This window comes from Pseudomonadota bacterium (assembly GCA_008501635.1).
GTDB lineage: Bacteria > Pseudomonadota > Gammaproteobacteria > QQUJ01 > QQUJ01 > QQUJ01.
The window spans coordinates 284149-341113 of record QQUJ01000017.1; the positions used below are offsets into that span (position 1 = coordinate 284149).

Sequence of the window (56965 nt, forward strand, 5' to 3'; positions counted from 1 at the left end):
ATGGCAGCGCTCGATATGGTCGGGGTGATGAACGATCCGCGTCCCGGCTACTGGCGGTGCATCGCGGCCTTTCCCAAACCGCTCATCGCCGCCGTGAATGGTTACGCCCTGGGCGGTGGCTGCGAGCTGATGATGCACGTCGATATCGTCGTCGCCGGCGAGGATGCGCTGTTCGGACAGCCCGAGATCAATCTCGGCATCATCCCCGGCGCGGGCGGTACGCAGCGCCTGATGCGCACCGTTGGCAAAGCGCTGGCGATGAAAATGGTGCTTGCGGGAGAGTTCATCGATACCCCCACCGCACTGCGCGCCGGGCTGGTCGCCGAAGTCGTTCCACCCGATCAGGCACTGGCGCGGGCGAACGAACTGGCGGTCAAGATCGCGGCCAAGGGGCCGATCGCGGTGCGTTTGGCCAAGGAGGCGCTGCTGAAGGCCTATGAAACCACGCTGGAGTCGGGCCTGGCCTTCGAGCGCAAGGCGTTCACGCTGCTCGCGGGCACCGAGGATCGCAGGGAGGGTATCGCTGCCTTCATGGAGAAGCGCACCCCCGAATTCAAAGGGAGGTGAGCCGTACCGCGCCCCGTGCAGGAGCGGCGGAAGCCGCGAAAAACCCGTACATCACGCCTTGCGGCGCCCGCTCACCGTAGAGGTCAAGGCCGTAGGAGCGGCGGCAGCCGCGAAAAAACCGTACATCACGCCTCGCGACGCTCGCCCACCGTAGAGGTCAAGGCCGTAGGAGCGGCGGCAGCCGCGAAGGGAATTGGCGAGACGAACCGCGTTCCACTGGCCTATAACCAAATGGCGTCCCAATGCGGGTAGTCACCGATGCGCCTTACCAAACCGGCACGAAGGGGGTTGGCAATGATGTAACGGGCGGTGGCGGCCAGATCTTCCTCCATACGCAGCGAGTGATCGTGAAACCCTGGTTGCCAGACATGTTCACGCTGAGTGCCGCGCTGCCGGTCGATCGCCTTGGCCGAGTTGGCCTTGAACAGGCCGACCACCCGCGGAAGATCATCACCGGCCAGTTGTAGCAGCCAGTGCAGATGGTCGGGCATGAGCATGAAAGCGAGCGTCGCGCAGCGGCCGAGGTGATCGCAGCGGCGCAGTTCCCCGATAGCCGCGCGCGACAGGGCAAAGTCGGCGAAGAGGGGGATTCGCCCCCTGGTGACCGTGGTCACCAGATAGATGCGGCCCGCCTCGGAGACGCGGCCGCGGCGCAGGGCGCAGCCGTGGGGCGTTTGGTGCATATGGTGTCGTCCTGACATGGGTTGAAGGAATTCCGTTGTCCTCTGACCGCCATTGTAGGTGTTGGGGCCATAGCGGTGAAATCCAGATCGCGGCTGCCGCTGCTTCTGCCTTTTCCATAGGAGCGCCGGAAGGTGCGATTGGGAGATATGAATCGCGCCTTCCGGCGCTCCTACAGGAGGCGTTGGTGGGGTAGCGCGCCGTGCGGCTTTGCCCTTTATCCATCGGGGGTACCCTCCCTGGCATTATCACCGTCCCTTTGGCGCACTATAGTGCTTCTTTCCTGGTCAGACATGGTTTCTGATTACACCGGTTATTTGTGAAATCACAATGACTTAACAGATATTGCCGGAATTATTCGCGACCCAACGCACTTATAGTGCATTTTTGGGTTGCAAGCCTGTGTATGCTGCACTATATTACCTACCACGGCACGGCACACGTGCGACCTCACTACCAATCAGAGGAATCAAGCGGATGATCGATTTTCAAACCCACCCGGATCGCTACCGGCACTGGAAACTCTCTGTCGACGGCCCGGTTGCGCACCTGACCATGGACGTGGACGAGACCCAGGGCCTGTTTCCCGGCTACGAGCTGAAGATGAACTCCTACGATCTCGGCGTCGACATCGAGCTCTACGATGCCGTACAGCGGCTGCGCTTCGAGCATCCCGAAGTTCGCACCGTGGTGGTCAACTCCGAGAAGGCGCGCATCTTCTGCGCCGGCGCCAACATCCGCATGCTCGGCGGCTCCACCCACGGCCACAAAGTGAACTTCTGCAAATTCACCAACGAGACCCGCAACTCCATCGAGGACGCCAGCGTGTTTTCCGGCCAACGCTACCTTTGCGCCATCAACGGCACGGCGGCGGGCGGTGGCTACGAGCTGGCTCTCGCCACCGACTACATCATGCTGGTCGACGACGGCAACGCGGCGGTCTCGCTGCCCGAGGTGCCGCTGCTGGCCGTACTGCCCGGTACCGGCGGACTCACCCGGCTGGTCGACAAGCGCAAGGTGCGCCGCGATCTGGCCGATATCTTCTGCACCACCGAAGAGGGCGTGAAGGGGCAGCGCGCTGTCGACTGGCGCCTGGTGGACGAGATCGCGCCGACCTCCAAGTTCGCCGAACGCGTCCAGGCACGGGCCCTGGCAATGGCGTCCACTTCCGATCGTCCCGAAGGCGCCAAAGGCGTCACGCTCTCGCCGTTGCAGCGAGAGATCGGCGAGAACACCGTCACCTATCCCCATCTGTCGGCCGTCGTGGAACGCGACAAGCGCCTGGTGACCATCACGCTGAAAGGTCCCGGCAGCGCGGCCCCGGCCGATGTGGTGGGTATCGAAGCGCAGGGTGCTGATTTCTGGCCGCTGGCGCTGGTGCGCGAGCTGGACGATCTGCTGCTGCATCTGCGCACCAACGAAACCGAGATGGGTACCCTGATCCTCAAGACCGAGGGTGATCATGACCTGGTCGCCGGCTATGACGCACTGCTGGCCGCCCATCAGGACAACTGGCTGGTGCGCGAGATCACGCTCTACTGGAAGCGCACCCTGAAGCGCATCGATGTCACCTCCCGCACCAGCTTTGCGCTGATCGAGCCGGGCAGCTGCTTTGGTGGGATTCTGGCCGAGCTGGTCTTCGCGGTGGATCGCAGTTACATGCTGGACGGGCAGTTCGAGGATGACGACCGTCCGGCGGCGGTGCTGCGTCTCAATGGGTTCAATTTCGGTCCACTGCCCATGCCCAACGATCTCACGCGGTTGCAAACCCGCTTCCTGGGTGAACCGGAAAGTGTCGACGCCGCCCAGGCGATGATCGGCAAAGATATCGATGCGGCGGCCGCGCTGAAGGCCGGGCTGATCACCTACGCACCGGACGACATCGACTGGGAGGATGAGATCCGCCTGGTGCTGGAAGAGCGCGCCAGCTTCTCCCCCGACGCGTTGACCGGCCTCGAAGCCAATCTGCGCTTTGCCGGACAGGAAACCGCCGAGACCAAGATCTTCGGCCGTTTGAGTGCCTGGCAGAACTGGATCTTCCAACGTCCCAACGCGGTGGGCGAACACGGTGCGCTAAAACTTTACGGAACCGGTACGCGTCCTGAATACAATCACGAGAGGGTGTAAGGAAAATGAGCGAAGCAAGCGTTGAAGCAACCGTCGAAGTCAACTACGACGATCTGATTCCCAACAATGTCGATCTGTCGCAGGACCGCAGCCTGAAAAAGGCGCTCGAAGCATGGCACCCGGGTTACATCGACTGGTGGAAAGAGATGGGCCCGGAAGGCTTTCAGGATGCACAGGTCTACCTGCGTACCGCCGTCGGCGTCGATCCCAAGGGCTGGGCCAAGTTCGATTACGTGAAGATGCCCGAGTACCGCTGGGGCATCCTGCTGGCGGCAAAGGAAGAGGGCCGCACCATCCCCTTCGGTAAGCACAAGGGCGAACCGGCGTGGCAGGAAGTGCCGGGCGAGTACCGTGCGCAGTTGCGCCGTCTGCTGGTGATCCAGGGCGACACCGAGCCGGCGTCGGTGGAGCAGCAGCGGTACCTCGGCAAGACCTGCCCGTCGCTCTACGATCTGCGCAACCTGTTTCAGGTCAACGTCGAAGAGGGCCGCCACTTGTGGGCGATCGTCTATCTGCTGGTGAAGTACTTCGGCCGTGACGGTCGCGAGGAGGCGGAAGGCCTGCTGCAGCGTCGCTCCGGTAACGAGGACCGGCCGCGCATGCTGGGCGCCTTCAATGAAGCGACGCCCGACTGGTTGTCGTTCTTCATGTTCACCTACTTCACCGACCGTGACGGCAAGATGCAGCTCGAGGCGCTGGCGCAGTCAGGCTTCGATCCATTGTCGCGCACCACGCGCTTCATGCTCACCGAAGAGGCGCATCACATGTTCGTCGGTGAGTCCGGTGTCGGCCGTACCATCCAGCGTACCTGCGAGGCGATGAAAGAGGCAGGCATCACCGATCCCAACGATGTCGCGGCGGCGCGCAAGCTCGGCGTCATCGATCTGCCGTTGATTCAGCGCAAGGTGAATTTCCACTACGCCGTGACTAAGGATCTGTTCGGCGCCGAGGTCTCCACCAACGCCGCCAACGCCTTCAACGCCGGTCTCAAGGGTCGTTATCAGGAGACCAAGATCGACGACGATCATCAGCTGGAGAACGACACCTATCCGGTGACCAAGGTGATCGACGGCGAGCTGAAGGTTGTCGAGGAGCCGGCGCTCAACGCCATCAACGCGCGCCTGAACGACGACTACACCAAGGATGCGCAGGGTGGTGTCAATCGCTGGAACAAGATCATCAGCAAGATCGGCATCGATTTTGAAATCGTCCTGCCCAATGCCGGATTCAACCGCCGCGTCGGCGAGTTCGCCGATCACTTCATCAGCCCGGATGGCAAGGTGATGAGCGAGGCGGACTGGAATGCCAAACGTGACGAGTGGCTGCCCACCCAGGAAGATCTCAAGTTCCTGGCTGATCTGATGAAGCCGGTCACCGAGCCCGGCAAGTACGCCGGGTGGATTGCCGAACCCAAGGTCGGCATCGATAACAAGCCGGGTGATTTCGAGTACGTGCAGGTAGCTTCCTGATCGCTGCGGGGGATAGGCGGGGGCGGATCGGCTGCGGTCCGCCCTTCGTCCACTACACCGCAACCGCGCGTGACTGCGCCGACATAAACCCGCTATCTTCTCATTCGCTGAATTGATGCTATCAGGAGAAGCCATGCAGCCCACCCGCCAGCACCTCATCGATCCCGAGATCTGCATTCGCTGCAACACCTGCGAAGAGACCTGCCCGATCGATGCGATCACCCACAACGAGGACAACTACGTCGTCGATGCGGCCAAGTGCAAGTTCTGTCTGGACTGCATCGGTCCCTGCCCCACGGGTGCGATCGACAATTGGCGCATGGTGACTCAGTTCCACTCGCTTGAAGATCAGTTTTCGTGGGACGAACTGCCCGAACAGCAGGAACTGGAGGAGGCTGCCGAAGAAACCGGCGATTCCGAGGCCGTCGAGAAAGAGGCGACCGAGCTGCTCCAGGTGGCCCATGCGTCCGAAGGCGGCAAAGTACCGCCGCCGTGGTCTGCCGCGCATCCCTACATCAATCTCTACAGCCGTGATGCGCCGATCAAGGCACGCGTCGCAGGCAACTATCGGATCACCGATGATGCCGCCGAATCGGATATTCACCACATCGTGCTGGATTTTGGCTCCACCGCGTTCCCGGTCCTGGAGGGTCAGAGCATCGGCGTCATCCCGCCGGGCAAGGATGCCAAGGGCCAGCCCCACATGATGCGCCTCTACTCCGTAGCCAGTCCGCGCGACGGCGAGCGGCCCAACCACAACAACCTGGCGCTGACCATCAAACGGGTTCGCACGGAAAAGGATGGCAAGCCGGTTGACGGTGTCGGCTCGAATTTCATGTGCGATGTGAAAAAGGGCGACGAGGTGCAGGTGACCGGCCCGTTCGGCAGCAGCTTTCTCATGCCCAACCACCCGACCGCCAACATCATCATGATCTGCACCGGTACCGGCTCGGCGCCGTTCCGCGCCATGACCGAACGACGCCGCCGCCATATGCCCGATGCGCCCGGTAAATGGCTGCTGTTTTTTGGCGCGCGCACGCCCGACGAACTGCCTTACTTCGGTCCGCTGAAGAAACTGCCCGATAGCCTGCTCGATAAGGAGCTGGTCTTTTCCCGCATGCCTGATGGGCCCAAGGAGTACGTCCAGGACCGGATGCTGAAACGTGGCATCGATATCGGCGAGTTGCTGAAGAGCGAGGATACCTACGTTTTCATTTGCGGCCTCAAGGGTATGGAGACCGGCGTTGAGGGCGCATTCGCCGAGATCTGCGGGAAGCATGGATTGGACTGGGAGATCCTGCGTGCACAGATGCGTAAAGGGGGCCGCTATCACGTGGAGACCTATTGATCGTTGTCCGCCGCTTGCGATATCGCTGAGAAATGAAAACCCTGTGCATCTTTCGCAGAGGCGCCAGGAACGCGAAGAGAAGCGCAAGACGAGTGTTGTGAAACGGCCGGGCCGCCGCGGTAGTGGGTGTTGCAGTCGGGTCTTTAACGAAAGAGTTTTTATTCTGCCTGGCGTTCCTCGCGTCTTTGCGAGAGTCAATTGCTTCAAAAGGAATCGCTCCGAGCGGTTGTACAAACGGGCATACGGAACAAAACTGTGTACCATGAGCTGCATTGATCAGGCGGATTAGCGATGGCCCGGGAAAAGCACGAAGCCGAGATGTTGCTCGACGACGATTCCGAGGCGCTGGAGTCGGTCACCGAGTACATCAACCTCATCGGTCAGCGGGTGCGCGGTGTGCGCGCCCAGCGCGGCATTACGCGCAAGGATCTTGCCAAACACTCCGGTGTCTCCGAGCGCTACCTGGCCCAGGTCGAGACCGGGCAGGCCAATATGTCGATCTCAATGCTGTGGCGCATCGCCGAGGCGATGGACGTCGGGATGGGCGACCTGCTGCCCAACAATAATGGCGCTGAGATCGAACTCGCGCCGCTGCGTGATTTTGTCGGGCGCCTGTCGCGCGAGGAACAGAAAGAGGCCTACAAACTCCTGCTCAAGCACCACGCCGGCCCTAGAGGCCCCGTGGGTGGAGTGGCGCTGCTTGGACTGCGCGGTGCCGGCAAGACCACCATCGGCAGCCGCCTTGCGGCCGACTTCGAGATCCCCTTCATCAAGCTCAGCGACGTGATCGAACGCAACGCCGGTATGGAGATCAGCGAGATATTCTCGCTGCGCGGTCAGCGCACCTACCGCCGTCTGGAGCGCCAGGCGCTGCAGGAGGTGTTGGACAATCACGACAAGGTGGTGCTGGAGGTGGGCGGCAGCCTGGTCTCGGAAAAACAGACCTTCGACATGCTGTTGAGCAGCTTCTTCACCGTCTGGCTGCGCGCCACGCCGGGTGAGCACATGAGTCGTGTCGCCGGGCAGGGCGACTTCCGCCCCATGGAGGGCAAGATGGACGAGGCGATGGACGACCTCAAGCACATCCTCGCCGAACGCGAACCCTACTATCAGGCCGCCAACCACATCCTCGATACTTCCGGGCGCAGCGTCGAAGATTGCCTGCAGGAGTTGAAGGGCAAGTCCAAGTGCTACACTTGTGAGTGGCAGTGGAGCTGATTGCTTTTCGTTCTGTTCGCCCATCGTTCTGCGGGGGTGAGAGACTCGCACCTGATGTAGCCGATGTGCGATGAACATTCACGCCAGCTATTTTGCACTCAGTCCCGCCTTCAATCCGTTCTACTTGCTTGACAAGTGGCGCAATCCCTATCGCTATCAGCACACCATCAATCTGCGTGGGCATGCGCTGGCCATCAGTTGGACTCAGCGTGCCCAGCGTGCCATGCAAGAGCGGTCCTTACCGTTGATCGTCGAGATGCAACTCTACTTTTCCTGCGTGGTCAAAAAGCGCGTGATCTTTCACGATCATGTGGAGTTTGATTTGGTCGACGTCTCCGAATGGCTCCGGGTCGGCTTTCGTCCGGTGCAGTCCGCCTCGTGCGATCCGGATGAGTTTGCGCGCAACTATCCGGTGCAGCGCCCGTTCGATTCTTACGCCGCCGCCAAGATGAATCCCCGGTGGTTGTTGATCGACTATAAGAACGACAGCTTTGTTGGTGAATTTGGATTGTAAAAGACTCTGGCAAGGTTTGTTGTCGAAGCAAGAACCGATGCAACACTGCAAGACCAGGCACTGTCGAATCTGGTTCTGTCCGCGCATGTGGAGGACTGGCAATGCGCCGACGCGGATAAAGGGCCTTGACCATTCTTGCATTGGTAGGTCGGGTTAGCGCAGGGTAACCCGACATCCTGTCTATAGGTGCAAAGCTTTTGACGAAATCCATTGTCGGGTTACGCTGCGCTAACCCGACCTACGCCTTGAAATGAAATCTATTCTCTTTCCCCTGCGGTAACTCATACATAGGGTAATAAAGGGTGCCTCAGACCCCATTGTCTCCACAATGAATAAGTCAGGGTATACCTCGCTCCGTACGCAAGTCAGCGACGGCTATGCTGGCTTTTTGACGTTTACTGGTAAAGAATCGAATTAGGGAACCTCTGATCAAGCCGTGTTCAGTGATTCTGCTGCCCGGAAGCGACGATTTCGGTGTTGGAAAGCTTGGCAATAGCGGGCTATTAACCGCACTTTCCGCCTTGAATCCGCCACTGCTGAACAACACTCGCATCTGAACAGACATAATCAAAGGTTCCTTAGCTCGAAATTCACTCTAATCCAAGCAAGAGTATCACTATGAGTAACTCGCCCATCATCGCCGCAAAATCGCCTGTCACCATCAATCTCGAGAAAGGAGAGACCTATTATTGGTGTCGTTGTGGACGCTCGGCCAGTCAACCGTTTTGCGATGGCTCTCACGCTGGCACGGACATCACGCCATTGGCATTTACCGCTGAGACCAGCGGCCCTGCGAATCTGTGCCGCTGCAAAGGCAGCGGCAATCAGCCGTATTGCGATGGCACTCATGTCAATTTCGCGGCTCTCAATCCTGGGGATCCGGTGCCGGTCTTGAACCGCGATGCCGCGCCCGCAGCCAAGCCCACACCGGAAGAACCGACGGTGGCCCGGATCCATGCGCTCGCACGAGACGGCCTTGCCGGATTTGGACACCACGGTGAGATAGGTGCCATGGGTGTGCCACGAAAAGATCTCCCGCACTGGGACGATATTCAGATTCTCACTGCGCAATTCGCGACCAAGCCGCTGATGGACAACGACCCGGTCGGCACGGAACTTGTAATTGGACCGCGGGCCGCCAAACCACTCACGCTGAAGATTCCCCTGTTCGTATCGGACATGAGTTTCGGTTCATTATCGGAGGAGGCAAAGATCGCGCTGGCCCGTGGCGCGGAAATGGCAGGTACCGGAATATGTTCCGGTGAAGGCGGCTCGCTCCGTGAGGAACGTGAGGCGAACAGTCGGTATTTTTATGAGCTCGCTTCCGCAAAATTCGGTTGGTCCTGGGATCTGCTCGATGAGGTTCAGGCCTTTCATTTCAAAGGTGGCCAAGGCGCAAAAACCGGCACTGGTGGGCACCTGCCGGCCGCGAAGGTCACCGAGAAAATCGCGGAAACTCGCGGGATTGAGCCAGGCAAGGACGCGATTTCGCCATCAACCTTTGACACGCCGCGAACCACAAAGGAGTTTCGCCGTTTTGGCGATGAGGTTCGCGAACGAACCGGCGGAATCCCGATCGGGTTCAAGCTGTCAGCGAATCACATCGAGGCTGATATCGATTTTGCGCTGGAGGCCGGCGCAGATTACATCATTCTTGACGGCCGCGGTGGTGGTACGGGTGCGGCTCCACTCCTGTTTCGTGATCACATCAGTGTGCCGACCATCCCAGCACTCGCTCGTGCCAGAGCGCATTTGGACCGCAAGGCCGGCCGGGAAGTCACCTTGATCATCACCGGCGGTTTGCGGATGCCGGAGGATTTCATCAAAGCGATGGCTTTAGGCGCTGACGGGATTGCGCTGGCAAACTCTGCTATCCAGGCTGTTGGTTGTGTTGCGGCGCGTATTTGCCATACCAACAACTGTCCAACCGGAATTGCAACGCAAAAGCCGGAGTTGCGACGCCGGCTCGATGTTGCGGTTGGTGCGAAACAGTTGGCCAGTTTTTTTGACGCCTCGACCCGTCTCATGCAGGTAATGGCTCGGGCCTGCGGACACACTCATCTGTCAGATTTTTGCAAGACGGATTTGACGACCTGGAAACTCGAGATGGCAGCGCTGTCCGGCATCGCGTTCGGTGGCTTATGAGTCTGTATTCGTCGTGATAAGGGGACCGGCCCCCTTTAATGGACCTTGAAAGTAAATCCGCCCCGTTTTCCCCATCCCCTTTTTCCCCAGTCCTCATCGGATCCAATCACAACAGAAGATAAACCTGTAACCTTTCTATGCACAGCAGGTAGGTTGGGTTAGCGCAGCGTAACCCAACGTCCTTCTTCTTGCTCTCGGAAAATCTGCGTCAGAGAGGAATTGTTTCTGATATTAGACTTTATTGCTCTCTGAGCCGGGTTTTCGCTCATTTGTACGGTTGATTTCTTCGAACACCGAGCTCTCGCGCGATCTCGCTGGATGTCTTGTGTTTAGCTCTTGCACGGCTTTCTTTTCGTCGTCATTTGAACACACCGGGCAGCGATCATTGTTGCTGATTACAGCCGAAAGGGGTCAAAGCCCTTTTGCCGTTCATTCTGATTCGGTCAGGGGATCCGCCGTCTCAACGCGCCACCGTGCCAGGACGAATTAGAAGTTTGAAAGACCTGCACTCGCCTTGAGTTGCGCCTCAGCATGCCAGCAGCGCAACCGCTCCACATCCACCCGATCCGCTTCCAGATCATCGACCACCGCTACGGCACCCGCGACACCATCGTCCTGGGTGTAGCGACTCCGCGTAACGACGGTGGGAATGCCCGCACCCAGCGCGGCACGCAGGCCGTTGGCGGAATCCTCGATAGCCAGACACGCCCTGGGCGGGAGGTCGAGCTGTTCGAGCACCCAGCGATAGACATCGGGCGCGGGTTTCTTGGCGGCGGCCTGTTCGCCGGCGCCGATCACTTCGAAGCGCTCGCGACCGCCCGTGCCGAGCGTGACGTCGAGTAACGCGAGCACATTGCTCATGCCGGTGGTGGTGGCGATGGCCAGACGCAGCCCCGCCGCCTGCGCCTCGTCGAGCAGGCGACGCACGCCGGGGCGCAATGCCACTTCACCGGCCGCGACCCGTTCCGCGTAGCGGCGGGTCTTGTCGGCGTGAAGGGTGGCGATGAGTGCATCGAGATCGGGGTCGGCAAGGAACTCGGGCTGCAGCATGGCGAGGTAGTGGCGGATGCGTTCGCGGCCACCGGCCACGGCGAGCAGTCGCAGGTAGAGGGACGGGTCCCAGTACCAGGCGAAACCGGCGGCCTGGAAGGCGTCGTTGAAGGCGTGGCGGTGTGCCTCTTCGGTTTCGGCGAGGGTGCCGTCGACGTCGAAGATCAGGGCTTGCAAAGTCATGGTAGGGTTCCCCTCATCCTAACGTTGGTCGCAGTCATGGATGGCTTCCTCCCCTCGGGCGCACTGCGTGCGACCAGCGTTGCTCCAGGCAAAGCTGTCTCCCTCAAGGAGCAGGGACCGTAAGGTGATTACAGGCGCGGTTGGTTGGCCGCTCTCCCGTCTATTTGCCTTCGCCCCCTGGATGCAAACGCGTTTGTAGATTCTCGTGCATCAATTCCAGCACCTTGGCACGCAGCTGGCTCGCCATGAAGTGGTAGTAGTTGAGGGTGCAGCGGACCGGTTCGTGGAGGGCGGCGCGTCCTTCGGGGGCGAATTGCACCCAGGCGAGTATCGGCAGGTCGTACTGGCGTTGATCGACCACCACCCAGGCGTCGTCTTCCAGAAGCAGCGCCATCTCTTTCAATCCCGGCAGCTCGATACGCAACCGGGTGCCGAAGCGCTGGCGCGCGCGCCGCCACAGATTGTAGAGCGCGGCCTCGATCTGATCGGGGCGGGTGGCGATGACGGGCAGATCGTCGATACGGGTGGACATCAGCGTGTCAGGCTGGCAAACAGGGTTGGGAGCTTCTCCGGCAGGCGCTGCACGTTATCGATGATGGTGTAGTGATTGGCGCCGAAGATGCGCTCGACGTAACGGTCGGCGAGCGGATCGAGGGTCAGGCAGTAACTGAGCACGCCGGTGCTGCGCAGCTCCTCGGCCGCCTTTTTGGCGTCCATGCGCAGGTACTGCGGATCGCGCTCGTCGATGTCGGCCGGTTCGCCGTCGGTGACGATAAGCAGCAGCTTGTGGCGCTCGCTGCGCTGCATGAGGTGGCGCCCGGCGTGGCGCATCGCCGCCCCCATGCGCGTTGAGAGCCCGCCCTGCATGCCCGCCAGGCGACTCTTCACCTCGGCGTCGAAGCGTTGGTCGAAATCCTTGAAGCGGTAGTACTGCACATCGTGACGTCCGTCGGAGGCGAAGCCATGAATGGCGAAGGGATCGCCGATGCCGGTGATGGCGGTGGCCACCAGCGACGAGGCCTCGCGGGTCAGCTCCAGGATGGTTTTGTCGGAACCGCGCACCTTTTCGTTGGTGGACTCGGAGAGGTCGAGCAGGATCACCACCGCCAGATCGCGGCGGTTGAGCACGTTGCGCATCGTGATACGCGTGTCGGGGTGCAGACCCATGCGTACCGCGACCATGGCGTCCACCGCGGCGTTGATATCGAGTTCGTCGCCGTCTTCGAGTTTGCGCTGACGGCTCACTCCCTGCGGGCGCAGGCGGTCGATGATCTGCTTGATGCGGTGGCTGACGCCCTTGTGCGCGGTGAGCACGTCATCGATCAGCTTGGGATCGGCGCGTCCCTGGCGGCGTTCGTAAACAGTCGCCCAGTTGGGACGGTGCAGCTGCACCTGGTAGTCCCACTCCTGATAGTGGAAGGGATCGGAGACCGGCTCCTTGCCTTCCATCTGGTTGTAGGAGACACCCATGTCCTCGTAGGGGAAGAGTTCGCTACCCAGCACCCAGATCTCCTGCGCGTCGTCGCCAGCGTTCTCCACCTCGACCTCGTTGATGAACTCCATCAGCCCGACGCGCTTGCGCACCTGACGCTGGCTGGCGGGCAGGTAGGCGGAGGACTCGGACCAGTCGTGCTGATTGAGCGACCAGATGAAGCGGTTGTCGTCGCGGTAGGGGATGCGCAGTTTTTCCAGGATGCGCAGGCTCGGCATCGCCTGACGCCGCGCGAGCAGATTGAACAGGTCGAGACCGATGTGCCAGGCGAACTGGCCGTCCTCGGCGTGCGTGGCGATCTCGTCGTGAAAGCGCGCGACGATGGCGTCGATCTCGTCATCGCCGGTGCGCTCGGCGGGATCGAGCAGCGCCAGGGCGATCTGCTCGATCAGCGGCAGGCTCTCGTGCTCGATGCTGCCGGACTTGGGCACCGTCATGAGGTCGCGCCACAGGCGGCGCATGCCGGGAAAGGCCTGGATGGCGCGGTACTCGACGCGCGCATCTTCCACCAGTCCGACGAAGAACTGCTGCGCCGGGGCCAGCGCCTCGGCCGACTGCGGTTCGGTGGTGTAGACCAGGTGCGCGGCCATGTGGGCGCACATGGCGCGATAGAGATCGAGGCCGCTGAGCCCCGCGATATCGTCCACTGCGTCGGGCAGATGGAGGGTGCGTGCCTCGATGAAGCAGCGAAAGCCGAGATAGTCCGCCGCCGTGGGGCGCAGGAAGAAGGGGCGGCCCCAGAAGGCGCGCAGGTAGAAGTTGAGTTTGCGTTGGCTGTCGATGAACAGCGTGCCGCGCCGCTCCTGCTGCAGCACTGCTTTGCTGTCTTCGGTCTCCAGTCCGAAGTAGCCGGCCTGCTTGGGCAGGTCGCGGCGGTAGGCCTCGGCGCCGAAGTCGGCCCAGCGGCGCAGGCCCGAGAGGGTGAGCTTGCCGAGCAGCTCGTCGAGGTGGTTGAGCATCGGCCGCAAGCCGCGCGGGGCGTTGGCGGTGAGGCGGTGCAGCAGTTGCAGGTAGCCGCGCAGCAGTTCCGGGTCGCCGAGGCGGCTGGCGGCGGTGGGCAGTGTAGCGAAGACCAGGGTCAGTACGCCCCCCGAGGTCATGGAGGCGAGCTTCATCACCGCGTGCACGCAGTCGCGGATCACGTCCTCGCCGCATTCGCGCGCCACCAGCGGCATCTCTTCAAGATACGTGGTGAGAAGTTGCTGCTCTTTGCCCAGATTGACCAGGCCGCGGGCGCCTTCGAGGTAGTCCTTGAGCCCGGCGGGGGACATCACCCGCGCCGCTTCGTGGAAGGTGGACTCCAGGGTGTCGGCGAGTTCGGGGACCGCAGCGACCAGTTCGTCCCGGTAGTCGTCCAATGTCACGGTCATGGTGTGTTTACCTGGCCGTAGGAGCGGCGGAAGCTGCGAATGGGTAGATTGAATTCTTTCAACGCCAAGACGCGAAGACGCAAAGGGTTTGTTTTTCCTGGCGCGCTTGGCGTCTTCGCGTCTTGGTGCAAAATCGACCTCAATAAACACTCGCGGCTGCCGCCGCTCCTACGGTTGGTTCTGCTCATCCGAAGAAGGTCTTGACCGCCGCATCCAGCGTGTCGCGCATATCGGGATCGTCGGTCAGCGGCTCGACCAGCGCCATCTCGCAGGCGGCCACCGGTGCGATGCCTTTGTTGATCAGCTGCCCGGCGTAGATCAGCAGGCGGGTGGACATGCCCTCGTCGAGGCCGTGGCCCTTGAGGTTGCGGCTGCGCTGGGCGATCTGCACCAGACGCTCGGCGGTGGGGGCATCCACGCCGGCCTCGTGACTGACGATCTCGCACTCGACCTCGGTGGGTGGGTAGTCGAAGGACATGGCGCCAAAGCGCTGCTTGGTCGACTGCTTGAGGTCCTTCATCAGGCTCTGGTAGCCGGGGTTGTAGGAGATGACGATCTGGAAATCGGGATGCGCCTGCACCAGCTCGCCCTTCTTCTCCAACGGCAGCATGCGGCGGTGATCGGTGAGCGGATGGATCACCACGGTGGTGTCCTGGCGTGCCTCCACCACTTCGTCGAGGTAACAGATCGCACCGAGGCGCGCCGCGGTGGTGAGCGGGCCGTCCTGCCAGCGGGTGCCGTTGATATCGAGCAGGAAGCGCCCGATCAGGTCGGAGGCGGTCATGTCCTCGTTGCAGGCCACGGTGATCAGCGGCTTGCCGAGCTTCCAGGCCATGTACTCGACGAAGCGCGATTTGCCGCAACCGGTCGGGCCCTTGAGCATCACCGGCATGCGCGCTGCGTAAGCGGCCTCGTACTTGGCGATCTCGTCGCCGACCGGGCGGTAGAAGGGTTCGTTGGCTATTTGGTACTGGTCAAGGTCGCTCACGGTGGGATTCCAGGGCTGAGATGGGGGGACGGCTGAGAATCCCCTCTCCTGCCGGGAGAGGGTCAGGGTGAGGGGATTCACGACTCAAACCACCCTCATCCCAACCTTCTCCCCGAGGGAGAAGGGGTGAACTGCGAATCGACGAAATCCGTTCGATACGGGTCATTTCTCAGGGCCGGCGGCGGGCGGTGCGGGACCGCCCGCCGCCGGCCAACGTGACTTCAGGCCTCGATGGGCGCGCGATAGACGATCATGTTCGCGCCCTGGGACTGCGCGACGTTGTCGTAGCCGATCAGGCGCACGTGGTGTCCCGGGTTGGCCTTCTTGCACGCCTCGATCTCGGTGAGGATGCGGTCGACGTCGGATTCACCGAACATCGGCAGCTTCCACATGTACCAGTAGTTGCTGCTGGCGTGCATCGGCTCGCTGTGCTCGATGGCCGGATTCCAGCCCTGCTGCACGATGTACTGGATCTGCTTGCGGATCTGGTCGGCATCCATCGGCGGCAGATACGAAAAGGTGCCCAGCTTGCGGCTGCTCGGGTCCGACAGGCGGGATGCGTAGTCTTGGGGTTCGCTCATTTCAATTCCTTCATGGCTTGGCGTGTTCAAGGAGCGCCTTGCGGCGCGACTTCGCGGCTGCCGCCGCTCCTACTTGTGCGAGATGTCGAGCTTGTCGACGGTGTCGAACTCGAACTTGATCTCTTTCCAGGTCTCCATGGCCATCTTCAACTCGGCGCTCGATTTGGCGGCGGTGGTGAGGATCTCCTTGCCCTCCTTCTCCAGTTCGCGGCCCTCGTTGCGAGCCTGCACGCAGGCCTCCAGCGCGACGCGGTTGGCCGCGGCGCCGGCTGCGTTGCCCCACGGATGACCCAGGGTGCCGCCACCGAACTGCAGGATCGAGTTGTCGCCGAAGATGGAGACCAGTGCCGGCATGTGCCAGACATGGATGCCGCCGGAGGCGACCGGGAACAGGCCGGGCATCTGGCCCCAGTCCTGATCGAAGAAGATACCCTTGGCGCGATCTTCCTTGTTGAAACGGTCGCGCATCATGCCGATCCAGCCGATGGTGGCCTCGCGGTCGCCCTCGAGCTTGCCCACCACCGTGCCGGAGTGCAGGTGATCACCACCCAGCAGGCGCAGCAGCTTGGTCAGCACGCGGAAGTTGATACCGTGACGCGGGTTGCGGTCGAGCACGGCGTGCATGGCGCGATGGACGTGCAGCAGCATGCCGTTGTCGCGGCACCAGCGCGACAGGCTCGAATGCGCGGCCCAGCCCAGTGTCAGGTAGTCGGACATGATGATCGGCGAGCCGATCTCCTTGGCGAACTCGGCGCGCTTGTACATCTCCTCGACGTTGGGCGCGGTGACGTTCAGGTAGTGACCCTTGCGCTCGCCGGTCTCCTTCTCGGCCTTCTCGATGGCCTCCTGGCAGAAGGAGAAGCGGTCGCGCCAGCGCATGAAGGGCTGCGAGTTGACGTTCTCGTCGTCCTTGGTGAAATCCAGGCCGCCGCGCAGGCACTCGTAGACGGCGCGGCCGTAGTTCTTGGCCGACAGACCGAGCTTGGGCTTGATGGTGCAGCCGAGCAGCGGACGGCCGTACTTGTCGAGCTTGTCGCGCTCGACCTGGATGCCGTGGGGCGGGCCGTCGCAGGTGGTGACGAACCAGAGTGGGAAGCGAATGTCTTCCAGGCGCAGCGAGCGCACCGCCTTGAAGCCGAACACGTTGCCGACCAGCGAGGTGAAGACATTGACGATCGAGCCCTCTTCGAAGAGGCCCATGGGGTAGGCGATGAAGGCAAAGAAGGCCTCATCGTCGCCCGGCACGTCCTCGATGGCGTAGGCGCGGCCCTTGTAGTAGTCGAGGTCGGTCAGCAGGTCGGTCCACACGGTGGTCCAGGTACCGGTCGAGGACTCGGCGGCTACGGCGGCGGCGGCCTCCTCGCGGGGTACGCCGGCTTGAGGCACCACCTTGAAGCAGGCCAGGACATCACTCTCTTTGGGCGTGTAGTTCGGATCCCAATACGTTTCGCGGTACTCTTTTACGCCCGCTTGATAGGTCTTAGCCATTCGTGGCCTCCTCGGATTGAATATCGACGGTCATTCTCTGGGTGGCGCACCCGCAGTGTCGCAGATGTGCTGTATTCAGGGGTACGATTATTAAGGTCTTTAGGCATAAATGAAAATAGATATTAATAATATTTAACATTTGTTTTTACTTATGTATCGGTTACACTGCTTTTTCACCTCGCCGATGCGGATTTGAAGAGTGGGTCGTCGCGCCGTGGTGAGGTGGATGGCATCGTCCAGGATAGGTGAGCTTTTATGCGCGAGCTTTGTCATTTGCAGGACCTGGTGGATGCCAAAACGAAGGGATTCGAGCTCGAGGTCGGTGAGGAATCCGTCGCTATCCTCCTCGCGTTCCGGGATGGCGCCGTCTACGCCTATCGCAATGCCTGCCCTCATGTGGGCACACCGCTCAACTGGCTGCCCGATCAGTTCCTCGATAGCGAGGAACAGTACCTCCAATGCGCCACCCATGGCGCCCTGTTTCGCATTCACGACGGCTACTGTGAGTATGGCCCCTGCGCCGGTGACTCACTGCAGGCGGAAGCGGTTACCGTAACCGACCACAGGGTCTACTGGGTGGATGGAGACGCGTAAGCGACGGACGCTACATCTCCTCTTTCATCACGTTGCAGACCTCTGCCCCCGTAATACGCAACAGCTGGTCGTAGCGCATCGGCACGCCCGAGGCATCGGTTCCGGCGGCGGGGTAGATGGTGTCATAGTCACCAAGCCCTACATCCACAAAGAGCGGCAGCGCCTCGTGGCCGAAGGGGCAGACCGCGCCGGGACGAAAGCCGGTGACCTGCTCCGTCTCCGCCGCGGTCGCCATGCGGGCGTTGACCCCCAGGGTATTCTTGAGTTTCTTGTTGTCCACGCGCCGGTCGCCCGGGCAGACGATGAGTCGGAAGGCGCCATCCTTGCCCTTGAAGAGCATCGATTTGGCGATCTGGCCCACCTGGCAGCCGATCCTGGCGGCCGCGAGTTCGGAGGTGGGAGTGCTGCCGGGTTCGAACTCCAGCGGGGTGAGCCGGTGCCGGGTGAGGATCCGGCGGACTTTTTCTGGGATCATGGCCTGTCTTCACGCTACGATGTTCTGCACCCTAACCAATCGCCGGCGGTTCGCCAAGTCTCGCACAGCGATCAATGGCTATAGTTCAATGCGAGACCGGCCATTTCTGAAAGGCAAGGTATGTATATCGATCTGCGCACCATGAGCCCCAATCAGGTTTACTTCAACATGATCCAGACGCTGATCCCGCGGCCCATCGCCTGGGTGCTGTCGGAGAACGCAGCGGGGGGATTCAATCTTGCGCCCTTTTCCTACTTCAATGCCGTGTGCAGCGATCCGCCCATCATCATGATCTCGTTGGGCAAGCAACCGGACGGGACGCACAAGGACACGCGCGTCAATATCGAGGCACGCAACGATTTCGTCGTACACATCGCGCATCGCGAGATGCTCGAAGCCATGAATGCCAGCTCGGCGACCCTGCCACCCGAGGTCTCGGAAGTGGAGCAGCTGGGATTGGCCACGGCGCCGATGGAGGGATCGCGCCTGCCGCGCCTCGCCGATTGCCGCATCGCCTACGCCTGCGAACGCCATGAGATCCTGGAGATCGGCAACAGCCCGCAGTCGCTGATCCTGGGACGCGTCAAAGGTATCTATATCGATGATGCGGTCGTCCACACCAACGCCAAGGGGCGCATCAAGGTGGATGCCGCCGCGCTCGATCCCCTGGGTCGTCTGGGTGCCAGCGAATATGCCACCTTTGGCGAGGTGGTGAGCCTCGCGCGCCCCGGGTGATCGGGGTGGTCGAGAACCTTGAGGTTGATGATGAAAGGTTGCGCGCCCTGTTGATCGGGCGGCGCGACGAATTGCTGGCGACGGCCGCGGCCGGAGACGATGCGGCCATGGCGGTGGAACTCGATCAACAGCGTGTCGGGCGCCTGTCGCGCATGGATGCCCTGCAGTCGCAGGCGATGTCGGTGGAGGCCAAGCGTCGGCGCGAGCAGGAACTGCGGCGCATCAGTGGCGCGCTGCAACGCCTCGAGGATGGCGGGTATGGCGATTGTGATAACTGCGGCGAACCCATCGCGCGGCGACGGCTGGAGGTCAATCCTGCGGCGACCCTTTGCATTGGCTGCGCGGGCCGTGCCGAGTCGTGAGCCCGCACTGTTGCCATGTCGAGACTTGAACTGAAGATCCCGCCCCTGGCACTTGCCCTGCTCACGGCGGCGGCGATGTGGGGGCTTGGCGCATGGACAAAATCCCTGTCGGTCGTTATCCCCTATGGCGCCAGGATTGCGCTTTTGCTGGCGGCGCTGGGTGCCGTCGTGATTGCTGCGGGGATCGTTTCGTTTCGCGCCGCCAGAACCACCGCCGACCCGCGCTATCCCGGGAAGGCGTCATCGCTGGTTGTTGTCGGGATCTACCGCTACTCGCGGAATCCGATGTACCTCGGTATGGCGATTCTGCTGCTGGCTTGGGCGTTTTATCTTGCCAATGGGTTTGCAGCCTTGTTGGTGGTCGCTTTTGTGATCTACATGAATCGCTTTCAAATCGGGGTGGAGGAGCGATTCCTGAGTGAGCTGTTTGGCGCCGATTACGTGGGCTACACGAACCGGGTGCGCCGCTGGCTGTAGCGGGTCCCGGCTCCTGAGTTACCATTAGGCCCATGCCCCTGTTAGATGACGTAGTCGAGGCCGATCTCCCGGCGATATTGGCCTTGAACCAGATCTCCCAACCCCACGTGAGCAGCCTGACGCTTGATGCGCTGCGCCAGCTCCGGGAATGGTCTGCCTATTTTCGAGTAATGCGCGACGGTGAGGTGCTGGCGGGCTTTCTGCTGGCCCTGCGCGAAGGGCAACCCTACGCGAGCCTCAATTACCGCTGGTTTGCGCAACGTTACGTTCAGTTCGTCTATATTGATCGGGTAGCGGTGGCGAAATCGCACCATCGGCGCGGCCTGGGTGCCTTGCTCTACGAGGATCTGCACCGGTTCGCGGCGCGACAAGCGCCCCTGGTGGCGTGTGAAGTGAACACCCGCCCGCTGAATGAGGTATCTTTGGCCTTTCATGAGCGCATGGGCTATCAGCCGGTAGGCAGCCAGGAGACCGAAGGCGGAACCAAGACGGTTGCCATGATGGTCCGCCCGTTCAGCTGAATACGCATAACTAGAAGAACGCAGAGTCCAAGGCATCGATTGTGAACAGCGCAGCACACAAAGAGCACGCCTCCTCCGTCGACGGGCGTCTGCCGGCCCTAGTGTTGGAAAACATCCACAAACGCTTCGACAAGCTCGAAGTGCTCAAGGGAGTTTCCCTTACCGCGCACGACGGCGATGTCATCTCGATCCTCGGTAGCAGCGGCTCGGGCAAGAGCACGCTGTTACGGTGCATCAATCTGCTGGAGCAACCCGACGCCGGCCGCATCTGGGTCAACGGCGAAGAGATCGCGATGAGCGAGTGCAAAGGCGGTGGAATGGAGCCTTCCGACAAGCGTCAGGTGGAGTCGATCCGCGCGCGTCTGGCGATGGTGTTCCAGAGCTTCAACCTGTGGGCGCACAAGACCATCCTGGAAAATGTCACCGAAGCGCCGGTGCACGTGCTCAAGCTCCCCAAGGCCGAAGCGGTCGCGCGTGCCGAGGCGCTGCTCGATAAGGTGGGTATCGCCGACAAGCGCAATTTCTACCCGGGCTCCCTCTCCGGCGGCCAGCAGCAGCGCGCGGCCATCGCCCGTGCGCTGGCCATGGAGCCCAGGGTGATGCTGTTCGACGAGCCGACCTCCGCCCTCGACCCCGAGCTGGTGGGCGAGGTGTTGAAGGTGATGCGCGGGCTCGCCGACGAGGGGCGCACCATGATCGTGGTGACGCACGAAATGGGTTTCGCCCGCGAGGTTTCGTCAGAGGTTATTTTTCTGCACCAGGGTCAGGTCGAAGAGCAGGGCGATCCCGCCCGGGTCTTCGGTTCGCCGAGGTCAGAGCGCTGCCGCCAGTTCCTGGCCAGCCAGTTATAGCGAAGTTTGTAGAGAGGTGCCGGCTCACCCCGTGGGAGACCGGTTGGTTTGCAATCACAACAAGTAACAGCTGCGTAAGTATTCAACGAGGAGGATAAGATGAAACAACTGAAACTGATTTTGATTTCGCTGGCACTGATCGCGGGCGGTAGTGGTGCCGCGCTCGCCGACAGCGTACGCATCGCCACGGAGGGCGCTTACCCTCCGTTCAACATGAAGAGTGCCAGCGGTGAGCTGGAAGGCTTCGACGTCGATATCGCCAAGGCGTTGTGCGCCAAAATGAACGCCAAATGCGACATCGTCGCCCAGGATTGGGACGGCATCATCCCCGGCCTGCTGGCGAAGAAGTACGATGCGATCATCGCCAGCATGTCGATCACCGACGAGCGCAAACAGAAGGTGGCGTTCACCAGTCCCTACTATTCCAACTATCTGCGTTTCGTCGCCGCCAAGGGCAGCGGCCTGCAGGCGACCGCCGAGGGTTTGAAGGGCAAGAACCTGGGTGCGCAGCGTGCCACCATTGCCGCGCAGCATCTGGAAGACAACTTCCGCAAAAGTGCCAGCGTGAAGGTCTACGACACCCAGGAAGCGGCTTATCTCGACCTGAAAGCGGGCCGCATCGACGCGCTGCTCTCCGATATCTACCCCGCCTACGACTGGATGCAGCAGGCAGACAATTCCGGCTTTGAGTTCATCGGCGACTCCATCGATATCAACGACAAGATCGGTATCGCCGTGCGCAAGGGCGACAAGAGCCTGGCCGAAAAATTTGACAAGGCGCTCAAGGAGATTCGCGCCGACGGCACCTACCAGAAAATCAACGCCAAGTATTTTCCGTTCGATATCTTCTAGATCGTTTATGGTTGCGGCGCCGGTGGTTGAGTCCACCGACGCCGCAACTTTCGACAGTTTGCTCAACGCATGTGGGAAATGCTCAGTTTCGGCGATCAGGGCTTTGGCGATGAGATTCTCGCCGGAGCCTGGCTGACGCTGCAACTCGCTGTTGTGTCGCTGGGATTCGGACTTGTCCTCGGGCTTGCGGCGGCCTCGGCACGACTGTCACGCTCTCGCCTCGCGCGGGGCGTGGCGCGCGGGTATACCGAGTTGGTGCGTGGCGTGCCCGAGATGCTGGTGGTGCTGGTGGTCTTCTTTGGCGCGTCGGCATTGCTGCAGACCGTCGTCGGCTGGTTCGGCTACGATGACTATATCGAGGTCAACGCCTTTCTCGCCGGCACTTTCGCCCTGGCCCTGGTCTTTGGTGCTTTCGCCAGTGAGGTGCTGCGTGGCGCTTTTCTTGCAGTACCCCAGGGTCAGATCGAGGCGGGTATCGCCTGCGGCATGACGCCGTGGCAGGTCTTTCATCGGATACGCCTGCCACAGATGTGGCGTTTCGCCCTGCCCGGCCTTGGCAACCTGTGGATGGTGTTGCTCAAGGACACCTCGCTGATTTCGGTCATCGCGCTCGATGAGCTGTTGCGCTGGTCCAAGGTGGCGGCCGAAACCACCAAGCAACCCTTCACCTTCTATGCGGTGGCGGCGCTGATCTACCTGCTGCTGGCCATCGTTTCCGATGGCGCTCGCCTGCGCATGGAGCGCTGGGCGTCACGCGGCGTGCCGAGGGCGAATTGATGGACTTCGAGATCATCACCCGTTACGGCGACCGTTTGTTCGACGGCACGCTGATCACCCTCAAGCTGGTAGCGCTTGCGTCGGTGGTGGGGTTGTTGCTGGCGGTGCCGTTGGCATTGGCGCGGGTATCGCGTCGGCGCTGGTTGTGGGTGCCCGCCTACGCCTACATCTATTTCTTCCGCGGCACGCCACTGCTGATCCAGCTGTTTCTGATCTACTACGGACTCGGCCAGTTCGAAGCGGTCCGCGGGAGCGCCGCCTGGGCAGTGCTCGGCAACGCCGAGTGGTGCGGTTTTCTCGGTATGACGCTCAACACCGCCGCCTACACTGCTGAGATCCTGCGCGGCGGCATTCTCGGTGTACCCAAGGGCGAGATCGAAGCGGCACGCGCCTGCGGTATGTCCTATGCGCTGATGATGCGCCGTGTGGTACTGTCGCGCGCCGCGCGTATTGCCTGGCCCGCCTATGGCAACGAGGTAATCTTGCTGATGAAGGGCAGCGCACTGGTGAGTACCATTGCGGTGTGGGATCTGATGGGCGAGACGCGTTCGATCTTCTCGCGCACCTATTCGCTGGATATCTTCGTCTACGCCGGCATCATCTACTTCCTCATCACCTTCGTGCTGACGCGCGTCTTCACGCGCGTCGAGGATCGCATCAACCGCTATCTCTCGCTGGGTTCCGTCGGGGCCTGACGTTCAGCGCTGTTCCTTGCGGCGAAACAGCGTGACGAACTCGTAGACCATACCGATAAAGGCATTGAAGCGCGTGGCGCGAAACACGAAGTCGTGGGGCGAGATGGCACGCCGCGGTTTGCGCACCTCGCGTACCCGGCGCAGGAACAGCAGCGCTACCGTGAGGCGCGCCGCCGTGGAGATGAGAAAGATCCACAACAATGAAGTGGCCAACGTCGGGTCGCCGAACAGGGTGGCGCGGGCCGGCAGCCAATTGAGCAACGCCACACCCAGCAAGCCGCCGAGGAACACGCCGCCTGCGGTCACGATACTGTGCATGACCACGTAGCCCGAGCGTTGGCTGCGCGGCACCAGATCGAACAGCAGATTGCCCGCGCTCAGACTGAAGCCTGCCCAGCTCAGACCGGAGAGGCACTGGATCGCTATGAGATACCAGAAATTGTCCGACACGACCCACAGCGCCGGCAGCAGCGGCACCGAGAGGCTGGTCACCACCAGGATCAGACGATTGCCGAAGGCATCGCTGATGCGGCCCCAGTAGGTGAGCGTCAGAAACTGCACCAGTACCGCGGTGCCGGTGGTCATCATGAACTCAAGGTAGGTGAAGTTGAGATCGCGCAGCATGTAGACCGAGAAGAAGGGCGCCGAGATACCCACCGAGGCCTGCATCAGCGCAAAGTAGGCGGTAAACCAAAACGCGCCGGTCTGGCGTACGTTGCGGATCCATTCGCGTCCCAGGGGCACGCGCGGCAACGTGCTGCCATGCGCCGGTTCCTGCATGCGACCCAATTGATAGACCGAGATCAGGCGGGCGCTGCAGCCGATGCCGAGCAGGAGCGCAAAGCCAATTGCGGTCTGCTCCCATGCTTCGCTCACATGAAGGATCACACCGCCGGCCACCAGCGCGCTGAACGAGGTGATGGTGGTCCAGCGGGTGCGTCGCCCGAAAAAGCGCCCGCGCCGGCGTTCGGGCACCAGGTCGCCCAACCAGCTGGTCCACAGCGGGGCGGCGAGATTGGCGCCCGCGAAGTAGAGTGTGAACAACAGCAGCAGCGTGGCGAAGACATGATCACCGGCCAACCAGATGCTGGCCAGCAAGGGCAGCAGGATCAATCCCTGCAGCAGCGCCGCACCGATGACGACGGGTTTGCGTCGGCCGACCCACTGCGCCAGCAGCGGAGCCAACAGCGCAACCAGGGTGCCGAGCAGCGCGGGGAGCGTGGCCAGTATCGCCACCTGCTGAGCCGATGCGCGCATGAACAGTGCAAACGCCGAGAAGTAGGTCTCGCTGCCACCGGCCATCACCGCGTAGGCCATCCCGTCGCGCACCGAATGGTGCAGCGTGCGGTCGAGTTCGGGGTCCTTGGAATAACGCATGGCGGTGCGAGTACAGCGGTACTTGGCGGGTAGGGAATGCAGGGGGTGCAGGATACGCCCCCTGTGCAGCAATCGCCAGTAGGCTACACTTGCACGCCAGCGGTTTTTCAGTAGCGAATGGAGCGGGCGTGGCGACACGGCGAGCGGGTGACAGGCACGGTGGACAGGTGGTGGTGGAGCAGTTGCGGCGCCACGGATGCCGACGTGTTTACACCGTGCCGGGCGAGAGTTTTCTCGCGGTACTGGATGGGTTGCACGACGCCAACGACATCGAAACCATCGTCTGTCGTCAGGAGGGCGGCGCGGCGATGATGGCCGAGGCGCACGGCAAGCTCACCGGCGAACCGGGCGTCTGCCTGGTCAGCCGCGGACCGGGTTGCACCAACGCCAGCGCCGGCCTGCACATCGCCCAGCAGGATTCGACACCGCTGTTGCTCATCGTCGGTCAGGTGCCGCGCTCCATGCTGGGGCGCGAGGCGTTCCAGGAGATGGACCTGGTGCAGTTCTTCACGCCCCTCGCCAAGTGGGTCGTGCAGGTGGAGGATGCCGATCGTATCCCCGAGTACATGCGCCAGGCCTATTGTCGTGCCACCGCTGGACGTCCGGGCCCGGTGGCGCTGATCTTTCCCGAGGACATCCTGTCGCAGCTCGTTGCGGCGGCCGAAGTGGCGCCCTACCGCCGCACCGTCAGTCGCTGCGGTATCGACGATATGGAAGCGGTATTGCAGGTTCTGGAGAAGGCCGAGCGCCCGCTGGCATTGATCGGCGGGCCGGGCTGGAGTCAGGCGAGTGCCGATCATCTGGCCACCTTTGCCCAGCGCAACTCGTTGCCGGTGGCTGCCACCTTTCGCTGCCAGGATTACTTCGATAACACCCATCCCTGCTACGTGGGCGATGTGGGTTTGGGTATCAATCCCGAACTGGCACAGCGCGTGCGCGATGCCGATCTCATCCTCGCCATCGGCGCGCGCCTGGGCGAAGCCACCACCTCCGGATATACGCTGCTCGAACCACCAGTGCCCAGGCAGCGTTTGATCCATGTCCATCCCGCGGGTGAAGAGCTGGGACGGGTCTATCAGCCCACCGTCGCGGTACAGGCCGACAGCGCGGAGTTCGTCGCCGAGTTGGGCCGCTGCGATCTCGCCGACAGCCGGCGCTGGCGCAGTTGGCTGGAATCGGCACGCCGCGATTACGAGCAGTGGATCGTACCGCAGAAGACGCCGGGTGCATGCCGGTTGGAAGATATCGTCACCTGTCTGCGCGAAGAACTGTCCACCGATGCCATCATCACCAATGGTGCTGGCAACTACGCAGCCTGGGTGCATCGCTACTTCCAGTATCGCCGCTACGGAACGCAGCTCGCGCCGCGCAGCGGTTCCATGGGTTACGGTCTGCCGGCCGCGGTCGCCGCCAAACTGCAGCACCCGGATCGGCCGGTGATCTGCTTCGCGGGCGACGGCTGTTACATGATGCATGGCCAGGAACTGGCCACGGCGGTGCAGTACGGCGCAAACATCGTCGTCATCGTCGCCAATAACGGCCTGTATGGCACCATCCGCATGCACCAGGAGAAGCGCTTTCCGGGGCGAATCGTTGCGACTAAGCTCACCAATCCCGATTTTGCCGCGCTGGCGCGGAGCTACGGCGCCTTTGGCGCGACGGTGGAACGCAGCGAAGATTTCGCCGCAGTGTTCGCGCAGGCGGTGGCGGCGGAGAAACCCGCCCTCATCGAATTGCGCACCGACCCCGAGGCGAGCACTCCCCGAATCACGCTGACAGGTCTACAATCAAATCAACCGAATCCGCGGGTGTAGGGAGACATCTTCGGCAGCAGGGTAACAATAACAAGCACCGGAGATGGTCATGACTGAAAACGCAGCTCGCTTTTGTGCCCAATGCAGCAACCCGTTCCGTTGCGGGCGCGACGACGATGGAGGTTGCTGGTGTGCGCGTGATTTCCCCGCGTTGCCGCAGATACCCGCACCGCACCTGCAGGGTTGTCTCTGCCCGGGTTGTCTGACGCTGGTTGCGACCGATTATCTCAATCAAACCGAGGGGGCGGGCTGACGCCTGCCGAGGAGTGAGCATGGTAAAACGCAGTGAATCCATAGCGCTGGCGTTGGGGCTGGGTCTCTTTGGCTTGGCTTCGTACGTGCAGGCAGCGGGTGACGCCAATGCCGCCAAGGGTCTGGTGGCCGACAATTGCGGCAAGTGTCACGAAACACCCTACTCCAAACCTGGCGAACGCAGTGAAGCCGTCGAAGCGCCCTCTTTCCAGGCCATGGCCAACGATTCCGCCAGTTACTCACCCGAGAAAATGCGCGCAACTCTACTGCAACCCCACTTCCCCATGCAGCAGTTCATTCTGTCGAAACGCGATATCGACAATATCATCGCCTACCTCGCCAGTTTAAAGAGGAATTGAGCACCATGGGCGATGTACTGCCATTCACCAAGCCCAGGCTGGCCGACAAGGCCAAGGGTAAGACCATGTGCCGCCATGGTTTTCACAAATGGCGTATCGACAAGAACCGTCGCTTCGAAGTGAAAGAGGGCAAGCTGCTCACGGTCTACCGCTGCGAACGCTGCGGTGCCACCAAGCACAAGGCGGAGTAGTGATCTCACCGTTTGAACTGCACCCGCGTCTGGCGACGGATACTTTTACCCTGGGTCGTTTCAAACTTTGTCGTCTGCTGTTGATGAACGATGCGCGCTTTCCGTGGTGCATTCTCGTACCCGAGCGTTCCGGCATTACCGAAATCCATACGTTGAGTGATGAGGATCAGATTCTATTGGTCCGTGAATCTTCGTTGCTGGCCTCGCGGATGACGGAGACGTTCGCGGCCGATAAGATGAATGTGGCGGCATTGGGAAATGTGGTGTCGCAACTGCATGTGCATCATGTGGCGCGGTTTCGGACGGATGTTGCCTGGCCGGCACCGGTGTGGGGCTGTGGGGAGCCTGTGGCGTACGATGATGGGGGATTGGCTGATGCGCGAGCGAGAATCGAGACGGCATTGGCAGATGATTTGGGCGCGGCTGAATAGCAAGACTCGCAGCGTCGATGCTGTACGCAAAATCCGGCGCTGCTATCGAACCTGCTATTCAACGTGATGGAGTGCCGGTTGGGGGCTATGCCTATCCAACGGATAACAGAATCATTAACCCGGAGTGATTACGGCTATGTATGTTGAACAGATCATGACCAAAGACGTGGTGGCGGTAACCGTGGATACCGCGGTTCCTGAACTGGAACGGCTGATGCGGGAGAAGCGTATCCGTCATCTGCCGGTCATCAAGAGCAACGGAACACTGGCGGGCATCGTCAGTCACCGTGACCTGCAGCGGGTTGCTCCGTCTCCCGCATCGACCCTGTCGCAAGGCGAAGCCACCTATCTGCTGGCCAAGCTGTTGGCCGAAGAGATCATGCACAAAGAGGTGGTCACCTGCGCGCCCACCACGCTGGTCGAAGAGGCGGGCAAGCTGATGCGCCGGCAAAAGGTGGGCTCGCTGCCGGTCGTGGACAACGGCAAGCTGGTGGGGATTGTGACCGGCATGGATCTGGTCGATTTTTTCCTCGAGATCACCGGCAGCTACCAGGAGGACTCCGCGCGCATTGCCGTACACCTCAAAGACGAGCGCGGCCGGTTGGCGGAACTGCTGACCGCCATCAATCAATTGGGTGGCAGCACTGTCAGCGTGATCACCACCACGCATCCGGATCAGGCAGGCAAACGCACCGCGATAGTCCGGTTCCGGGCCGACGATCCCGATCAGATCATCAAAACTCTGCATGACAAGGAGTACGTATTGTTGAGCGAGGATTTGCCGAAAGGGTAGTGGGTACAGCGATCCGGAGTTGAATCGGGTTAAAAGAACATAGTCGTGGAGGTGCATGATGTTCGGCGATGGTTTTGAATCGCTCAGAGTGCAAATCAGCGAAGCCGAGATACATTTGGTCCATGGCGGTTCTGGCGATCCGTTGCTGCTGCTGCACGGGTATCCGCAAACCCACGTCATGTGGCATAAAGTCGCGCCGAAACTCGCGGAACGCTTTCATGTGATCTGCCCGGATCTGCGGGGTTACGGCGACAGCTCCAAGCCGGACAGCGCTTCTGATCACACGGCTTACTCCAAGCGTGCCATGGCCGGGGACATGATCGAAGTGATGCGTCATCTGGGCTACGATGAGTTTTTCGTGGCGGGGCATGATCGGGGCGCACGGGTGACGCACCGAATGGCTTTGGATTTTCCCGATTGCGTGCGCAAAGCGTGCGTCATGGATATCGCGCCGACGCATTACGTGTTTCGCAATACCGATCAGGAACTCGCCACCGCCTATTACCACTGGTTCTTTCTCATCCAACCCAACGGCCTGCCCGAGCGCATGATCGGCGCCGATCCGGCCTATTTTCTCACCGAGAAACTGCAACGTTGGAGCGGAGCGGACGCGGTGTTCGAGCCCGAAGCCGTGGCGGAGTACGTGCGCTGTTTCAGCAACCCGGAAACGATCCGCGCCCTATGCGAAGACTACCGCGCAGCGGCGAGTATCGATCTGGAACACGATGAAGCGGATCGTAGTCGCAAGATTCACTGCCCCTTGCTGGTGTTGTGGGGGGCGCAGGGTTTTGTGGGGCGCAAGTACGATGTGTTGGGGGTGTGGCGGGAGTATGCGGAGCAGGTTGAGGGTGGTGCACTGGCGTGCGGGCATTTTTTACCGGAGGAAGATCCAGATTCGGTGTGTCGGGAGTTGGAGAGGTTTTTTGAATAGGATGCGGCTGCGCCGCGGTTGATTGGTTGCGGGTTCTCGCACCCGCAGGCGAGGTACTTTTGTTTTGGCAAAAGTACCCAAAACCATTGTCCCGGCGTACGCGCCGCCCGTTGGGCGGTTCCCTGCGCTTCTCGCCAACGGGGGGCTCGCCAGAAGGGCCGTCCTGGCCCTACTGGCGAGGGCGTGCATCCGTGCACGCCCCCTCACGGGCCTGATCCCCGTTGACTGCGATGCTCGGCGCTGCCGAACGGGACGGACACATCAACGGCAAAAAAGACAAAACCCAAACTCTCGGGGTGACAACTCGATGTGCCCGATCTTTCTGCAGTGGGGGTGTTGACGTTAGCCTCCCGTCGGCAGCGCCGAGTAGCGCAGGGCTGTGAGGATCAGGCCCGTCAGGGGTGAGCCAGGGAAGGCGAAGCTTTCATCGTCAGCACAGGAAGTGCTGACGATGAAACCCCTCACAGACCGAGCAACGCAGGGAACCGGCAAAGCCGGCGCGGCCGTTGGGCGCACTTTCTTTTGTCCCTTTCTTTGGGCGAGCAAAGAAAGGGACCTGCGCTGCGGGCGCGGAACCCCGCCCTAATTCAACTGCGGCGTAGCCTCACAAACCAAAAAAACGCAAACCCCCTGATGCATCACAATGACCCCACCCGCGCCACCTGATCGTAAAGCCCCGGCAGCGTCCGCACCATGGCGAACGTCAAACCCCCGGCGATGGTGTTTGACACAAGCCTGGCCTGATAGAAGCTGCTGAACTGCGTTACCAGAATGACGATCATTGAAAAGATGGCGATAACGAATGCGTTCAACAGGGAATCAGCTGTAGGATCATCGCATTGACAACGGGGATAGTGCGGATTGTGTGAAGACCCTGCACAACGGTGCTGAATAGAGTCATTTGGAAGCAGCAGCGGCGAGAGCCGCTATCGCGGGAGGCGGTATGACAACGTCACATACAATCGATATTGGTACTCGCCGGCTTGCTCTGAACAAGCACGGGGCTCTCTTCTCGATCTTTTTTGGCGGGTTGATGGCGGTGTCGTTACCCGCGGTCGCCATCGACGTGGATGAACTGATTCGACACATCGATCGCCTCTGGCGGGGCGATACCTCCCGGGCCACGATGTCGATGTCGGTGAAGACCGAGCGCTATGAACGCACCATGACCATGGAGGCCTGGTCGCGAGGCAAGGACTATTCGCTGGTGGTGATTCGCGAGCCGGTTAAGGATCGCGGTATCGCCACCCTGAAGGTTGAGGAGAATATCTGGAACTACCTGCCGAAAATAAACCGCGTTACCAAGGTACCCTCCAGCATGATGTCCGGTTCCTGGATGGGGAGCCATTTCACCAATGATGACCTGGTCAAGGAGAGCACCTTCGAAGACGATTACGATGCGACCATCAGCTTCGAGGGAGAACGTGACGGGCAACGCATCTACGAGCTGACCTTTGTGGCCAAACCCGATGCGGCAGTGGTCTGGGGTAAGGTGATAATGACGGTCGATCAGGTGTCCCTGGCACCCTACACATCACTTTATTACGATGAGGAGGGTGTGCTGATTCGCACCATGACAATGGATCAGACGCAGATGATCGATGGCCGTGTTATACCCATGCGCATGAGCCTGCAACCGCTGGACAAGCCCGATGAGTCAACGGTAATCGTCTATCAGCAGATAGCCTTTGGCATGCCGCTGGAAGAGTCCTTCTTCTCCTTGCAAACACTCAAACGCCGTCGCTAGGCATTGGTTATGGAACAACCCGTCCCATCACATTCCTCCAGTCGCTTGCCGATGCTGTTGTTCGTTGCCTGGCGAAACATCTGGCGCAGTCCGGTGCGCAGCATTCTTACCATTGCCGCGTTGGCCGGAGGGCTGACGATGGTGATCTTTTACGCGGCGATGATGGAGGGGATGATTCGACAGATGGTCCATCAGGCCACGGCGATCTCCATCGGCCATCTGCAGGTGCACCGCCAGGCCTATGTCGATGATCAGGATATTTATGCCACCCTCCCCTGGTCCTATATGGATGAAATCGAGCAGGCATTTCCGCAGATCAGGGTGGCGCCCCGCCTGTATGCCTCCGGGTTGGCCAGTGCGGAAAATACATCGAACGGCGTTTTGATCAAAGCGGTCGATCCGCAGCGTGAAGCGGTGGTCACCAAGATGCTGGAACAGGTGCGTAGCGGCGAGCTTGATCTGGGGCTTGCCGAGAGTAGTGCAGAGGGGCTGCCCCGCTACAACCTGGTGATCGGTGCCCAGTTGGCAAAGAACATGAAGCTTGAGCCCGGCAGTGAACTGGTCCTGGTCACTCAAGCCATAGATGGCAGTATCGGCAACGCTCTCTACCGTGTTGCCGCGGTGCTGAAGCCCCTGGAGCCAAACTTCGATCGCATGGGCGTGTTGATGTCGATCGAAGCCTATCAGCAGTTGATGTATCTGCAGGATGGTTTTCACGAACTGGTTGTCCGACTGGACGACATCACCCGTCTCCCTACCGTGCAGGCGGAACTCGACGATGCGTTGAAAAAACTGGTGAAACAGCAGCCTTTGGATGAACTCGGTGGTCTACCGCTGGTGCGTAACTGGCGTCAGCTAACACCGCTGGTGGCCGATATGCTGGAGTTGAGCAAAACCATCACGTTTTTTGTCGGTTTCATTGTCATCGCGTTGGCGTCGATGGGCATGCTCAACACCATGCTGATGGCGGTGCACGAGCGAACCCACGAATTCGGCATTTTGCTGGCGATCGGTATGAAACGTCGCTGGCTGTTGATAATGGTGATGCTGGAAGCCCTTTTTCTTGGCCTGGTTTCGGCCGTGGCGGGCGTGCTTCTGGGCGTGGGGGTTATCCGGCTGTTCGGCGAACGCGGTATCGACCTCAGCGGCACCTTGCCCGACGGCTACGATTGGGGTGGCATCATCTTCGAACCCTATATGAAGCTTCATCTCGATCCCATGGATGTGCTGAATGGCTGCATCCTGATGATTGGTATCACCCTGCTGGCGGCGTTGATTCCCGCTTGGCGCACCGTACGCCTCAGACCGGCGGAGGTGATGCGTTGAAAACCCGACACAGCCGTCTGCCGGTCACCATGCTGGTGATGCTCTCCTGGCGCAATATCTGGCGCCACCGGCGGCGCACCCTGATTACCCTCAGCTCGATCGCCATCGGCTTTGCTTTGTCGGTGTTGATGATCGGTCTCAATGACGGTGCGCACAACTCGATGATCCGCAACGCCATCAAGCTCGGCGAGGGGCACTTGACGGTGCAGCCGCGCGGTTACCTCGAGGCCCCGGCCAACCACAAATACCTGGCCAACGGGCAGGCGTTGCTGACGCAGATCGATGCGCTCAATGTGGCGGGCAGCGTCGAGCCGCGTATCTCGCTGCAGGTGCTCGCCAGTACTCCCAGCAACTCGGTCGGCGCGGGGCTGGAAGGTTTGAGTCTGCGCGGCGACCAGCGTGTGAACATACTCAAGCCGCAGCTGGTGGAAGGGGAGTGGATCGAGCCAGGAGACTTGCGTGGCATCCTCATTGGCGATGGGATGGCGGGCAAACTCAAGGCCAAGGTTGGCAGTAAGGTGGTGCTGATGGCTGGCAAGCAGGGCGGCGACTCCCAGGCGCAGCTGGGTCGGGTGCGCGGCATATTCGATTCGAAGGTCGATGAGCTGGATGAATATCTGATTCTCAGCGATCTTCAGTTTGCCCAACGTTTTCTCGAGGGGGAGGGCGCCGATCCGGATCTGGCACCAGTCACCCGTTTTGCCCTGTTCCTCGACGACCCGGATACCATGGCCGCTTGGAAAGCTGAATTGAAAAAGGCGCTGGAGAGCGAACGGGTGATCGTGCTGGATTGGCAGGAAATGATGCCCCAGCTCGTGCAATTCATCATGGTCGACGACGCCGGAAACTATATCTTCCTGGTGCTGATACTGATCATGGTGGTATTCGGCATTCTCAATACCGTGCTGATGAGCGTGCTCGAGCGTACACGGGAATTCGGTCTGTTGCGCGCGCTCGGCATGAGTCGCAACCACCTGCTGTTGCTGGTGTTCTGCGAGTCGCTACTGCTGAGCGTGTTGGCCGTAGGCATCGGTTGGGTCGTCGCGGGCGCCACCCACTCATGGTTTGCACACAACGGTATTGACATGGCCGCATTGTTGGGGGGCAGCACGGAGATGATGGGCACCTTTATGGACCCGGTTGTCTACACCGAACTCTCAGCCGATCGTGTGTTTCAGCTTACGCTGCTGATTTTCAGCGCGACCCTGGGTAGCGGTATCTATCCCGCGATCAAGGCTTCGCGGGTGACGCCGGTCGAGGCACTGCGTACATGAAATTGTTCCGCAACGCAAACCCACAGTCTGGAAAAACGACATGGCACTGCTGACACTCAAGGGTATCGACAAGATTTATTATCAGGGCGAGTTGGAGGTGCAGGCCTTGCAGGGCATCGACTTGGTGGTGGAAGAAGGCGAGTTTGCCGCGCTCGTCGGACCGTCCGGTTCGGGCAAGACCACTCTTCTGAACATCATCGGCGGCCTGGATGCGGCCACCCGCGGTAGTATCCAGTTGAACGGTACCGGGATCACTTCGCTGAAGGAGGCGGACTTGTCGGACTTTCGTCTGTTTCAGTTGGGTTTCGTATTTCAGGCCTACAACTTGGTGCCGGTATTGAGCGCGCTGGAGAATGTTGAGCTGGTGATGGTACTGCAGGGGCGTAGCGTCGGCGAACGCCGGGAGCGGGCGGAGCACTATCTGACCCTGGTGGGGCTGGAAAAAGTAATGCACCGTCGGCCCGCGGCGCTGAGTGGCGGTCAGCAGCAACGCGTTGCCGTGGCCCGCGCCCTGGCGGCCGGGCCGCGATTGGTGCTGGCTGACGAACCCACCGCCAACCTCGATTCAGAAAACGCCACGGCATTACTCGATATCATGCATCGTCTCTCCCACGAAGAGAAAACCACCTTCATCTTCTCCACCCACGATGTGCGTGTCATGGAGCGGGCCGAGAGGATAATCACACTGCGCGACGGAAAGATCGTCAGTGACGAACGAGTCGAACGTCATCGTCAAAACGGTACCCATTAGCCTCTGCCTGATAGCGGCGGCGCTGCTGCCGCTGTCCGCCGTGCAATCGACAGAACTGACAGGACGGGTTTCCGTGCTCGGAACAACGGCGTCGGCCGAGCCGGGCGATGCTGGCTATGAAGGTGCGGACAATGACACATTCACCGCAGATCAGCAGAGTTTGCGTCTGATGCTTGACGATTCCCGGGGTCGTGGTGAGTGGTCGGTTCATCTGAAAATGGTGCGGCAGCACCTAAGCGGCTTTCCCGCCGGTGCGCATCATTCCAGTGACCTGTTTCGATATCGTGATCTGGCCGACGATTGGCAGCAAGAGAGCAGCGGCGATAGTTCCACGCGCGCGGGTTTTGAGTTTGATCGGGCCGCCTACAAACGCCGTTTCGACCGTTTTACGGTTACGCTGGGCCGCCAACCCATCGACTGGGGAAGCGGGCGTTTTTGGCAGCCCCTCAACGTATTCGGTGCTTTCGCTGCTACCGACTTGGACACCGATTTCAAACCAGGGATCGACTCGTTGGTGCTGGACTGGTATCCCTCCGCCTTCTCGTCACTGACGGCAGTTCATGCCTGGGCCCCCAAGGACAACACCGCCATTGAGAACAGTTCAGTTCTGCATTATCGACGCCAGGTCGGAGAGCGGGTTGATATGTCGTTGGTTGCCGGGCAGGTGATTGGCAATGACGTAGCCGGAATGTCTCTCGAAGGTGATTGGGCCGGTATGGGTTGGCGTGTCGAGTGGTTACATACCCATTTGCAACAGCCGGATGAAAGTACCGACTTCTGGATTGCAGGGATTGACTATCAGTTCGAAAATGGAACGTTGATCGCCGTCGAGTGGTATGACAATGGTCGCGGTGCGACACAAGAAGCATCACTGCCGGTTTCGCCCACCGATTTATTGGTGACCTACGGGCTCCAGCAGCACTTGGTGCGAAGAGTGCTGGGTATTGCAGTTGAAAAAGACATCACGCCATTGCTGCACGGCGGCTACACGTTGCTGATCAGTCCGCTGAACGGTGCGGATGGGCACGCAGCGACATCAGTTCTCCACCAGTTCAATCTGTCCTACTCGGTCAGCAATGAGTCTGATCTCCTGCTGTCACTGCAGTTTGCCAACGGGCCGGGTTTGAATCAAATGGGCGAATCACAATCGGAATTCGGTCACTTGCCGATGAGCCTGACCGTACGACTACGTTTCTATTTCTGAACCTTCGGGCCTACCCAGCGCGCCTCTGGGGTACAATACAGCACGCGGGGGATTCTGAGATAGGTTCTAGTATCAATGGCTTTCGCCTCGGTCACGCGAAGAAGATCTCTCACCATCCGGCGCGGAGGATTGAAGGTGATCGGTATGATCTGCAGTGGCGTGTGGCCTGGCGTTTCAGCCTATGTAGCCAAAGCTCTATCACGATCGAGTACCTACAATGACGCCGCCGCCCGCGCCGCCTGATCGTAAAGCCCCGACAGCGTCCGCAACACCTTGGCCAATTCGCCGATCTCTTTATTGCCGATGCCGAGTACTTCGAGACTGGCAATCAGACACTGCTCGCGCACATCGCGATAACGCATGCACAACTCCGCACCCTTGGGAGTGGTGGAGTAGAAGATCTCCTTTCCCCGCCGGTCGCCTTGAACCAGCTCCATCTTCATCAGTTTGCGCAGCGAGTAGGAGACGGTGTGGTTGTCCTCGACGTTCAGTGCAAAACAGATATCGGCGAGGCGTTTGGCGCGTTCGCGATGGTTGACGTTGTGCAGCACCAGGATGTCCTGGGCGCCGAGCCCTTTTTCGCCGGCGACCGCCATGCAGTGGAGCATCCAGCGCTGGAAGGCGTTGTTGGCGATGATCAGACCGTACTCGAACTCGCTCAACTCGGCGCTGCGTTCAGAGACGAGATGCGCGGAGGAGACGATGCGCGGTGCCTGCGGTTTTTTCGGTGAGGTCATGGTGGTTTCCGAAACGGTGTTGGAAAGTGGTTTGTCTATGGGCGTCTGGCGGCGAAATTTATGTCACCGTAGTTGTCGGCGCCTTAACTTGCTCCACACGAGCTTCTCTTCGTCAGTTTGATACTTGCGCAAATAATTGGCGCGTGCATTCCGCTGCACTGCAAGCCTCCCTATTTTGATGGATTTTGCCCTCACTCCAACCGCTCTCGACTCGAGTTCCAAAATTCGTTCTATCTCCTACATCCATGGGGTCGTCCCACGGGGCGAAGGGTTTACCCAAGAGCGCTGCAGATAGCTTGGAGACAGATTCCCTCTCACTGTGGGAGAGGGCTGGGGTGAGGGTTGCATCTCTATGGTTCACCATACCCACCACCACCCGGCGTCTCAATGACAAAGCGATCGCCACTGCTCAGTTCCACTTCTGCTTGCGCACCGAGTTCTTCTACGGCGCCGCCCGCCCGTTCGACCCGGTTGCGGCCTACGGCACCCGGTTTCCCGCCGGCAAGACCGTAGGGGGGTACGCGGCGATGGCCGGCGAGGATGGCGGCAGTCATGGGTTCGAGAAAGCGCATTCTGCGCACCGTGCCGTCGCCGCCGCGATGTCTACCGGCCCCGCCCGATCCGCGGCGAATCGCGAACGACTCCAGCATCACCGGGAATCGCCACTCCAGCACCTCGGGGTCGGTGAGACGCGAATTGGTCATGTGGGTGTGTACCGCATCGGTACCGTCGAAGTCGGGACCGGCGCCGCTGCCGCCGCAGATCGTCTCGTAGTACTGGTGCCGCGCATTGCCGAAGGTGAAGTTGTTCATGGTGCCCTGGCTGGCCGCCTGCGTGCCGAGCGCGCCGAACAACGTATCGACGATCACCTGCGAGGTTTCCACGTTGCCGGCGACCACCGCGGCCGGATATTCGGGGTTGAGCATGGAGCCTTCAGGAATGATGATCTCCAGCGGTTTGAGGCATCCGGCGTTGAGCGGAATGTCGGCATCGACCAGACTGCGAAAGACGTAGAGCACGGCGGCTTTGCAGACTGCGGTGGGGGCGTTGAAGTTGCCGGGATGTTGGGGGCTGGTGCCGGTGAAATCGATGGTGGCGCGGCGCGTAGGTTTGTCGACTGCGATGCGTACCTGAACGCAGTTTCCGTCATCCATCTCGTAGCGGAATTCGCCGTCGCCGAGCACCTCGAGCACCCGCCGTACCGACTCCTCGGCGTTGTCCTGCACATGCTGCATGTAGGCCTGCACCACCGGCAGCGTGAAGTGTTCGACCATGTGGCGCAACTCCTGAACGCCTTTCTCGCAGGCGGCGATCTGCGCCTGAAAGTCGGCGATGTTCTGGTCGATGTTGCGCGCCGGGTGATTGCCGCGGGCGAGCAGTGCGCGTATCGCCTCTTCCTGGAACCGGCCGCGGTCGACGATCTTGACGTTGTCGATGAGGATGCCCTCCTCTTCGACGCTGGTGCTGGCCGGCGGCATGGAGCCCGGTGTGATGCCGCCGATGTCGGCGTGATGACCGCGCGAGGCCACGTAGAAGAGCACCTCGCGACCGGCGTTGTCGAAAACCGGTTTGATCACCGTGACGTCGGGCAGGTGCGTGCCGCCGTTGTAGGGTGCATTGAGCAGGTAGGCGTCGCCATCGCACATCCGGCCCTGGTAGGCGCGTATCACCGATTTGATGCTCTCGCTCATGGAGCCGAGGTGCACCGGCATGTGCGGCGCATTGGCGATGAGTTCGCCCGTCTGGTCAAAGACGGCGCAGGAGAAGTCGAGGCGTTCCTTGATGTTGACCGACGAGGCGGTGTTCTCCAGCACCGAGCCCATCTGCTCGGCGATGGACATGAACAGATTGTTGAAGATTTCCAGCATCACCGGATCGACCTGTGTGCCGATCGCAACGCGCTTGGGCAGCGGTACAACGCGGGTGAGCACGAGATCGAGGCGTGGAGTTACCTCCGCTTGCCACCCCGGTTCCAATACCGTGGTGCTGTTGGCTTCGATGATGATGGCGGGGCCATCAATGCGTGCGCCAGATGCGAGCGTACCGCGGTCGTAGACCGATGTGTCGTGTGGCGCGCCGTTCATCACCGCAGTGACATGGGTGATGGCTACGCCATCGGAAGGGCTGCGCGAGAGTGCCGTGTCGCTGACCGTGGTCTCGACATCGCTGGTACCCACCACCTCGACCTGTGCCGCTTCGACGACCAACGCCTTGTCCGGCGCGATGAAACCGTAACGCTGCTGATGGGCTGCTTCGAAGGCGGTGGTCATTGCGGCGATGCCGGCGAAGTCAATGATCAGCGTCGTGTCGGTGCCGGCATATTTCAGGTGCAGCCTGCGCAGCGTGTGGATGCGTTCAGGGGCGACCTGCTGCGCCGTCATCTCCGTGCCGGCTTCGGCAGCGAGTTCATCGAGTAGCGTTTGCAGCTCGGTGAACCGCGCGTCGTTCAGCTCCGCCTCCACCGCACGCTCGCGCATCGCGCGCACGTCGGCAAGGCCGATGCCGTAGGCCGAGAGCACGCCCGCGTGCGGGTGGAGCAGCACCCGCTTCATGCCCAGTGCATCGGCCACCAGACAGGCGTGTTGACCGCCGGCGCCGCCGAAGCAGTTGAGCACGTAGTCGGAGACATCGTAGCCGCGCTGCACCGAGATCTTCTTGATGGCGTTGGCCATGTTCTCCACCGCGATGGCGAGAAAACCCGCGGCAACCTGTTCGGGCGTACGCGTATCGCCGCTGGCTGCGCGGATGCGTTCGGCGAGCGCGGCGAAACGCTCGTGGACTATGGTGGTATCGAGCGGCTGGTCGGCGTCGGGACCGAAGACATGGGGAAAAAACTGCGGTTGCAGCTTGCCGAGCATGACGTTGCAGTCGGTCACGGTGAGCGGCCCGCCCTTGCGGTAACAGGCGGGCCCGGGGTTGGCGCCCGCCGATTCGGGACCGACGCGATAGCGCGCGCCGTCGAAATGCAGGATCGACCCACCGCCGGCGGCGACGGTATGGATCAGCATCATCGGCGCGCGCAACCGCACACCCGCCACTTCGGTTTCGAAGGTGCGCTCGTAGACGCCGTCGTAGTGGCTAACATCGGTGGAGGTGCCGCCCATATCGAAACCGATGACCTGCTCGAAACCGGCGAGCGCCGCGGTGCGCACCATGCCCACCACGCCGCCGGCGGGTCCGGAGAGAATCGCGTCCTTGCCCTGGAACAGGTGCGCGTCGGTCAGCCCGCCGTTGGACTGCATGAACATCAGGCGTGTATCACCCAGCTCAGCGGCAACACGGTCGATGTAGCGGCGCAGAATGGGCGAGAGATAGGCATCGACCACGGTGGTGTCACCGCGGCTTACGAGTTTCATCAGCGGGCTTACTTCGTGACTCACCGAGACCTGGGTGAAGCCGATGGCACGCGCCAGTTCGGCGATGGTGCGTTCGTGCTGCGGGTAGCGATAACCGTGCATCAGGGCGATGGCGATGGCCCGCAGACCGGTGTCGTACGCCGCCTGCAGTTCAACGCGCAGCCGATCGACGGCCAAGGGTTGCAGTATGTCGCCTTGGGCGCTCATGCGCTCGTCGGCTTCCACGGCTCGCGCGTAGAGCATCTCCGGCAACTCGATGTGCAGGGCGAAGAGTTTGGGCCGGGTCTGGTAGCCGATGCGCAGCGCATCGCGAAACCCGCGCGTCACCACCAGCAGCGTCGGATCGCCCTTGCGTTCCAGCAGCGCGTTGGTGGCGACGGTGGTGCCCATCTTCACCGACTCGATCTGCGCGGCGGGAATCGCCGTTGTCGTGTTGACTCCAAGGAGTTCGCGAATACCCTGCAACGCGGCGTCGGGGTAGCGTTCGGGATTCTCCGAAAGCAGTTTGTGGGTCACCACCGCACCGTCGGGGCGGCGCGCGACGATGTCGGTGAAGGTGCCGCCGCGGTCGATCCAGAAGTCCCAGCGATTGTTTGAAGCCGTTGTCACGAACAACTCCTAGGGTCCGTAGGAGCGGCGGAAGCCGCGAAGGGGTGTCTTGAACAGCTCTCAACGCAAAGACGCCAAGACGCGAAGGACGGATTGTTCAAAATAAAACAGAACGCTTTCTCTTTGCGTCCTTGGCGCCTTTGCGTCTTTGTGTTGAAAGAAATCAAACAGTTCGCGGCTTCCGCCGCTCCTGCAATCGCGCCTGCGGTGATCATCCTGAATCAACCCCGCGTCATCTGCTGCGGGAGATAGGTGACGATCCCGGGAAACCAGGTCACCAGCACCACCGCCGCCAGCAGCAGGAAAAAGAACGGCAACGCGGCGCGGGCGATGTAGAGGATGTTGCGCCCGGTCAGCCCCTGGATGACGAACAGGTTGAAACCCACCGGCGGGGTGATCTGCGACATCTCCACCACCAGCACCAGATAGACGCCGAACCAGAGCAGGTCGATCCCTGCCTGTTCCACGATGGGCAGAATCACCGAAGTGGTCAGCACCACCACCGAGATGCCGTCGAGAAAGCAGCCCAGCAGGACGAAGAAAAGGGTCAACACCACCAGCAGTCCGGTGGCCGAAAGACCCATGGCGCCGATGTACTCGGCCAGCGCGCGCGGGATGCCGGTAAAGCCCATGGCGATGGTGAGAAAGGCGGCGCCGGCCAGAATAAAGGCGATCATGCACGAGGTGCGGGTGGCGCCCATCAGGCTCTCGTTGAAGGTCTGCCAGGTGAGCGAGCCGGTGGTGATCGAGAGGAACAGGGCGCCGACCACGCCGAGCACGGCGGCCTCGGTGGCGGTGGCGAATCCGCCGTAGATCGAGCCGAGTACGAAGATGATCAGCCCCAGGACCGGGAACAGGCGCCGCGCCGCGTAGAGCTTCTGTCCCCAACTCACCGCCGGGTCGCGCGCGGGCACGCGCCGGGGATTGAGCAGTGCCCAGGCCACGGTAAAGCCCATGAACAGCACTACCAGCAGCAGACCGGGCAGTGCGCCGGCGATGAACAGCCGGCCGATGGAGAGCTGCGCCGAGACGCCATAGACGATCAGGATCAGCGAGGGCGGAATCAGCAGACCCAGGGTGCCCGAGCCGGCCAGGGTGCCTATCGACATCGGTTCGTCGTAGCGGCGTTGCTTGAGCTCCGGCAGCGTCATGCGCCCGATGGTGGCGGCGGTGGCGGCGGATGAGCCGGAGACGGCGGCGAAGATCCCGCAGCCGAGGATATTGACGTGCAGCAAACGGCCCGGCAGCGCACCGAGCCACGGCGAGAGGCCGCGAAACAGATCCTCCGACAATCGTGTGCGGAACAGGATTTCGCCCATCCAGATAAACAGCGGCAGCGCGGTGAGCGTCCACGACGAACTCGATCCCCAGGTGGTGGTGGCCATGATCTGGCCGACGGCGTCGTTGCCGTTCAGCACCATACCGACGAACGCCACGCCGAAAAGTGCCACCGCCACCCACAGACCCATGCCCAACAGGCCGAAGAGCGCGACGGTGAGGATCAGGATGAGGGTGAGTTGATCCACTAGTCTGCATCCGCGGTCACGGCGATGTTTTCCTGCTGCAGGTACGTGGGCTCCTGGCCGCGCAGCAGGCAGACCAGTTCATCGAGCAACGCGATGGCGAAGATCACCAGACCCAGCGCCATGGGCGTCTGCGGGATCCAGATCGGTACCGCGACATAGCCGCTGGAGACCTCTTCAAATGCGTAGGACTCGACCACCAGCCCGATGCACGACCAGGCGGCGTAGAGCGTGAGCGCCAGCGCAACGGCGAGGGTGGTGATCTCGATGGCGCGCCGCGCGCTGGGCGACCAGTGGTGCAGGAGCAGGGTGACGCGGATGTGGCCGCCGGCGCGCAGCGTATACGCGAGTGCCAGAAAACTGGAGGCGGCAAGAAAAAAGCCGGAAAAATCCTCGGTGGAGGGGACGACCACACCGAACCAGCGGCCGATGACCTGCGCCAGAATCAGCAGCGCGATGGCCACCAGAAAGAGCGCGGCGAGCACGCCGGCACCGAGGTAGAGACGGTCGAGAAGTTGGCGGAGCATGTGGGTTGTGTTTCCCAGCCCCTCTCCCCAACCCCTCTCCCGCGAGGGGAGAGGGGCTTTCGCTCACCCTTGGCGGGAGAGGTACCGAGGGAGAGGGGGAAGGTAACAGCCTCTTACTGCACCGCCTTGAGGATGGTCATCCCCTGATCGCCGGCCTCCTTGGCCCACTCTTCGCTCATGGTCTTGCCGATGGCGCGCAGTTCACCCTTGAACTGCGGGGTAGGCACGGCGATCTGCATACCCTTTTCGCCGAGAGTCCGGGTCTTCTCCATGGTCTCGGCGCGGGCCATCTCCCAGCCACGGGCTTCGGCCTTGGCGGCGGCGGCGGTCACGGCCTGCTGCTGCTCCTGGGGCAGGCGTTTGAAGGAACGGGCGTTGACGATCACCATGTTCTTGGGAATCCACGCCTGGGTATCGGTGTAGTGGTTGACGAAATCCCACGCCTGGCTGCTGACGCCAGTGGTGGGCGAGGTGACCATCGCCTCGATGATGCCGGTGCTGAAGGCCTGCGGGATTTCGGGTGTCTGCACCGTGGTCGGCGCCGCCTCGAGCAGTGCTGCCAGGCGCGAGGTGGTGGGGCTGTAGGCGCGCATCTTCAGGCCCTTGAAATCGGCCACTGAACTGACCGGATTCTTGGTGTAGAAGCCCTGTGGCGGCCACGGTACGGCGTAGAGCAGCATCAGGCCGTCTTTAGTCAGCCGCTCTTCCACGACCGGGCGCGAGGCGTCCCACAGCTTTTGCGCGGATTCGAAGTCGCTGGCCAGGAAGGGGATGTTGTCGACCTTGAAGATCGGGTCATCGTTGCCCAGCAGGCCCATGAACAGCTCGCCGATGGGCACCTGACCCGAGCGCACGGCGCGATGGATCTCCGGGTGCTTGAACAGCGAGGCGCCGGAGTGGACGACGATGTCGAGTTCGCCGTTGGTCGCTGCCTTCACATCCGCGGCGAACTGGCGCACGTTCTGGGTGTGGTGTACGCCATCGGCGTAGGGGGTGGGCATATCCCACTTGGTGGCGGCCAGGGTGGGGGTGCTGATCAGTCCGAATGCGATTGCGCTGCACGCCAGCGCGCGGTTGATGCCTTTCATCTCTCTCCTCCTCGGTATGGGCGCTCTGACTGGCGCCCGGCGTGTGACCCTTGGCAGGGATCGTCCGGCCGGCATGAGTTGTGGTTATCCGCCGGGCGGTACGAGGATGAGTTCAGCATACGTTGACGATTTGTCAACGTATTGTCATTGAATTACCGAGGAACGGTTCGCCGGGCGAACGTTGCAACCTCAGGCCAGCAGCCACTGGCAGGCGACAATCGCCCCGATGATGCCCGCCAGATCGGCCGTCAGACCCGCTGCGAGGGCATGGCGCACCCGGCGGATCTGGATGGCGCCGAAATAGACGGCGAGGACGTAGAAGGTGGTTTCTGTCGAACCCTGCAGCGTGCTCACCAGATAGCCGATATAGCTGTCGGGACCGATGGCGGGATCCTGAATGGTCGCGGCCATCACCCCGTAGGCACCGGATCCCGAAAGCGGGCGCAGCAGCGCCATGGGTAGTGCTTCCGCCGGCAGCCCGAGCGCGCCGGTGTACTGCCCGACGGCCTGTACGAAGGCCTCGAGGGCGCCGCTTTCGCGCAGCATGCCCACCGCCACCAGGATGGCCACCAGATAGGGGATGATGCGCACCGCGACCTGGAAACCCTCGCGCGCCCCCTCGACGAAGGTTTCATAGATACGCACGCGGCGCAGCACCCCGAACCCGAGCAGCAGCACCGCCAGCCCGGGCAATATCCACGGGCTGATGGTGGCGCCAAAGGCAACGGTGAGCGGGATCATGGCAACGATCACCGCCAGGGCGAGTATCGAGATGTAGGCCGGGTAGCCGGGTGGCGCTTCGGCCAGTGATGCCTCCACCGCAGGCGGTGGTGTGGCGTCATCCGGGGGTGCAAACCCCGCCGGCGGCTCGACGGCGGAGAAGCGCTGATAGAACTTGGCCGCCAGGATCGCCACGGTCGTCGAGCAGAGCGTGGCAAAGAGCGTGGTCGGTAGTATGCCCGCCGGATCGGTGGAGCCCGAGGCGGCGCGCAATGCGATGACCCCGGTGGGCAACAGCGTCACGCTCGAGGTGTTGATGGCGAGAAACAGTGCCATGGCGTTGGTGGCCGAACCCCGGTAGTAATTGAGTTTGTCCAACTCCTGCATGGCGCGAATGCCGAACGGGGTGGCGGCGTTGCCGAGTCCCAGGGCGTTGGCGGAGAGGTTCATCACCATCGCGCCCATGGCCGGATGCTCGGCGGGCACATCGGGAAAGAGGCGGATCATCAACGGGCGCAGCAACCGGGCGATGATCACCAGCAGGCCGCCGGCTTCAGCCACCTTCATCAGGCCGAGAAAGAACGCCATTATGCCGATCAATCCAAGGGCCAGGGTCACCGAGCTCTTGGCGGCCTCCACCATGCCGATGGCCAGGGCGTCCATCGGTGCAACGGCTTCGGGCGTGGGCGCCACCCAGCCGATTTGCCGATATCCGGTGACGAGGAAGGCGATGGCGATGAGGGCGAAAAAGAGAGCGTTCATTATTGTAGGTGGGCGCGATGGTTGTGATGCACGCCATCTTAACCCGGCTGTCGAGGCGCGCTCTACGGCGGATGCGTTGCGGGCGGGGTTTGCGCGCCCGGAAGGGGTTGGTGAGGGGTGGATCCGCGGCCGATCATCTCGTACCAGCCCAGCTGCTTCAGCACGTTGCCGAACGCTTCATCCAACGGCGCGGTGATAGTGAGCGCCTGCACCGTTGCCGGGTGATGGAATGCGAGACTGCGTGCATGGAGCAACAGCCGTGTCGAGCCGAAGCGTTCCAGGAAAAGCCGGTTGTGGCGGCTCTTGCCGTAGGTGGTGTCGCCGACGATGGGGTGGGCGATATGCTTCATGTGACGGCGGATCTGGTGTTTGCGCCCGGTGCGCGGCGCGGTTTCGATGAGTGAGTAACGGCTACTGGGATAGCGGTCGACGCGCACCGGGAGTTCGACGCCGGCCAAGCGTCGATAGTCAGTGAGCGCCGTCTGCGGCCCTTTGTCCTGACGCGCGTCGCGATCGGTCATCCTGTCTGGCTCTACGCGCAGCGGGTAATCTATGGTGCCCTCTTCAGCGGTATACCCGCGCACCACCGCGATATAGAGCTTGTGAACCTCGCCTGTGGTGAAGGCCGCCGCCAGCTGAGCGGCGGTCTCTCGATCGAGCGCGAAAACCAGCACCCCCGAGGTAGGCTTGTCGAGGCGATGCACCGGGTAGACGCGTTGCCCGATCTGATCGCGCAGCAGTTGCAGGGCGAAACGGGTTTCGTGCCGGTCGATGGCGCTGCGGTGTAGCAGCAACCCGGTGGGTTTGTTGATGGCAACGAGCGTTGCGTCCTGGTAGAGGATATCGAGCATAGAGCCGTTCAGAATCGGAGTGGAACAAGGCCAGGTTGCGTTGAGCCCGAAGCATAACGCGAATCATGTCGCAACAGGATTTGCTTTCTCTCCACCGACTCGTCACCCTGCAGGCCATGGCAGTTCTCTGGCAGTACCAGACACCGGACAATCGTTACGAAGTACGCAGCGCCGGGCGTGCGCGGCGTCTGTATACCAACGGTGTGTTTCACAGTCAGTACAATCCGGCACAGCCCGTTTCAGGAGGCGTCTGGGATCTGCTTTTTCTTCCCGCCTTCTTTCGTCCGCCCGGCAGCATCCGACGGGTATTGATTCTGGGTGTTGGCGGTGGCGCGGTCATCCGTCAGCTGGAGCACTTTATCGGCCCCGCGGAGATGGTGGGGGTCGATCTCGATACACAACATCTGGATGTTGCCCGGCGCTATTTTGGCGTGTCGAGCGAGCGCGTTTCATTGCAGTGTGCCGATGCCGGCGAGTGGTTGCAGGCGTGGCGGGGCGAACCGTTCGATCTTGTGGTCGACGACCTGTTTGGTGAACACGAAGGCGAGCCGGTGCGGGCGATCGACGCCAAGCCGCGTTGGTTCCAACGTTTGCTGAAAGTGCTCGCACCGCAAGGTCTCTTGGTGATGAACTTTCCGACACTGCAGGAACTGCGCCGATGCGGTTACTGCACTGCACCCGCGGTTCAAAGGCGATTTGCTGCGGCCTATGTGTTTTCTGTGCCGCGTTACGAAAACGCCGTCGGCGCATTCTTGCGGGGCAGCGCGGAGTTGCGTGACCTGAATCGCCGCCTGGTTCAGTTTCCGCAGCTCGACAGGCGACGCAAGGGCTGTCGGTTGCGTTATCGCGTCAGGCGCCTGCAAGCAATTGTCTGAACTGGAGTCGGGGGATTTTGAGACAGGTGCTAGTTACGCGATCGTGATCGCGCCCGTTGTCCGGGAGCAGCGATGGTTTTTTGTTTTATTGGGCCAAAAAGCAACGGATCGATGTCACGCCATGTACCGGGCCGCAGGCCCTCCAGCGACACCGGGCCGATGGCGCAGCGAATCAGCCGGAGTGTCGGGTACCCCACGGCGGCGGTCATGCGCCGCACCTGACGGTTGCGACCCTCGTGGATTTCGAGTTCCAGCCAGCTGTCGGATACCGATTTGCGAAAACGAACCGGGGGATCGCGCGGCCACAACCGCTCTGGTTCTTCGATACGCTTTGCATTTGCCGGAGCCGTGGGGCCATCCCTGAGTGCAATGCCGTTACGTAGCCGTTGCAGGGCGGCGTCGCTGATTGTGCCCTCCACCTGCACCCAGTAGCGTTTCCAGAGTTTCCGGGAAGGGTGGGCGATGCGCTGTTGCAGCGCCCCGCAGTCCGTCAACAGCAGCAGTCCCTCGCTGTCACGGTCCAATCGCCCCGCGGCATAGATGCCGGGTACATCGATGTAGTTGGACAACGTGCTGCGACCTTCACGATCGGTAAACTGGCACAGGACATTGAAGGGTTTGTTGAAAGCGATAAGATGAGACACGGAGGTGACAGTGTAGTGACTGCCGAACTCGGCAGAGTGTTTAATGATGTCATCATACGCCTGATTACGCTGGCCGTATCGTTCTCGGCTGCTAGGCTTATGCGAACAAATCCCCGCTATCGGCGCCAGGCGCCGAAACAAACACAAAAAATAAGGAGGTCGGTCAAGATGCATTTTCGCCAATGGCTTTTACTCTGCATGCTCTTTGTTTATGCCCCCCTCACCCCCGCTCTTGATAAACCCGACTGTGCCCTCATAGAAAAATGGGCGACCGCCGGCGATGCGCAGGAAACCACGCAGATTTCGCCCGGCCTGCAACTGAGTGTCCTGGCTGAAGACGAACGCATGGTGCCGCTGTTTGGGAAGTCGATCTATTCCTGGGATCGCGACGACTTCCGCGATTTCAACACGACGGTCAATGTGTGCGCCAAGGCGGCATCCAAGCGCCGTGATCGTGCGACACGGGACACGCTGCAGCTGGCCATGCGTTCGGTGCGCAAAGCACAGCGTCCTCTGGGTGATCTGATTCGTGCCAGGGAGGCGGGCAATACTGCCGTGACCGCGCTGCTCGAAGAGCCCGCGTCACCCGAAACGATCGTGATGCTGGAGCGCGCCGAAGAGGCGCTGCAGGGCAAGGAGGTCCGACCCCAGCTGCGGGGCACGCCGCAGGCGCTGCAGCAGCATATTCACGGTTTGATTCGTTCGCTGCGGTATTTGGCAACCACAGACATTGAATCGCTTGGGGCGCGTCTCGCCGAACGCAGGTTGGCCCTGGTGGCGGCGCAAGAGGAGGCGGAGGCCGCGGCGACAGCCGAGCTTGAAGCTGCGCGGCGCGAACTCGAGAGTTTGGCAAACGATGTGCAGGGACTCGCTGTCCTCGATCGAATGAGCAAGTTGCCTGCCCTCGAAACAGCCAGGCCAGAGCAGGCTCGCGCCTTTCTCGATAGCGTGGCGCAAAAGCGCCGCTCCATAGAGGACGCGCAGCGTCAGGCTCGTGAGGAAGAGAGCAGCCGAATCGCGAGTGCGATGGTAGAGAGGATCAACGCCTTCGAGGTCAAACAGCCCGCCGATCTCGGCAAACTGTGGAATCTCGGCAAGGAGATGGGCGAAGAGCTACGCGGCAGCGGTGCCCGGAGCGGCGCGCAGATGATGAATGCCGCCTTCTGGAAGCGTTTCAACGCGGCGGCCACGGCGATGTTGCAACCCTTCGAAAAGCAGCTGGAGGCGATCCCGGTGTCTCAAGAGGCGCTCAAGCCGTTGAGGAGGGCTGTTCCGGAGCTGACCGGCATCGAACGTGACATGCCGGTGATGCGGCCTTATCACCAGGCCGTACGCGCTCGCGGCGAGCAGATCGCCGGGGAGCTGCGCCGGATTGCCTGCAAAAAGACACTCGATGCAGCCGGCGTTTCCGGCAGCGAAGCGGAACAGGCGCTATGGGGCGCCGGCGCAGCGACCACGCTGGGCGAATTTCTCTGCACCATTGCGACGCGCGGCAGCGAGGTGCACGAGTACGATGACGCGGGTCTGCTTTCAGATACGCACACCCTCAAGCTGACGACCAATGCGGAGGGTTTTCATACCCTCAAGTTGCATGAAGGCGAGGTGCAGCCCGGGGAGAAGATGCTGATCGGATTCGAAGTGGCGGATGCCAACCAGAAACGGGCGCTCAGCGTCAGCGACTGGGAGAGCTACGTCGCGGTCAATCTCCGTGGAGACAAGGCGGCAGCCGGCGGTAGTGATTCCGCCGAATGCGATCGTCTGGCGAACAAGCCGCGCGGTGAGCTTTCGCTGGTCGAGTCCCAACGGCTGATGGGATGCGTCCTGTCGACAATTCCGGCGATGATCCAGAATCGCTGATTGCTCGTGCGCCGGCTATCGGTCGCAGCGCACCGGTAGCCGGCGGCGGCTGACGCTCAGCCGAGATAAGCGCAGCAGTAATCGGTGACACTCTTCACTTTCAATGCGAATCGGGTGTTGGCGGGGACCGCGAAAGATTCTCCTGCCCCCACGCATCGCCATTCGCTGCTTCCCGGCAGCAGCACCTCGAGTTCACCCGCCAGAATCTCCATCAGCTCCCTCTGATCGGTGCCGAACTCGTAGTCACCCGGCAGCATGATACCGAGGGTCTTTTTGCTGCCGTCGCCAAGCAGCACGGTGCGGCTGGTGAGCTTACCGTCGAAATAGACGTTGGCCTGTTTGACGAGGGTAACGTTGTCGAACTGCGACATGGAACTCTACTCGCCGCAGGGACGGAAGGCGCTGCGATTATCCCGGCTGCCGTTAGGTTTGCAAGTGCTGATCAGGAAGGCGCGTGGTCAGCAGCGTAAAACCTTCGCCGAGCAACGAACGGTCTACCGGCCCGGTGAAGCCGGCCTCGCGCAGCAGCTGCTCCTGTTCCTCGCGGGTGGGCACCACGTTGCCCCACAGCAGTTCCTCGAAGCCGGTTTGCAGGGGGAACTGGTACTCCGGTTGGCGCGCCTGTTCGAGGGTTGACGGGTAAGTCTCGTCGACGATCACCAGCCAGCCACCGGGCCGCAGTGCCTGTGCGCACTCGGAGACTACACGCGGACGTACAGCGGGTTCGATCTCGTGCAGCACCTCGACCATAACGACGATGTCGAAGGTCGCGGGCTGCACGGACGCGATCGGGCCCTCGATCGCCGCGACACGATCACCGAGATCGGCCGCGGCTATGCGTCGCTTGGCCACCGCGATGCCGACCGGATCGATATCGACGCCCACGCAACGGCCACCGGGAAAGGCTTTGGCCAGCTGCAGCAGGAAATTTCCGGTACCGCAGCCCACATCCAGGATCGCGCCACCGGCATCCATCAACGCCTTTACACCCGGCAGTTCGGGCAGGATCTTGCGGGCGGTGACCACGTGCAATCCCTGGGTGGAACCGGTAACCGTTTCGGTGAAATCTTCGCTGCGGCCCTGGTAGGGCACGGTGTCACCGGTGCGGAAGGCGGCGACGCAGCCGCGGAAATCCTCGGTGGCGAATTCGGTGCCGAGACGCACGTAGCTGCCCAGGTAGCGCGGATGCCCGGCGTTGGCAAGGATGGTGTCGATGTGCGGGGCGAGCCGCAGGCGGCCGGTCTTTTCACTTTCCACCAATCCCAGGCTGTATGCAGTGATACACCAGGTCGCGACATAGGGCGCATGGAGGCCGAGACGTTCGGCGATCGCGTCTGCGCTGGCATCCGGCGTTTCGGCGAGGGCCTGAAAAAGACCCAGGCGCACGCCGAGGTCGATCAGATGCATGGCGTTGAAGCCGCGGCGCCATTCGAAGATGCGGGCGACCTGCTGGTCGGCAGACAGGACATGGACGTTGTTGGTAGACATGGCTTTCCCCTCCCCGGGTTCATTGGCGCCATCGTGTGCTTTCAATAGGTGTAGTCCGCCCGGCGGGGTGGTGCAATGTAGCTTCGATCAGTGTGGTGCCAAGGGGTAACGCTGAAGGTGGTGCTTGCGTCGGGTGCGGGCGGCGGCCAGTACCGACTCCCGCTCGGTATCGGTGGCTTCGCCCCAGCGCGTGATCTCGACCACGGTGCGGAAGCAGCCCAGGCAGATGTCGTTGTCGTCGAGGCAGCAGAGGCGCACGCAGGGCGAAGCAATGCGCCCGTTTTCGTCGCGGGGCACCTCACTCACGCGAGTCGCTCGCACAGGGTGGTGAGCGTGGTATCGCAACGGGCTTCGATTTTTATGTCGAGCAGATCGTCGGCGCGGGTGCGACCCAGATTGATCGCCGCGATCGGTTTTCCCGCCGCAGCCGCCGCGCGGGCGAAGCGGTACCCGGAAAAGACCATCAGCGACGAACCGACGACCAGGAGAGCGTCGGCCTCATTTAACAGAGCCAGTGCCTGCTCGACCCGTGCCCTGGGCACCGCCTCGCCGAAAAAAACCACATGAGGTTTGATCAGACCTCCGCAGTGCGCGCAGCCGGGGATCTCGAAGTCGCCGAACTCGACGGTCTCGAGATCGGCATCGCCATCCGGTGCGATGGCGGCGGTCTGTTGGATGAAGCCGGGATTGCGCTCCTCCAGTGTGGCCTGGAAGGCGGCGCGGGCCGACTCAGTGCCGCAGTCGAGGCACACCACGGTGTCGAGCCGTCCATGCAGATCGATGACCCGCGCGCTGCCCGCGCCCTGGTGCAGGCGATCGATGTTCTGGGTGATCAGATGATGAACGTGTCCGCGTCGTTCCAGTTCCGCCAGGGCGTGATGGGTGACGTTGGGTTGGGCGGTGGCAAACCAGCTCCAGCCGACCAGGCTGCGTGCCCAATAGCGTTTGCGCACCGCTGCGCTGCGCAGAAACTTCTGATACTGCACCGGTTGTTTGCGCTTCCACTGGCCATCGAGATCCCGATAGTCGGGTATCCCCGAACCGGTGCTGACCCCCGCGCCGGTGAGCACGAGCAGCCGTGGGTGGGCGGCAAAAAAGCTGACCAGCTGATCTGGCGGGTTGCCTGTGTAACGCGGTCGGGAAGTTCCATTCATGCCGCCACCTTGTGTCGCTGCTGGCAAAACATCACTGTTTTGTACCGGGTGCCGGCGAGGAGTTCCCGTTGCGCCCGGGAAAGGCGCGCCGGCGGTGTTCTCGGCTTGCCAATAGCGTTGCTGTTGGCTGCGCCTTCGGGCCTACCCATCGCACCTCTGGGGTACAACACAGCACGCGGGGGAAGCTGAGACAGGTTCCAGTAAATTCCGGGCCAAACTCAACGCGGTGTGCGTAAGGTGTTAGCGTGCAATGTGTTTTCCCACAGCGCTTTGCCGTTGGCGTCGAAAACGCGAATGGTCATACGGCGATCACGCAGCGGGCCGTCGAAATCGAGACGGCAGAAATTGCGCTGATCCACATGGGTGCCGGGAATCAGGCCGGGGCGATCGATCTCGGCGTCACGCGCCGCCCACCCACGCGCGGTGAGCGGGGAGCAGGTGAGTTCGTAGAGCGGGTAGGCGCCCGGCCGTTCACTGCGGGCCAGTTCGGTACGGTGGCGGTCACCGGAGAGGAAAACCAGTCCCTCGATGCGCGCATCGCGCAGCCAGTCGAGAAACGCCTGTCGTTCGGCCGGGAAATGCTGCCACCCTTCGGCGCGTGAGACGTCGTTGAAGAGCTGACTGCCGTTGGCGATCACCTTGAAGGTAGCGGGCGAGGAGAGCAGCGCATCCTTGAGCCAGGCCAGTTGGGCCGCTCCGAGCATCACCTTGTCAGGGGTGTCGGGGGCGCGATCGCTGTTGCGGTACCAGCGGTCGTCGAGCAGAAAGAACTCCACGTCATGCCAGGCGAAGCGGGTGAAGATGCCGGGCGCCTCGGGCAGTCCGAAACTGGGATTGGGCCAGTAACGCTTGAAGAGTTCCAGGCTCGCCGGCTTGAGCACGTAGCTGGCGTTTGCGTTATTGGGGCCGTAATCGTGATCGTCCCAGATCGCATAGTGATGGGTGGTGCGCAGCAGCCTTTGCAGCGGTGGGAAGGCCCGCACCTGACGGTGGCGGGCGGCGATCCCCCAGGCGCTGTCGGCGTCGGCCTCGCGCAGATAGAGCGTGTCGCCCAGCCACAGCATCAGATCGGGTTTCTGATCGGCGATGGCATCGAAGATCTGGTAATCGCCCCCGTAGCCGCGGCCGGGACGGTCATAGGGCTTGTCATTGATGAAGGCGCACGAGCCGATGGCGGCGCTGAACGGAGGCGGGTCGCTGCGCCACTGCCAGAGAGGCTGGGTAGAGAAGTGGAGCGGCTCCCTGGGTTCCACCGACTGACCGTCGACCACCACCCGGTAGCGGTAGCGCGTGCCGGGTTCGAGGGCGCCGATAGCGAACTGCAGCACCCCGTCATGGGCTGGGATGATCGGTTGCGGGGGTGTGCGGATCGTCTGGGAGGGTTGTTGCTCGGGCCAGTACTCGATCGCCACCTGCTGCGCGTCGCGCACCTGAATCCAGAGCGCCACCGCACGCATGGCGCTATGACCCGGCATGGGGCCGATGATGTAGGGCCCGGCGGCATGGCTGGCCGCGACAGGAGCCAGCAGACAAGCGATGAGCATGAAATTACGGAGATGCACGATGACCACGGTTCCTTGGTTGGACGGGCAGGATACTAGAACCTATCTCAGAATCCCGCGCGAGCTGTGCCGATCGCTTGTGGTTCGAGCGCCAGGCGCGGTGAGCGTGGTTGGGTCATTCCCAATGAGCGAGCCGCAACACCGTGCTGGAGCCACGAGCGCCCGGCCCTTCGGGTTGGCCCCAGAGGTGCGCTGGCGGTGTTCTCGACTTGCCAATAGCGTTGCTATTGGCTGCGCCTTCGGGCCTACCCAGCGCACCCCTGGGGCTCAACACAGCACGCGCGGGATTCTGAGATAGGTTCTAATCTCAAAATCCCCCGCGCGCGTGCCGGTCGTGGTATGTGGGTCCGGTACGAAAACCAGACCGGCCAAAATCCCCCGCGCGCGTGCCGGTCGTGATGACCTGTCGCCGCTCAGCGGCCACGGGTTCTACGCCGCCGCCGCGACAGAGCGCGGCGCAGGATATGCACCCACGGGCTCCATGTGCGGGGTGTCGGAGTATGGCCGAGCTGCAGCTCGGCCTTATCGAGGGCGTCCTCGATCAACGCATCGTGCAGTGGGCGAAACGCCAGCGGCCAGCTGAAACGGGCCTTGCCGTCCGCCACCATCTCCAATCGGTGGCGCAGCAGGGAGTGCTGGTCGTCCACGCGTTCGATCTCGAAGCCGTGTTGACCCTGAAACCCCTGGGGCCCGGTGAAGGTAAAAAGGATGCTGCGCCCCGGACGGTAGTTGGCGATGAAATAGCGAATCGGGCCGTGCCCGCCCACCGCGCCCTTGCCCAGCGGCCGATCGAAACGCATTGCCGGCCAACGTTCGCGCGGCCAGATTTGGTCGTTGCTCGAGGCGAGAGTGTCGAGCAGGGCACCGAGTTGCTCGGTGCTGGCCGTGATGATTCGTTCGTGAATATTGCGTACCCGCATCGCTCAAAACCCTTCTGTCGGTTGCAGCCGAGTGATGATTTCAGAGTGCCGTGTGGTCACAATGCTCGCTTGGGCATCGGGGGGCAGGAGCTTGCGCCAAATCCGCCGCCGGATTTATTGCGGCGAACCGCAGTTCGACCGTGCCATCTTCCCCCGCTCGGCTCTTTGCGCCACGCCGTTCCCCTCAGCCCAGGATGCGCCCATTGTCTGGCAGATTGTAGCCGTGGAGCCGTTGAATCCCTACTTTCAAAGCTTCGGCTGCCACTGCTGCCGGCAGGCAGCGGCCAATGCTGCGACCCTGAAAGGCATCGAGTGTGGCTACAGCAATCCCGGTACCGCCGGAATCGGTGCTGTCAGACGCGCGGTGTTCGGCCGCCCAACTCCAATGGCGCCCGGGTTTCAGCACCAACAGCCAATCGAGTTCCTGCTCGGTCAGAGCGCTGCGCGGCACCAGATAACGCTGTTGGCGGCTCTGCGGTGGGAGTTGCTCCACCGTGACCATAAACGAACGAACGTACTTTTATCACGGGTGGTTTTCAGACACCGCGACCAGGGGTGCGGGTCAGAGACGCAGAATGTTCGTAATGCGTAACGCCGAAGTTTCATAGTAAGCTGCGGCATTCGTTTGCTCTCCAACAATTTCCTGATGTCCCTGCTGAACAGCAATGCCTTTCTCTACAGCTTCGTGGTCCTGGTCTGGGGTTCCAGCTGGCTGGCCATGAAGTACCAGGTGGGTGTGGTACCGCCGGAACAATCGATCGCGTATCGGTTTCTGCTCGCCGCGCTGCTGCTCTGGGGTTTTGCCTGGTGGAGGCGCACGAAGTTGCGCTATACGTTGCTGCAACACGGGTGGATGGCGCTGCTCGGACTGACGCTCTTTTCGTTCAACTATCTGTTGGTCTATCTGTCCGCCGCCTACATCACCAGCGGGTTGATTGCGGTGGTCTTTTCTTCGTTGGTGGTGATGAACATCGTCAACGGGGCAATTTTCTTTCGTCAGCGCATCCAGCCACGCGTGGTGGGGGGTGCCGTCGTCGGTTTGGCGGGTATCTCGCTGGTCTTTCTGCCCGAACTCGAGGGCTTCGATCTCTCCAGCGCCGCCTTTACCGCCCTGGGCTTGAGTCTGGCCGGTACCTATATCGCGTCGCTGGGCACCATGGTATCGCTGCGCACTCAGCGCGCGGGGATCGCGGTGCTTCCCAGCAACGCCTACAGCATGGCCTACGGTGCCTTGTGGATGCTGGCCTTTACGGTGGTGCGTGGCGAGACGCTGGTATTCGAAGTGTCAGTGAGCTACGTAACCTCGTTGCTCTACCTGGCGGTACCCGCTTCAGCCATGGGTTTTTTCTGTTTCCTGACCTTGCTCAGTCGTATCGGCCCGGATCGTGCCGCCTATGCCACCGTGCTTTTTCCCGTGGTGGCCCTGGCGCTTTCCACTGTGGCGGAAGGCTATCAGTGGACCTGGCTGGCGGCGCTGGGTGTAATGATGGTGGTCGGGGGTAACGTGCTCATCCTGGATAAGGGGTGGTTGCGGGCCCGGCTGTTCGGTCGGCCTGCGATCGCTGCCGGCAGCGAATCTGAATAACGGGACGACGCTGCCCCCTATTTTTGGGTGGACTGCTTCGACGGAGGTTGCAGCGCGTCCAGCGGGTAGCCGCTGAACGGTTTGGTGCGATCCATGACCACATGGCTGCACAGTTCGATGACCCCGGCGCCCGCCTCGATGAGTCGGTCGCTGACTGTTTGATAGTGGCGCATGTCGCGGCAGACGACGTTGAGCATGTAATCGAAGACGCCACTCACCTGGTGGCACTCGACGACCTCGTCCAGTGATTTCACCTCGGCCTCGAAGCGTTCCATGTGCTTTTTGCGATGGTCGTGCAGGGTGATCGTGGCGATGATGGTCACCGATTGGCAGACCTGTTCGAGATCGATGCGCGCCCCGAATCCCTCTACCACCCCCTCCTCCTGAAGCCGGCGTACGCGATCCAGGCAGGCGCTGGGCGAGAGACCGACCCGTTCCGCCAATGCCTGATTGGTGATGCGCCCATCGTGCTGCAATTCGGCCAGCAAGCGCAGGTTGATCCGGTCCAGTTTCATGCGATGCCCCTTTGCCAGTACAACTGAAGATTATTCGGTTTCTTGGGTATTCGGGCGCATTTCCGTCGTCTTTGATTCGATATATCCCAACCTATTCGGTGCGATTTATGGCAACCTTTTCCGTTAAATCAATTGCTTAAAGCGCTGAAGCAAGGCGCTCATAAAGCATAGATCACAGCCAA

General features: G+C 61.5%; 56 protein-coding genes (1 of these 56 cut by a window edge). 31 read left to right on the forward strand and 25 right to left on the reverse strand.

Annotation, left to right across the window (positions count from 1 at the left end):
- Positions 1–567 carry the 3' portion of a 2,3-dehydroadipyl-CoA hydratase gene (locus DWQ09_09600; protein ID KAA3628363.1) on the forward strand. It extends 207 nt beyond the left edge of the window, so the window shows 567 of its 774 coding nt (coding positions 208–774); its start codon lies beyond the left edge, outside the window; the stop codon is at positions 565–567.
- A gap of 221 nt (positions 568–788) precedes the next feature.
- On the opposite strand, the gene DWQ09_09605 is transcribed toward DWQ09_09600, so the two are convergent.
- Positions 789–1250, reverse strand: a complete 462-nt coding sequence (locus DWQ09_09605) for a transposase (protein ID KAA3628364.1) — start codon at positions 1248–1250, stop codon at positions 789–791.
- 475 nt (positions 1251–1725) lie between these two features.
- Here DWQ09_09605 and boxC point away from each other — a divergent pair, with 475 nt between their 5' ends.
- The 6 genes from boxC to DWQ09_09635 all read left to right on the forward strand — a co-directional run bounded on the left by boxC (position 1726) and on the right by DWQ09_09635 (position 10069).
- Positions 1726–3375, forward strand: coding sequence for a 2,3-epoxybenzoyl-CoA dihydrolase (boxC, locus tag DWQ09_09610; GenBank protein ID KAA3628365.1), 1650 nt, complete (start codon positions 1726–1728; stop codon positions 3373–3375).
- Positions 3376–3380: 5 nt separating this feature from the next.
- On the forward strand, positions 3381–4844 hold the full coding sequence (gene boxB, locus DWQ09_09615; GenBank protein KAA3628366.1) for a benzoyl-CoA 2,3-epoxidase subunit BoxB: 1464 nt from the start codon (positions 3381–3383) through the stop codon (positions 4842–4844).
- A gap of 133 nt (positions 4845–4977) precedes the next feature.
- Positions 4978–6192: a benzoyl-CoA 2,3-epoxidase subunit BoxA gene (boxA, locus tag DWQ09_09620; GenBank protein ID KAA3628367.1), complete on the forward strand. Its 1215-nt coding sequence runs from the start codon at positions 4978–4980 to the stop codon at positions 6190–6192.
- A 318-nt stretch (positions 6193–6510) separates the two neighbouring features.
- Complete coding sequence (locus DWQ09_09625) at positions 6511–7410, forward strand: helix-turn-helix domain-containing protein (protein ID KAA3628450.1); 900 nt, start codon at positions 6511–6513, stop codon at positions 7408–7410.
- A 70-nt stretch (positions 7411–7480) separates the two neighbouring features.
- Positions 7481–7924, forward strand: a complete 444-nt coding sequence (locus DWQ09_09630; GenBank protein ID KAA3628368.1) for a hypothetical protein — start codon at positions 7481–7483, stop codon at positions 7922–7924.
- 618 nt (positions 7925–8542) lie between these two features.
- Positions 8543–10069 carry a glutamate synthase gene (locus DWQ09_09635; GenBank protein KAA3628369.1) on the forward strand — a complete coding sequence of 509 codons (1527 nt, stop codon included), beginning with the start codon at positions 8543–8545 and terminating at the stop codon, positions 10067–10069.
- 486 nt (positions 10070–10555) lie between these two features.
- Here the strand turns inward: DWQ09_09635 and DWQ09_09640 are convergent, their stop codons facing one another.
- The 6 genes from DWQ09_09640 to DWQ09_09665 form a co-directional block, all read right to left on the reverse strand.
- Positions 10556–11302 (reverse strand): HAD family hydrolase, encoded by a 747-nt coding sequence (locus tag DWQ09_09640; GenBank protein ID KAA3628370.1) that lies wholly within the window; start codon positions 11300–11302, stop codon positions 10556–10558.
- Positions 11303–11462: 160 nt separating this feature from the next.
- A complete protein-coding gene (locus tag DWQ09_09645; protein ID KAA3628371.1) occupies positions 11463–11834 on the reverse strand; it encodes a hypothetical protein in 372 nt (123 codons plus the stop codon).
- On the reverse strand, positions 11834–14164 hold the full coding sequence (locus tag DWQ09_09650) for a nitric oxide reductase activation protein NorD (protein KAA3628372.1): 2331 nt from the start codon (positions 14162–14164) through the stop codon (positions 11834–11836). The genes DWQ09_09645 and DWQ09_09650 overlap by 1 nt, the downstream gene beginning before the upstream one ends.
- A 184-nt stretch (positions 14165–14348) precedes the next feature.
- Positions 14349–15152 (reverse strand): CbbQ/NirQ/NorQ/GpvN family protein, encoded by an 804-nt coding sequence (locus tag DWQ09_09655; protein ID KAA3628373.1) that lies wholly within the window; start codon positions 15150–15152, stop codon positions 14349–14351.
- A gap of 221 nt (positions 15153–15373) precedes the next feature.
- A complete protein-coding gene (locus tag DWQ09_09660) occupies positions 15374–15733 on the reverse strand; it encodes a ribulose bisphosphate carboxylase small subunit (GenBank protein KAA3628374.1) in 360 nt (119 codons plus the stop codon).
- Between the two features lie 69 nt (positions 15734–15802).
- A complete protein-coding gene (locus tag DWQ09_09665) occupies positions 15803–17221 on the reverse strand; it encodes a form I ribulose bisphosphate carboxylase large subunit (GenBank protein ID KAA3628375.1) in 1419 nt (472 codons plus the stop codon).
- Between the two features lie 255 nt (positions 17222–17476).
- Here DWQ09_09665 and DWQ09_09670 point away from each other — a divergent pair, with 255 nt between their 5' ends.
- Positions 17477–17815: a Rieske (2Fe-2S) protein gene (locus tag DWQ09_09670; protein KAA3628376.1), complete on the forward strand. Its 339-nt coding sequence runs from the start codon at positions 17477–17479 to the stop codon at positions 17813–17815.
- Between the two features lie 10 nt (positions 17816–17825).
- Here DWQ09_09670 and DWQ09_09675 read toward each other — a convergent pair whose 3' ends face one another.
- Positions 17826–18290 (reverse strand): YbaK/EbsC family protein, encoded by a 465-nt coding sequence (locus tag DWQ09_09675; GenBank protein KAA3628377.1) that lies wholly within the window; start codon positions 18288–18290, stop codon positions 17826–17828.
- A 120-nt stretch (positions 18291–18410) separates the two neighbouring features.
- Between DWQ09_09675 and DWQ09_09680 the strand changes: the two genes are divergently transcribed.
- The 8 genes from DWQ09_09680 (at position 18411) to DWQ09_09715 (ending at position 23560) form a co-directional block, all read left to right on the forward strand.
- Positions 18411–19025, forward strand: a complete 615-nt coding sequence (locus DWQ09_09680; protein KAA3628378.1) for a flavin reductase family protein — start codon at positions 18411–18413, stop codon at positions 19023–19025.
- Positions 19026–19132: 107 nt separating this feature from the next.
- A complete protein-coding gene (locus tag DWQ09_09685) occupies positions 19133–19387 on the forward strand; it encodes a TraR/DksA family transcriptional regulator (GenBank protein ID KAA3628451.1) in 255 nt (84 codons plus the stop codon).
- Positions 19388–19402: 15 nt separating this feature from the next.
- Entirely contained in the window at positions 19403–19864 is a 462-nt protein-coding gene (locus DWQ09_09690) for an isoprenylcysteine carboxylmethyltransferase family protein (GenBank protein KAA3628379.1), read from the forward strand.
- 32 nt (positions 19865–19896) lie between these two features.
- A complete protein-coding gene (locus tag DWQ09_09695; protein KAA3628380.1) occupies positions 19897–20385 on the forward strand; it encodes a GNAT family N-acetyltransferase in 489 nt (162 codons plus the stop codon).
- 41 nt (positions 20386–20426) lie between these two features.
- A complete protein-coding gene (locus tag DWQ09_09700; GenBank protein ID KAA3628381.1) occupies positions 20427–21236 on the forward strand; it encodes an ATP-binding cassette domain-containing protein in 810 nt (269 codons plus the stop codon).
- Positions 21237–21335: 99 nt separating this feature from the next.
- Positions 21336–22088 (forward strand): amino acid ABC transporter, encoded by a 753-nt coding sequence (locus DWQ09_09705; GenBank protein KAA3628382.1) that lies wholly within the window; start codon positions 21336–21338, stop codon positions 22086–22088.
- Between the two features lie 69 nt (positions 22089–22157).
- The gene (locus DWQ09_09710) at positions 22158–22865 is read left to right on the forward strand and encodes an ABC transporter permease subunit (protein ID KAA3628383.1); all 708 of its coding nucleotides are present in this window, start codon (positions 22158–22160) and stop codon (positions 22863–22865) included.
- Complete coding sequence (locus tag DWQ09_09715; GenBank protein ID KAA3628384.1) at positions 22865–23560, forward strand: ABC transporter permease subunit; 696 nt, start codon at positions 22865–22867, stop codon at positions 23558–23560. The genes DWQ09_09710 and DWQ09_09715 overlap by 1 nt, the downstream gene beginning before the upstream one ends.
- A 3-nt stretch (positions 23561–23563) precedes the next feature.
- On the opposite strand, the gene DWQ09_09720 is transcribed toward DWQ09_09715, so the two are convergent.
- Entirely contained in the window at positions 23564–24937 is a 1374-nt protein-coding gene (locus DWQ09_09720) for an MFS transporter (GenBank protein KAA3628385.1), read from the reverse strand.
- Between the two features lie 128 nt (positions 24938–25065).
- On the opposite strand from DWQ09_09720, the gene DWQ09_09725 reads away from it, so the two are divergent.
- From DWQ09_09725 to DWQ09_09780, 12 genes are all read left to right on the forward strand, one after another.
- Positions 25066–26751 (forward strand): thiamine pyrophosphate-binding protein, encoded by a 1686-nt coding sequence (locus DWQ09_09725; protein ID KAA3628386.1) that lies wholly within the window; start codon positions 25066–25068, stop codon positions 26749–26751.
- 43 nt (positions 26752–26794) lie between these two features.
- Positions 26795–27004 carry a hypothetical protein gene (locus DWQ09_09730; protein KAA3628387.1) on the forward strand — a complete coding sequence of 70 codons (210 nt, stop codon included), beginning with the start codon at positions 26795–26797 and terminating at the stop codon, positions 27002–27004.
- A gap of 19 nt (positions 27005–27023) precedes the next feature.
- Positions 27024–27362 (forward strand): hypothetical protein, encoded by a 339-nt coding sequence (locus tag DWQ09_09735; GenBank protein KAA3628388.1) that lies wholly within the window; start codon positions 27024–27026, stop codon positions 27360–27362.
- Positions 27363–27367: 5 nt separating this feature from the next.
- Positions 27368–27553 (forward strand): hypothetical protein, encoded by a 186-nt coding sequence (locus DWQ09_09740; GenBank protein KAA3628389.1) that lies wholly within the window; start codon positions 27368–27370, stop codon positions 27551–27553.
- Positions 27451–27984 (forward strand): HIT domain-containing protein, encoded by a 534-nt coding sequence (locus DWQ09_09745; GenBank protein KAA3628452.1) that lies wholly within the window; start codon positions 27451–27453, stop codon positions 27982–27984. Before DWQ09_09740 ends, DWQ09_09745 begins: the two co-directional genes overlap by 103 nt.
- Before the next feature lie 136 nt (positions 27985–28120).
- Positions 28121–28777, forward strand: a complete 657-nt coding sequence (locus DWQ09_09750) for a CBS domain-containing protein (protein KAA3628390.1) — start codon at positions 28121–28123, stop codon at positions 28775–28777.
- A gap of 58 nt (positions 28778–28835) precedes the next feature.
- Entirely contained in the window at positions 28836–29708 is an 873-nt protein-coding gene (locus DWQ09_09755) for an alpha/beta hydrolase (GenBank protein ID KAA3628391.1), read from the forward strand.
- A 1033-nt stretch (positions 29709–30741) separates the two neighbouring features.
- Positions 30742–31455, forward strand: a complete 714-nt coding sequence (locus DWQ09_09760; protein KAA3628453.1) for an outer membrane lipoprotein-sorting protein — start codon at positions 30742–30744, stop codon at positions 31453–31455.
- A 9-nt stretch (positions 31456–31464) separates the two neighbouring features.
- Positions 31465–32781: an ABC transporter permease gene (locus tag DWQ09_09765; GenBank protein ID KAA3628392.1), complete on the forward strand. Its 1317-nt coding sequence runs from the start codon at positions 31465–31467 to the stop codon at positions 32779–32781.
- Entirely contained in the window at positions 32778–34055 is a 1278-nt protein-coding gene (locus DWQ09_09770) for an ABC transporter permease (GenBank protein ID KAA3628393.1), read from the forward strand. The genes DWQ09_09765 and DWQ09_09770 overlap by 4 nt, the downstream gene beginning before the upstream one ends.
- A gap of 40 nt (positions 34056–34095) precedes the next feature.
- Positions 34096–34806, forward strand: a complete 711-nt coding sequence (locus tag DWQ09_09775; protein KAA3628394.1) for an ABC transporter ATP-binding protein — start codon at positions 34096–34098, stop codon at positions 34804–34806.
- Positions 34763–36010 (forward strand): hypothetical protein, encoded by a 1248-nt coding sequence (locus DWQ09_09780; protein KAA3628395.1) that lies wholly within the window; start codon positions 34763–34765, stop codon positions 36008–36010. The genes DWQ09_09775 and DWQ09_09780 overlap by 44 nt, the downstream gene beginning before the upstream one ends.
- Before the next feature lie 212 nt (positions 36011–36222).
- Here the strand turns inward: DWQ09_09780 and DWQ09_09785 are convergent, their stop codons facing one another.
- From DWQ09_09785 to DWQ09_09815, 7 genes are all read right to left on the reverse strand, one after another.
- Positions 36223–36747 carry a transcriptional regulator gene (locus DWQ09_09785; protein KAA3628396.1) on the reverse strand — a complete coding sequence of 175 codons (525 nt, stop codon included), beginning with the start codon at positions 36745–36747 and terminating at the stop codon, positions 36223–36225.
- Between the two features lie 350 nt (positions 36748–37097).
- Positions 37098–40712: a 5-oxoprolinase gene (locus DWQ09_09790; protein ID KAA3628397.1), complete on the reverse strand. Its 3615-nt coding sequence runs from the start codon at positions 40710–40712 to the stop codon at positions 37098–37100.
- 221 nt (positions 40713–40933) lie between these two features.
- The gene (locus tag DWQ09_09795) at positions 40934–42238 is read right to left on the reverse strand and encodes a C4-dicarboxylate ABC transporter permease (GenBank protein ID KAA3628398.1); all 1305 of its coding nucleotides are present in this window, start codon (positions 42236–42238) and stop codon (positions 40934–40936) included.
- Entirely contained in the window at positions 42238–42762 is a 525-nt protein-coding gene (locus DWQ09_09800; GenBank protein KAA3628399.1) for a TRAP transporter small permease, read from the reverse strand. Before DWQ09_09800 ends, DWQ09_09795 begins: the two co-directional genes overlap by 1 nt.
- 113 nt (positions 42763–42875) lie before the next feature.
- The gene (locus DWQ09_09805; GenBank protein KAA3628400.1) at positions 42876–43850 is read right to left on the reverse strand and encodes a C4-dicarboxylate ABC transporter substrate-binding protein; all 975 of its coding nucleotides are present in this window, start codon (positions 43848–43850) and stop codon (positions 42876–42878) included.
- 189 nt (positions 43851–44039) lie between these two features.
- On the reverse strand, positions 44040–45332 hold the full coding sequence (locus DWQ09_09810) for a spore maturation protein (protein ID KAA3628401.1): 1293 nt from the start codon (positions 45330–45332) through the stop codon (positions 44040–44042).
- Positions 45333–45394: 62 nt separating this feature from the next.
- Positions 45395–46183, reverse strand: a complete 789-nt coding sequence (locus DWQ09_09815; GenBank protein KAA3628402.1) for a tRNA pseudouridine(65) synthase TruC — start codon at positions 46181–46183, stop codon at positions 45395–45397.
- A 65-nt stretch (positions 46184–46248) separates the two neighbouring features.
- On the opposite strand from DWQ09_09815, the gene DWQ09_09820 reads away from it, so the two are divergent.
- Complete coding sequence (locus DWQ09_09820) at positions 46249–47058, forward strand: methyltransferase domain-containing protein (protein KAA3628403.1); 810 nt, start codon at positions 46249–46251, stop codon at positions 47056–47058.
- Between the two features lie 29 nt (positions 47059–47087).
- Here DWQ09_09820 and DWQ09_09825 read toward each other — a convergent pair whose 3' ends face one another.
- On the reverse strand, positions 47088–47876 hold the full coding sequence (locus DWQ09_09825; protein KAA3628404.1) for a pseudouridine synthase: 789 nt from the start codon (positions 47874–47876) through the stop codon (positions 47088–47090).
- Between DWQ09_09825 and DWQ09_09830 the strand changes: the two genes are divergently transcribed.
- Positions 47871–49559, forward strand: a complete 1689-nt coding sequence (locus tag DWQ09_09830; GenBank protein KAA3628405.1) for a hypothetical protein — start codon at positions 47871–47873, stop codon at positions 49557–49559. The genes DWQ09_09825 and DWQ09_09830 overlap by 6 nt on opposite strands.
- Positions 49560–49615: 56 nt before the next feature.
- On the opposite strand, the gene DWQ09_09835 is transcribed toward DWQ09_09830, so the two are convergent.
- From DWQ09_09835 to DWQ09_09865, 7 genes are all read right to left on the reverse strand, one after another.
- The gene (locus DWQ09_09835; GenBank protein ID KAA3628406.1) at positions 49616–49930 is read right to left on the reverse strand and encodes a pyrimidine/purine nucleoside phosphorylase; all 315 of its coding nucleotides are present in this window, start codon (positions 49928–49930) and stop codon (positions 49616–49618) included.
- Between the two features lie 52 nt (positions 49931–49982).
- Positions 49983–51047, reverse strand: a complete 1065-nt coding sequence (locus tag DWQ09_09840) for a class I SAM-dependent methyltransferase (protein KAA3628407.1) — start codon at positions 51045–51047, stop codon at positions 49983–49985.
- A gap of 87 nt (positions 51048–51134) precedes the next feature.
- The gene (locus tag DWQ09_09845) at positions 51135–51344 is read right to left on the reverse strand and encodes a DUF1289 domain-containing protein (GenBank protein KAA3628454.1); all 210 of its coding nucleotides are present in this window, start codon (positions 51342–51344) and stop codon (positions 51135–51137) included.
- A 5-nt stretch (positions 51345–51349) separates the two neighbouring features.
- Entirely contained in the window at positions 51350–52201 is an 852-nt protein-coding gene (locus DWQ09_09850) for an NAD-dependent protein deacetylase (protein ID KAA3628408.1), read from the reverse strand.
- A gap of 218 nt (positions 52202–52419) precedes the next feature.
- Entirely contained in the window at positions 52420–53772 is a 1353-nt protein-coding gene (locus DWQ09_09855) for an alkaline phosphatase family protein (GenBank protein ID KAA3628409.1), read from the reverse strand.
- A gap of 404 nt (positions 53773–54176) precedes the next feature.
- Positions 54177–54683, reverse strand: a complete 507-nt coding sequence (locus DWQ09_09860) for an SRPBCC family protein (protein ID KAA3628410.1) — start codon at positions 54681–54683, stop codon at positions 54177–54179.
- Between the two features lie 184 nt (positions 54684–54867).
- Positions 54868–55185, reverse strand: a complete 318-nt coding sequence (locus tag DWQ09_09865; GenBank protein ID KAA3628411.1) for a hypothetical protein — start codon at positions 55183–55185, stop codon at positions 54868–54870.
- A 144-nt stretch (positions 55186–55329) separates the two neighbouring features.
- Between DWQ09_09865 and DWQ09_09870 the strand changes: the two genes are divergently transcribed.
- A complete protein-coding gene (locus DWQ09_09870) occupies positions 55330–56268 on the forward strand; it encodes an EamA family transporter (protein KAA3628455.1) in 939 nt (312 codons plus the stop codon).
- A gap of 17 nt (positions 56269–56285) precedes the next feature.
- Here the strand turns inward: DWQ09_09870 and DWQ09_09875 are convergent, their stop codons facing one another.
- Complete coding sequence (locus DWQ09_09875) at positions 56286–56783, reverse strand: Lrp/AsnC family transcriptional regulator (protein ID KAA3628412.1); 498 nt, start codon at positions 56781–56783, stop codon at positions 56286–56288.
- Between the last annotated feature and the right edge of the window lie 182 nt (positions 56784–56965).

Excerpts from the sequence above, each read along its gene's own strand:
- DWQ09_09605 (KAA3628364.1), bottom strand. The coding sequence starts at position 1,250 with ATGCACCAAACGCCCCACGGCTGCGCCCTGCGCCGCGGCCGCGTCTCC.
- boxC (KAA3628365.1), top strand. The coding sequence starts at position 1,726 with ATGATCGATTTTCAAACCCACCCGGATCGCTACCGGCACTGGAAACTC.
- boxB (KAA3628366.1), top strand. The coding sequence starts at position 3,381 with ATGAGCGAAGCAAGCGTTGAAGCAACCGTCGAAGTCAACTACGACGAT.
- boxA (KAA3628367.1), top strand. The coding sequence starts at position 4,978 with ATGCAGCCCACCCGCCAGCACCTCATCGATCCCGAGATCTGCATTCGC.
- DWQ09_09625 (KAA3628450.1), top strand. The coding sequence starts at position 6,511 with ATGTTGCTCGACGACGATTCCGAGGCGCTGGAGTCGGTCACCGAGTAC.
- DWQ09_09630 (KAA3628368.1), top strand. The coding sequence starts at position 7,481 with ATGAACATTCACGCCAGCTATTTTGCACTCAGTCCCGCCTTCAATCCG.
- DWQ09_09635 (KAA3628369.1), top strand. The coding sequence starts at position 8,543 with ATGAGTAACTCGCCCATCATCGCCGCAAAATCGCCTGTCACCATCAAT.
- DWQ09_09640 (KAA3628370.1), bottom strand. The coding sequence starts at position 11,302 with ATGACTTTGCAAGCCCTGATCTTCGACGTCGACGGCACCCTCGCCGAA.
- DWQ09_09645 (KAA3628371.1), bottom strand. The coding sequence starts at position 11,834 with ATGTCCACCCGTATCGACGATCTGCCCGTCATCGCCACCCGCCCCGAT.
- DWQ09_09650 (KAA3628372.1), bottom strand. The coding sequence starts at position 14,164 with ATGACCGTGACATTGGACGACTACCGGGACGAACTGGTCGCTGCGGTC.
- DWQ09_09660 (KAA3628374.1), bottom strand. The coding sequence starts at position 15,733 with ATGAGCGAACCCCAAGACTACGCATCCCGCCTGTCGGACCCGAGCAGC.
- DWQ09_09665 (KAA3628375.1), bottom strand. The coding sequence starts at position 17,221 with ATGGCTAAGACCTATCAAGCGGGCGTAAAAGAGTACCGCGAAACGTAT.
- DWQ09_09670 (KAA3628376.1), top strand. The coding sequence starts at position 17,477 with ATGCGCGAGCTTTGTCATTTGCAGGACCTGGTGGATGCCAAAACGAAG.
- DWQ09_09675 (KAA3628377.1), bottom strand. The coding sequence starts at position 18,290 with ATGATCCCAGAAAAAGTCCGCCGGATCCTCACCCGGCACCGGCTCACC.
- DWQ09_09680 (KAA3628378.1), top strand. The coding sequence starts at position 18,411 with ATGTATATCGATCTGCGCACCATGAGCCCCAATCAGGTTTACTTCAAC.
- DWQ09_09685 (KAA3628451.1), top strand. The coding sequence starts at position 19,133 with ATGGCGGTGGAACTCGATCAACAGCGTGTCGGGCGCCTGTCGCGCATG.
- DWQ09_09690 (KAA3628379.1), top strand. The coding sequence starts at position 19,403 with ATGTCGAGACTTGAACTGAAGATCCCGCCCCTGGCACTTGCCCTGCTC.
- DWQ09_09695 (KAA3628380.1), top strand. The coding sequence starts at position 19,897 with ATGCCCCTGTTAGATGACGTAGTCGAGGCCGATCTCCCGGCGATATTG.
- DWQ09_09705 (KAA3628382.1), top strand. The coding sequence starts at position 21,336 with ATGAAACAACTGAAACTGATTTTGATTTCGCTGGCACTGATCGCGGGC.
- DWQ09_09710 (KAA3628383.1), top strand. The coding sequence starts at position 22,158 with ATGTGGGAAATGCTCAGTTTCGGCGATCAGGGCTTTGGCGATGAGATT.
- DWQ09_09715 (KAA3628384.1), top strand. The coding sequence starts at position 22,865 with ATGGACTTCGAGATCATCACCCGTTACGGCGACCGTTTGTTCGACGGC.
- DWQ09_09720 (KAA3628385.1), bottom strand. The coding sequence starts at position 24,937 with ATGCGTTATTCCAAGGACCCCGAACTCGACCGCACGCTGCACCATTCG.
- DWQ09_09730 (KAA3628387.1), top strand. The coding sequence starts at position 26,795 with ATGGTCATGACTGAAAACGCAGCTCGCTTTTGTGCCCAATGCAGCAAC.
- DWQ09_09735 (KAA3628388.1), top strand. The coding sequence starts at position 27,024 with ATGGTAAAACGCAGTGAATCCATAGCGCTGGCGTTGGGGCTGGGTCTC.
- DWQ09_09740 (KAA3628389.1), top strand. The coding sequence starts at position 27,368 with ATGGGCGATGTACTGCCATTCACCAAGCCCAGGCTGGCCGACAAGGCC.
- DWQ09_09745 (KAA3628452.1), top strand. The coding sequence starts at position 27,451 with ATGGCGTATCGACAAGAACCGTCGCTTCGAAGTGAAAGAGGGCAAGCT.
- DWQ09_09750 (KAA3628390.1), top strand. The coding sequence starts at position 28,121 with ATGTATGTTGAACAGATCATGACCAAAGACGTGGTGGCGGTAACCGTG.
- DWQ09_09755 (KAA3628391.1), top strand. The coding sequence starts at position 28,836 with ATGTTCGGCGATGGTTTTGAATCGCTCAGAGTGCAAATCAGCGAAGCC.
- DWQ09_09760 (KAA3628453.1), top strand. The coding sequence starts at position 30,742 with ATGGCGGTGTCGTTACCCGCGGTCGCCATCGACGTGGATGAACTGATT.
- DWQ09_09765 (KAA3628392.1), top strand. The coding sequence starts at position 31,465 with ATGGAACAACCCGTCCCATCACATTCCTCCAGTCGCTTGCCGATGCTG.
- DWQ09_09775 (KAA3628394.1), top strand. The coding sequence starts at position 34,096 with ATGGCACTGCTGACACTCAAGGGTATCGACAAGATTTATTATCAGGGC.
- DWQ09_09785 (KAA3628396.1), bottom strand. The coding sequence starts at position 36,747 with ATGACCTCACCGAAAAAACCGCAGGCACCGCGCATCGTCTCCTCCGCG.
- DWQ09_09800 (KAA3628399.1), bottom strand. The coding sequence starts at position 42,762 with ATGCTCCGCCAACTTCTCGACCGTCTCTACCTCGGTGCCGGCGTGCTC.
- DWQ09_09805 (KAA3628400.1), bottom strand. The coding sequence starts at position 43,850 with ATGAAAGGCATCAACCGCGCGCTGGCGTGCAGCGCAATCGCATTCGGA.
- DWQ09_09810 (KAA3628401.1), bottom strand. The coding sequence starts at position 45,332 with ATGAACGCTCTCTTTTTCGCCCTCATCGCCATCGCCTTCCTCGTCACC.
- DWQ09_09815 (KAA3628402.1), bottom strand. The coding sequence starts at position 46,183 with ATGCTCGATATCCTCTACCAGGACGCAACGCTCGTTGCCATCAACAAA.
- DWQ09_09820 (KAA3628403.1), top strand. The coding sequence starts at position 46,249 with ATGTCGCAACAGGATTTGCTTTCTCTCCACCGACTCGTCACCCTGCAG.
- DWQ09_09830 (KAA3628405.1), top strand. The coding sequence starts at position 47,871 with ATGCATTTTCGCCAATGGCTTTTACTCTGCATGCTCTTTGTTTATGCC.
- DWQ09_09825 (KAA3628404.1), bottom strand. The coding sequence starts at position 47,876 with ATGCATCTTGACCGACCTCCTTATTTTTTGTGTTTGTTTCGGCGCCTG.
- DWQ09_09835 (KAA3628406.1), bottom strand. The coding sequence starts at position 49,930 with ATGTCGCAGTTCGACAACGTTACCCTCGTCAAACAGGCCAACGTCTAT.
- DWQ09_09840 (KAA3628407.1), bottom strand. The coding sequence starts at position 51,047 with ATGTCTACCAACAACGTCCATGTCCTGTCTGCCGACCAGCAGGTCGCC.
- DWQ09_09850 (KAA3628408.1), bottom strand. The coding sequence starts at position 52,201 with ATGAATGGAACTTCCCGACCGCGTTACACAGGCAACCCGCCAGATCAG.
- DWQ09_09860 (KAA3628410.1), bottom strand. The coding sequence starts at position 54,683 with ATGCGGGTACGCAATATTCACGAACGAATCATCACGGCCAGCACCGAG.
- DWQ09_09865 (KAA3628411.1), bottom strand. The coding sequence starts at position 55,185 with ATGGTCACGGTGGAGCAACTCCCACCGCAGAGCCGCCAACAGCGTTAT.
- DWQ09_09870 (KAA3628455.1), top strand. The coding sequence starts at position 55,330 with ATGTCCCTGCTGAACAGCAATGCCTTTCTCTACAGCTTCGTGGTCCTG.
- DWQ09_09875 (KAA3628412.1), bottom strand. The coding sequence starts at position 56,783 with ATGAAACTGGACCGGATCAACCTGCGCTTGCTGGCCGAATTGCAGCAC.